Genomic DNA, 57,010 nt, shown 5'->3' on the forward strand with positions numbered 1-57,010 from the left:
GCGGAGTCGCCGCCGCCGCCGCATGCGGCGAGACTGATCACGAGAGCGGTGGCGCAAAGGCCGCGAAGAATGAACGAAGGTTTCATCGGAGGATTCCTTGGGTTGAGAGGTCCGCGCGCGGCGGAGGAATGGGGGAGGGAACGAAGCGGCGTCAGGCGAAGCGGCGGCGCATGCGCGCGGCCACCTGGTCGAGCAGGAAGACCGTCAGGAAGATCGCGAGCAGGATCGTTCCGACGTGCGAATAGTTGTACATGTCGTAGCGGCCCTTGAGCTCCTGGCCGATGCCGCCCGCGCCCACCAGCCCGACCACCGTCGCCATGCGCACATTGCGGTCGAGCACATAGAGCGTGTAGGCGATGAACTGCGGCATCACCTGCGGCAGCACCGCGAAGCGCATCACCTTCAGCCTGCCCGCGCCGATGGCGCGCAGCGCCTCCTGAGGCTTGTCGTCGGCCGTCTCGATGTCCTCGGCGTAGAACTTGCCGAGGAAGCCCGCCGCATGCAGCGCCAGCGCGAGCACGCCGGCGATCGGGCCGAAGCCGTAGGCCAGCACCAGGAACAGCGCCGTCACCAGCTCGGGCACCGCGCGCAGCAGGCTCACCAGCGCGCGCGCCACGCCGTAGCTCAGGCGGTTGGGCGTGTAGTTGCGCGCGCTGAACCAGGCCAGCGGAATGCTCATCAGCACCGCCAGCAGCGTGGCCCAGAACGCGATCTCCAGCGTCTCCAGCATCTTGTTAGCCACGTGCCACAGATAGCCCAGCGGCTCGACCAGCACCTCGTGGCGCTCGACACTCGATTCCATGCGCAGCGTCTCGGGGTCGAGCCGCTGCGTGCGCGCGCTCTCGACTTCCACGCGCGCCAGCCAGGGCAGGTGCGCGCGATCGAAGTTCTCGATGCGTGCCACCTCCGTGCGCTCCGACACCTGCACCGGAAACAGCGAGCGCGCGATCGTCGCCATGCCCGCCGACACCTGCGAGCTCTCGCGCAGGCCCACCGCCGCGAGCAGGCCCTCGCCGCTCAGCGCCAGCATGCGGCCCATCTCGACGCGCTGACCCGTGTAGAAGCACAGCAGCAGCGCCAGCACCACCATCGCCACCGTGCGGGTGCCGAAGGGGCCTTCGATCTCCCAGGCCGACGCGGGTCGCCGCGCCGCGCCGGAGAGCGGCGAATTCAGGGTCTGTTCCATCATGCGGCTCTCAGCGCCAGCTCGGGCAGGGTGTGAGGTCCGGGTGTCGCGGCCACGGGGCGCATCGCCCCGCCGCCGTAGAGATCGCGCGCCGTCCGCGCGTCGAAGGCCTGCGGCGGCCCGTCGAACACGACGGTGCCGTCGCGCAGCGCCACGATGCGGTCGGCGAAGCCGCGCGCCAGCTCCACCTGGTGCAGGCTGCACAGCACCGTCGTGCCGCGCTCGCGCGCCTGCCGCTTGAGCAATGCCAGCACTTCCGTGCTCGCCTGCGGGTCCAGGCTGGCGACCGGCTCGTCGGCCAGCACCAGCGGCGGATCGAGCATGAAGGCGCGCGCAATGCCCACGCGCTGCTGCTGGCCTCCGGAAAGCTCGCTGGCGCGCCGGCGCAAGTGCTCCTCGCGCAGCCCGACCGCGTCCACCAGCTCGCAGGCCTTGCGCCGCAGCGCTTGCGGAAACAGGCCGGCCAGCGCGCGCCACATCGGCAGCGCCGGCAGCGCCCCGCTCAGCACATTGGTCGCGACCGTGGCGCGCAGCACCAGGTTGAACTGCTGGTGGATCATCCCGATGCGCGGGCGGATCGCCGCGAGCGACGCCGCCGCGACGCGCACATCGTCGACATGCACCGCCCCGCTGGTCGGCGCCACCAGCCCGTTGGCCATGCGCAGCAGCGTCGACTTGCCCGCGCCCGAGGCGCCCAGCACCACGCAGAACTCGCCGCGCGGAATGTGCAGCGACACCGTCTTCAGCGCCGTCGTGCCATCGGCATAGCGCATGCCCACGGAATCGAATCTCAGCATGTGCGGGCGCTTCGCGGGCTGCGGGACCGCGGAGCTCAACGCGCCGCCGCCTTCTTCAGGATCTCGCCCTTGAGATCGTCCGTCAGCAGCGCCAGCTTCTCGGCCGCGACGTTGAATTCTTCCTCCGAGAAGCGCGTGTCGTAGCCGTCGATCCTGCCGCCGCCATAGCCGCGGATCATGTCGGGCGTCACGCCCGGCGCCTTGTTCACCGTCTGGAAGGCGTTCTTGAGCTGGGTCTTGAGCCCTTCCGGCAGCTTCGTGTTCAGCGCCAGCGGCGGGTAGGGGATGGCGATGCTCCTGGCAATCACCTTGATCGTCTTCGGGTCCGCCGCGCCTTCGCGCACGGCCTTCTCGTACGAGTCGAAGGACAGCGAGGCCACGTCGACCTGGTCCTGCACCAGCGCCGCCAGGCTGCTCGCGTGGCTGCCCGTCATGCGGATCGCGCCCAGGTCCTTGACCGGGTCCATGCCCGCATCCAGCAGCATCGCGACCTGGAAGGTGAAGCTCGAGGCCGAGTTCACGTCGCCGAAGGCCACCCGCTTGCCCTTGAGGTCCTTGATCGAGCCGATCGGCGAGCCGGCCTTGGCGAACATGCCGGCGTAGTAGATCGACGCGCCTTTCTCGACACCCACCGCCAGCAGCTGCGCGCAGCCGCGCTTGTGCGCCTGCACATAGGCCACCGGGCCGAAGAAGGCGATATCGGCGAGCTGGTGGCACATGCCCTCGACCACCGCGCCATACGACTGCCCGACCTTCAGGTCGAACTGCAGCCCGGTGCTGCGCGTGATCGCGTTGAACACCGGCGCGTAGTCGGCCTTGGTGCCCGATTCGGTGCCGCCGTCGGCCGGGATCAGCAGCACGCGCAGCGGGTGTTCCCTGGAGCCGTCCGCCACCGCCTGCGCGGCGGCGGGGGTCCATGCGGAGGCGGCCAGCGCGAGCGTGGCGGCGAGTGTCAGAAGCTTCTTCATGTCGTGTTCCTTGGGGTGTCGTTGAGAGGGCTTGGCCGGCAAGCGGGCCGGCTCGACCCCGCGAGGTTAGGGACGCGACATGACAAGAAAATGAATTTTGCTCAGTTAGTTTTATATTGATAACTGAGTGCCATTCAATACAATTCCCAGCCATCGCACCGGATGGCCGATGCGTTTGGCAAGCACAAGAACCATGAGCATTCAAAGCAACATCAATGGCAACGACCCCATCTCCACGGAGGGCGCGCCGCTGGCGCAGGCCCGCCACCTCCTCATCGACCTGGACGGCACGCTGATCCGCGAGGACGAGCCGCTGCCCGGCGCGCGCGAGCTGCTCGCGCAGTTCCGCGACCGCTACGTCATCGTCTCCAACAACTCCACCCACACCGCCGAGGGCGTGGCGCGCCGGCTGTCGCGCATGGGGCTCAAGGTCGCGCCCGAGCACATCGTGCTGGCCGGCGAGCTGGCCGTCGCCCACATGCGGCGCGAGCATCCGCACGCGCGCATCCTGCTGGCCGGCAGCCCCGCGCTGCTGCGCCACGCCTTCTCGCGCGGATGCGAGCTCGTGAAGGCCGAGGCCGAGTTCGTGCTGCTCGCGCTCGACCCCTTCTTCAACCGCGCGCGGCTGGCCCTGATGGCCAACGAACTGCGGCGCGGCGCGCGCCTGGTGGTCAGCAACAGCGACGACAACCATCCCGGCCCCGCGGGCACGGTCGTGCCCGAGACCGGCGCGCTCATGGCGGCCCTGGTGTCGGCCAGCGGCGTGCAGCCCTGGCGCGTCATCGGCAAGCCCGGCCCGCTGCTCTTCGAGGAGGGCCTGCGCCGGCTCGGTGCCGCGCCGGCCGGCACCCTCGTCATCGGCGACAACCCCGCCACCGACGCGCTCGGCGCCGCGCAGCTCGGCATGGCCTGCCTGCTGGTGGGCAGCCACCCGCGCGCCGAGGCACCCACGCTCGCCGCGCTGCTGCGCGAGGCGCGCCCGCCTCAGTACCGCTTGAGCGACAGCACGTCGAAGGTCTTGCGCAGCGTCTTGACCGACCTGTCGTAGTCGCTGAGCGCCAGGCAGGCGATCAGCACGTCGATGATCGCCAGCTGCGCCAGCCGGCTCGTCATGGCCTCGGTGCGGAAGCTGGTCTCGCGCGCCATCGTGAACAGCACCACGTCCGAGAAGGCCTGGATCGGCGACTTGCCGAAGTTCGTGATGCAGATGGTGGACGCGCCCGCCTCCTTGGCCAGCCGCGTCGCCATCACCGTCTCATGCGTGCTGCCGGAGTGCGAGATGGTCAGCGTCGTCACGTCCGGGCCGGTCAGCGCGGCGCTGATGGCCTGCACGTGCGAATCGACCACCACCTTCACGTCCAGCCCGATGCGCAGCATGCGGTAGTGCGCGTCCTCCGCGATGGTGGCCGCGCTGCCGATGCCGTAGATCTCGATGCGGCGCGCCTTCTTCAGCAGCTTGACCGCCTTCTCCATCGCCTTCACGTCCAGCGCGTCGCGCGTGTCGTGCAGGGTCTGGATGTCGCTCTGGAAGATCTTGCGGATCGCCATGTCGACCTTGTCGCTCGGCTCCAGGTCCTCGTGGATGAACTGCACCGGCCGCACGATCTCCTGCGCCAGCGCGATCTTGATCTGCTGGAAGCCCGTGGCGCCGAGGTTCTTGCACAGCCCCACGATGCTGCCTTCGCTCGACCCGGTGCGCTCGGCCACCTCGCTCACCGACATGTGCACCACTTCCTGCGGGTTCTTGACGATAAAGTCGGCGATGCGCTGGCCCACCGGGCCGAGCGAGGACCAGAGGCTCTCGATGCGCGCCAGCACCGCCGAGATCTGGCCCTGGCCGGCCGCGGCATCGGCCGCCGTGGGGTGGCGGCTCGTCTTGCCGGCCGTGGCTGTCTTCCTGGGGGGCTGCTTCTTCATGGGCGCCGAGCTTACTTGGCCGGCGTGTCACATGAGCGGCGCCGCCTCAGCCCTGCGGAAAGCCCGTCTTCTGCGGCCACAGGTTCACGAAGGGCAGCACCGAGCCGCCGGCATAGAGCCCGGCGCGCGTGAAGGGCTCCCGCGCCTGCCATTGTTCGGCCGCCTCGCGGCTCGGGAAGTCGATCGCCAGCAGGCTGCCGATCATCGTCTGGCCGTCGTCGCTGGTCAGCGGGCCGGCGAAGGCCATGCGGTCCGCCACTTCGGCGAGATAGGCCTTGTGCTCGGGGCGCACGCGCGCGCGAAGCTCCTGCGAGCCGGGTTTGTCCAGCAAATGAAAAACGAAGATCACGGTGTTCCTTTCACGATGCCCCGCATCGTACGTGCCGGCGCGGCCGCGGCCTTGCCCACCACCCCCGCGCCACGCACCTCGAGCCTGAGCTGGTCGGCCACCTGCCCGCGCGCGTCCACCAGCTCCACCACGTGCCGCCCCGGCCAGGGCAGCCACTGCGCGCTGGCGCCGCGCGCGAAGGGCTTGCCGTCCATGCGCCATCGCAGCTGCGTGCCGCCGCCCTCCGCCTCGAAGCGCACGCGCTGGTGCGTCGGCGGAATATCGGGGTCGAGGGCGATGATGGTGCCGTCCGAGGGCGCCGTGATGCGCGCGGCCGACTCCGCCGCGGGCGCGGCCGAGGGCAGGGCGAACAGCGCCTGCTGCGTGCCCGCGATGAACCACTCCTCGCGTGCCGCTTCCAGCTCGTCCCCGAAGCGCACCCGCGCCCGCACCAGCCCGTCCGGCGGCACCGGCGCGCGGCTGGGCTCGGTGCGATGCAGGAAGCCCATCACCTCCGCCCACACCGGCGCCGCGCCGCTGGTGCCGCTCACGTCCCACATCGGCGCGCCGCTCGCGTTGCCCACCCACACGCCCACTGTGTAGCGCCGCGACCAGCCCACCGCCCAGTTGTCGCGCATGTCCTTGCTGGTGCCCGTCTTCACCGCCGTCCAGAAGCGCGTGCCCAGCACGCTGTCGAGGCCGAAGGTGCGCGCCCGCGCATTGGCGTCGCTCAGGATGTCGCCCACGATGAAGGCCGCGCGCGCATCCAGCGCGACCTGGGCCGGGGAGGAGGGCGGCGACGCCGCCAGGAAGCGCGTCGCCCCGGCCCGCCCGCCGTTCGCCAGCGTGCGATAGGCATTGGTCAGGCTCAGCAGCGAGACCTCCGCGCTGCCCAGCGCCAGGCTGTAGCCGTAGTAGTCGCCGCTCTGCGCAAGCGCGATCCCCGCCGCGCGCAGCTGCCGCGCGAAGGCCTCCGGCGACACCAGCACCAGCGTGCGCACGGCAGGCACGTTGAGCGATGCCGCGAGCGCCGTGCGCACCGACACATAGCCCTTGAACTGCCGGTCGTAGTTCTGCGGAATGTAGAGCCCGCCGGCGGTCTGGATCTGCTCGGAGGAGTCGTCCAGCAGCGATGCGGCCGTGAGCCGCCACTCGGCGATGGCCTGCGCGTACAGCAGCGGCTTGAGCGTGGAGCCCGGCTGGCGCTGCGCCAGCACGCCATCGACCTCGCCCGCGCGGCTGAGCTCGCCCGAGGAGCCGACCCAGGCCAGCACCTCGCCGCTGGCGTTGTCCAGCACCACGAGCGCGCCGTCCTCGACGTTGCGCCCATGCAGCTCGCGCAGATGCCGCTGCAGCGTGGCCAAGGCAAAGCGCTGCAGCGGCGCGCGCAGGGTGGTGGTCACGCTGTCCGGCGCCCGCGCCCCCTTGGCGAGCCCCGAGGCCACGGCACGCCGCCCCAGGTGCGGCGCGATCCCCTCGCTCGCCTCGAAGGCCTTCCTCTGCAGGGCCGCCGAGGCGAACATCTCCAGCGCCTCGCAATCCACCTTGCGCCCCGCCTCCATCGCCCGCATCACCTCGCAGGCCCGCTGCGCCACCTGCGCCGGCTTCGCGTTCGGCGCGCGCACCAGCGCCGCCGCCACCGCCGCCTCGCGCTCGTCCAGCCCGTGCGGCGCCTTGCCGAACAGCGTGCGCGAGAGCGCGTCGATGCCCACGATCTCGCCGCGAAAGGGCACCGTGTTGAGATAGGCCTCCAGGATCTGGTCCTTGCGCCATGTGCGCTCCAGCCCTTGCGCCGCCAGCGTCTGCCCCAGCTTCTGCGCCAGGTTGCGCCCGCCATTGCCGCGCCGCAGGTCGTCGTCGAGCAAACCCGCCAGCTGCATCGTGATCGTCGAGGCCCCGCGCGTGCGCGTGTTCCACAGATTGCCCCACGCCGCCGACGACACCGCCCGCCAGTCGACACCGCTGTGTTCGTAGAAGCGCCTGTCCTCGCTCAGCACCATGGCTGTGCGCAGCGCCGGCGAGACATCGGCCAGCGCGATCCACTGCCCCCGCCGAACCATCGCGTCCGTGCGCACGCGCTGCAGCAGCTCGCCGTGGCGATCGAGCACCGCCGTCTCGGAAGAGCGGAAGCCCTGCCGCAGTTCCTCGAAGCTCGCCAGCGCCCAGGCCGAGTGGGCGCAGGCCGCGATCAGGACGAAGGCAAGCGGCGGGCGAAGGAGCGAGGACGAAAGCGGCATGGTCGGGTCGGGCGGCCCTCAGTATGCCGCCGCCGCGAGGCCCGCCCTCCGTGCCTGCGGGGCGCTGTGCCCCTCGCCGCGGCGCATCACTTTTTTTTGAAGCGCCGTGAATCCGCCCGGAACTTCCGGCCGTAGACAGGGGGCTGCGTTCGCCGAACGCCGCAAGGCCCCCCGTCGGATTCCCAACTTCGTTCCTGAGGTGATGCCCATGAAACTCTCCAGACAACCTGTCCAGGCCTGTGTCGTCGCCCTGTGCGCTCTTGCGGCCGGTGGCGCATTCGCATCCAGCCACCGCGAGGCGCCCTCCATCGCGGGCATGCCCAAGGTCGACGGCACCGACTTCTACATGTTCCGCAGCTACGAGCCCAACCGGCAGGACTTCGTCACCCTGATCGCCAACTACCAGCCCGGCCAGGACCCCGCCGGCGGCCCGAACTTCTACAACCTCGACCCCAACGCCGTCTACGAGATCCACCTCGACACCAACGGCGACGCGGTGGAAGACATCACCTTCCAGTTCCGCTTCGCCAACACCCTGCGCGACATCCAGCTGCCCATCGCCGACAAGAAGGTGTCCATTCCCCTCGTGCAGGCCGGCGTCATCAGCGCGCCCGACCAGCCCACCAGCAACGTGCGCGAGACCTACACCCTCAACGTCGTGCGCGGCGACCGCCGCGGCGGCCAGGCCATGCCGGTGATCAATGCCGGCGGCGGCAAGGTCTTCGACAAGCCGACCGACAACATCGGCGACAAGACCTTCGGCGGCCCCACCGGCTACGCCACCTACGCCAGCCAGCACCTCTACAACGTGACGATCCCCGGCTGCGCGACCCCCGCGCGCGTGTTCGTCGGCCAGCGCAAGGACCCCTTCACCGTGGCCCTCGGCCCCATCTTCGACCTGCTCAACCTCAACCCCCTGGGCACCACCAACGCCAACGCCGACGCCCTCGCCGGCAAGAACGTGACCACGCTGGCGATGGAAGTGCCCATCGCCTGCCTCACCACCGCCGGCAACCCCATCATCGGCGGCTGGACCACCGCCAGCGTGCGCCAGGGCCGCCTCATCGAGAGCCCGCCCAAGAGCGGCCACGGCACCGCCGCCCTGCACGGCGGCGCCTGGGCCCAGGTCTCGCGCCTGGGCATGCCGCTGGTCAACGAAGTCGTCATCGGCCTCAAGGACAAGGACAGGTTCAACGCCTCCAAGCCCAGGGACGACGCCCAGTTCGCCGACTACGTGACCCACCCCACGCTGCCCGCGCTGGTGCAGACCCTGTTCCCCTCGGCTCCCGCGCCCACCAACTTCCCGCGCACCGACCTGGTGGCCGCCTTCCTCACCGGTGTCGAGGGCCTCAACAAGCCCGCCAACGTCAAGCCCTCGGAAATGCTGCGCCTGAACACCAGCATCGCGCCCACCCCCAAGGCCAGCCAGTCCAACCTCGGCGTGGCCGGGGGCGACAACGCCGGCTTCCCCAACGGCCGCCGCCCGGGCGACGACATCGTCGACATCGAGTTGCGCGTCGCCATGGGCGCCCTGTGCGTGCTCACCGGCCCCACCGACACCCTGAAGGTGGGCTGCAAGCCCTCCGACGCACCGGCCGGCGGCGCCGCCATCACCGACGGCGCGCTCCAGAGCCCGGCGCAGTTCCCCGACGCCTTCCCGTACCTCAACACGCCGCTGCCCGGCGCCCAATGAAGAAGGAGCCCGCCATGCAACGCAAGCTCTACCTGCTGGCCGCGCCGCTCGCCGCCGCGCTGGCCCTGACCGCCTGCGGCGGCGGTGGCGACGGCGGCAACGCCGCCGCCAGCCAGCCCCCACCGGCCGCGGCCGACGCGAGCGACGGCTTCATCGCCTACGTGAAGGACCTCATCGCCAAGATGAGCGACAGCGCCGAGCCGGCCGACGTCTCGGCCTTCGACCCGCCGCCCGTGACCAACACGCGCGAACCGGTCGCCACGCAGTAGCCGCCATGCGCCGCGCCGCAACCCTGGCCGCGCTGGCCGGCCTGGCCATCGCGGGCTTCGCCACCCTCGCGGGCGCGGTGCCCCGCGTGCCGGCCAGCGACGACGAGATCGTCGAGACCCTGCCCGCCGTCGCGGGCTGGTCCGGAGAGGAGCGCCGGCTGCGGCGCGAACTGGTGCAACGCCCGCGCGACGAGGGCGTGGCCGTCGCGGCCGCCCGGTCTTACCTGGCGCTCGCGCGCTCGCAGGGCGATGCGCGCTACGCCGGCTACGCCATGGGCGTGCTGCAGGCCTGGCAGCCGATGTCCGCCGCCACCCCGGCGGCCGTGCTCTTCATGCACGCGACGGTGGCGCAGTTCCTCCATGACTTCGACGGCGCCGAGGCCACCCTCCAGATGGCCCTGGCCGCCCATCCCGGCGACGCGCAGGGCTGGCTGACCCTGGCCACCGTGCTGCGCGTGCGCGGGCGCTACGCCGATTCCGACGCCGCCTGCCGCGCCCTGCTGCGCCTGCGCCAGAACCTCTACGCCACCGCCTGCCTGGCCGAGAACGCCGGCCTGCGCGGCGAGCACCAGGCCGCGCGCGACGCGCTGCAGGGCCTGCTGGGCAACCCGCTGCTGCAGGACCCGGCGCAGGCCCCCACCCGCCAGTGGCTGCTGACCACCGTGGCCGAGATCGAGGAACTCGCCGGCCGCCGCGACGCCGCCGCCCGCGCCTACCGGCAGGCCCTCGGCGCCCAGCGCTCGGGCTATGACGTCATTGCCTACAGCGACTTCCTGCTCGACGACCAGCGCCCGGCCGAGGTGCTACCCCTGCTCGCCAACGAGCCGCGCAGCGATGCCGTGCTGCTGCGCCTGGCCATTGCCACGCATCGCCTGTCGGAACGCGGCACCCTCCCGCCCGCGCGCCGCGAGGCCGCCCGGCGCGACACCGAGGAACTGGCGGCGCGCTTCGAGGCCGCGGCCCTGCGCCCCGGCGCCACGGCCGTGCATGGCCGCGAACACGCGCTCTTCGCGCTCGACGTGCAACAGGACCCGCGCCGGGCCCTGGCGCTGGCGCGGCAGAACGCGCGGCTGCAGCGCGAGCCCGTCGACCTGCTGGTCTTCGCCCGCGCCGCCGCCGCGGCCCATGACGAGGAAGCGCGCCGCGAGGTGCGAACCCTGATGCAACAGATCGGCCTTCGGGACGCGCGCGTCGACGCGCTGCCGTGACATGACAGCGCTGCCTTCACCCCGACACCTGCAACGCGCGCTGGCGAGCCTGCTGCTCGCCTTCGCCGCCGCCCTGGCCCTGCCGGCCCACGCCCACAAGGCCAGCGACGCCTACCTGCAGCTCGCACGCCACGGCGACACCCTGGACCTGCGCTGGGACATCTCGCTGCGCGACCTCGACGCCATGCTGGACCTCGACGCCAACGCCGACCAGAAGCTCAGCTGGGGCGAAGTCAAGGCGCGCCTGCCCGACATCCAGGCCTACGCGCTCGCCCACCTGCGCCTGCAGCAGGGCCAATGCGCATGGACCGAGGCCAAGCCGCCCGCGCTGGAAGGCCGCGTCGACGGCAGCTACCTCGTGCTGCGGCTGCGCAGCCGCTGCGAAGCCGGCAACGCCATCGCGCTGGACTACGGCCTCTTCCGCGAAGTCGACCCCACCCACCGCGGCCTGCTGCGCGTGGACATGGGGGAGGGCGAGGCCCCTTCGCTGCGCCCGCTGGACCCGCTCGCCGGCCCCGTGACCGTGCCCTTGCCCGGCGGCCCGGCCGGGCCCGCCGCCAAGGCCGAGGGCACCGGCTTCTTCCGCGATGGCGTGCACCACATCCTGATCGGCTACGACCACATCCTCTTCCTCGTCAGCCTGCTGCTGCCCGCCGTGCTGCGGCGGCGCGGCGGAACAAGGGCCTGGATGCCGGTGGAGCACTGGCAGCAGGCCGTGTGGCCCATGGTGGCCACCGTCACCATGTTCACCCTGGGCCATTCCATCACCCTGGCGCTGGCCGGGCTCAAGCTGGTGTCGCTCTCGCCGCGCGTCATCGAGCCGGCCATCGCGCTCACCATCATCGTCGCGGCGGTGGACAACCTCTTTCCGCTGCTGCGCGGGCGGCGGCGCGTCTTCACCTTCCTCTTCGGGCTGATCCACGGCTTCGGCTTCGCCGGCGTGCTGGCCGAGCTGGACCTGCCCATCGGCAGCTTCCTCGTCGCGCTGCTGCAGTTCAACCTGGGCGTGGAAGCCGGCCAGCTCATCGTCGTCACGATGGCCCTGGCCGTGCTGCTGCTCGCGCGCGGCTGGCGGCGCTACCCGCCGGTGGTGCTGCACGGCGGCTCGATGTTCGCCATGGTCGTCGCGGCCCTGTGGTTCGTCGAGCGGCTGTTCGACCTGAAGCTGCTGCCGGTGTGAGGCCCACGGCGCGGGGCCGTGGGTGCATCCACCGCTTGTCGTGGCCAGCCACGCGGGTTACAAACGTCTGCCCGGGCGGTACCCCGCGCGCGGCATGGACCCCAACAATAATCAAATCGAGCACGTACCCCTATGCCCCTGTCTGAAGTCGTCTGCATCGCCAGCTGGAACGCCGATCTCGTCTCCCGCGTGCCGCGGCCCCTTTCGCGCGGCGAGACCCTGCTGGCGCACAGCTTCGAGATCAGCCCCGGCGGCAAGGGCTCCAACGCGGCGGTGGCCTGCGCGCGCCAGGGCGTGCGCACGGCGCTGGTCGCGCGCATCGGGCGCGACGAGTTCGGGCGCATGGGCCTGGCCCTGTGGGCGCGCGAGGGCATCGGCATGGACCACGTCGAGCTGGTCGACGGCGAGCGCAGCGGCGTGGCGCAGATCCACGTCTACGACGACGGCGACAACAGCATCGCCGTCGCCCCCGGCGCGGGCGCCGGCCTGGGCGCGCGCCATGCCGAGGCCGCGCGCCGCGCCATCGGCCAGAGCCGCGTCGTCATGGCCTCGTGCGAAGTGCCCCTGGCCGCCACCCTCGCCGCCTTCCGCATCGGCCGTGAGGCCGGCGCCACCACCTTGCTCAACCCCGCCCCGGCGCAACAGCTGCCCGACGAACTGCTCGCGCTGACCGACATCCTCACGCCCAACGAGAACGAGCTGCGCACCGTGGCCGAGGTGCCCGCCGACACCCCCATGGACGATGCCGCCCGCGCGCTGATCGCGCGCGGCGTGCGCGCCGTGGTCGTGACCCTGGGCGCCGCCGGCTGCCGCCTGGCCCGGCGCGACGCGCCGGCCGTGGACATCGCCGGCTGGCACATCGAGGAGGTGGCCGACACCGTGGGCGCCGGCGACACCTTCACCGGCGTGCTGGCCGCGACGATCGCCGGCGGCGCGGACATCGCGCAGGCGGCGCGCCGCGCCAACGCGGCGGCGGCGCTCTCCGTGACCGGTCGCGGCGCCATCGGCGGCATGCCTTCGGCGGCGCAGGTCGACGCCTTCCTGGCGCGGCTGTGACGTGACCCGGCGCCCCCTGTTCCCGCCCACGCGAGGCGGCGGCCTGCGGATCGGGCTCGGCGGCGCGCCGCTCGGCAACCTCTTCGCCCCGCTCGACGAGGCGCAGGCCTCGGCCCTCGTGGAGGCGGCGTGGAATGACGGCTGCCGCTGCTTCGACACCGCGCCGCACTACGGCCATGGCTTGTCGGAGCACCGCCTGGGGCAGGCCTTGCGCGCCCGCCCGCGCGAGGACTTCGTGCTCTCGACCAAGGTCGGGCGCCTGCTGACGCCGGCGGCCCGCGTGCCGCGCGCCCAGTTCGGCTACGTCGACGGGCTGCCCTTCATGCAGCATTGGGACTACGGCGCGGCCGGCACGCGCCGCGGCATCGAAGACAGCCTGCAGCGCCTGGGCCTGGCGCGCATCGACGTCGCCTACGTGCACGACCTCGACCCGGCCACGCACGGCGCCGACGCCCCGCGCGTGCTGCGCCAGGTGCTCGACGAGACGCTGCCGACCCTGCGGCGCCTGAAGGAGGAGGGCCTGGTCGGCGCCATCGGCCTGGGCGTGAACGACTGGCGGGTGGTGGTCGATGTGCTTCGCCACGCCGAGCTGGATGCGCTGATGCTGGCCGGCCGCTACAGCCTGCTCGACCAGGGCGCGCTGCCCGAGCTGCTGCCGCTGTGCGCGCGGCGCGGCGTGCGGGTGGCGCTGGGCGGGGTCTTCAATTCCGGCATCCTCGCCACCGGCACGCGGACGGGCGGCGGCCAGGCGATGTTCAACTACGCGCCCGCCGCGCGCGAGTGGGTGGAGCGCGCGGCCGCGATCGAGGCCGTGTGCGATGAATTCGGCGTGCCGCTGCGGGCGGCGGCGCTGCAGTTTCCGCTGGCGCACGAGGCGGTCGCGATCGTGATGGTGGGCGCGCGCAGCGCGGCGGAATGGGCCGACTGCGTGGCGATGATGGGGCGGGCGATACCGGCCGCGTTCTGGGCGGCGTTGCGCGAGAGGCGGCTGATACCGCCAGAGGCGCCGACACCCACGCCGACGCCCGCGCCGCAGTGATCGTCGATTCGCACTTCCACGCCTGGCGCCTCGCGCGCGGCGACTACGGCTGGCTGACGCCGGCGCTGGGCGGGCTCTACCGGGATTTCGGGATCGAGGACTGGCAGCGCCAGGCCGCGCCGCTGGGCGTGCGCCGCGGCGTGCTGGTGCAGGCCGCGCCGACCGAGGCCGAGACGCGCTATTTGCTGGAACTGGCCGCGCCGCACGAGGGCGTGGCGGGCGTGGTCGGCTGGGCCGACCTGCTCGCGCCGGATGCGAGCGAGCGCGTGGCCGAACTGGCGCGGCAGCCGAAGCTGAAAGGCCTGCGCCCGATGCTGCAGGACATCGCGGACCCGGACTGGGTGCTGCAAGCCGCGCTGGCGCCGGCCTTGCGGGCGATGGCGGGGGCGGGGCTGGTTTTCGATGCGCTGATCCACCCGCATCAGCTGCCGCGCATCCGGGAACTGGCGCGGCGGCACCCCTCGCTGCGCATCGTGATCGACCATGCGGGCAAGCCCGGCATCGCGCAGGGGCAATGGGAGCCTTGGGGGCAGGAACTGCGGCGCATCGCGGAGGAGACCGAGGCGGTATGCAAGCTCTCGGGGTTGATGACGCAGGCGGGGAGCGGGGCGGGGGAGGTGCTGGGGCCTTGGATGCGGCACGTGCTGGAATGCTTCGGGGCCGGGCGCGTGATCTGGGGGAGCGATTGGCCGGTGCTGGGGGCGAGTGGGAGCTATGAGGGGTGGTGGCTGGTGTCGCGGGGCGTCTGTGCCGGGCTCACGGATGGGGAGCGGGACGCGATATTTGGCGGGAATGCTTGCCGGGTTTATCGGCTGGACCCTGAGGGATGACGTGTCTGCTCAAGGGCGCGGCGCGCAGCCGCTGCTCATGTGAGCGCGATCGCAAATGCTACTTAAACGGTGTGGACAGAATACCGGCGGAGTCTGATCCTCGCCGCCTATGGAACTGCATCGAAAGACACATCTACCCCCACGGCAACTGCTTGCCAAACACCTTCGGGCGGAGCGTGCCTCTCGCGGGATTTCTCAAGAAGAACTTGCGCACCGGGCGGGCATCGATCGGGCGTTTGTGGGGTCGGTCGAGCGGGCGGAACGCAATGTGTCGATCGATAGCATTGAGAAGTTGGCGAAGGCGCTGGAACTGGATATCTCGGATTTGTTTGCGCCTATATGATCTATGCGGGCGCGCGGGATTGGGGATTGGGTCCTCAGGCGTGTTGGCTCTTTGGCGATCTTCGCGAACTGGCCGAGGAAGTCTGATTCGGTTTTCAAGGCGGAAAGGTGCTCTCCGCTGTCGGAGCCCTCGATTGGGCCTTCGCCGATTTCCTGGTAACCGGGAGCGTGAAAGTCGGCTGAAGCATCACAGATTGCAAGATCCCCGTCGTTCTCAATGTCACGGACTCTTGGTTCCTAGGCGGCAATAGGGGATTCCGTATACATTGCACCCTTTCAAGAAGACCAAGGGGCAAGCATGGCAAAAGCACCGCCGAGGAGCACCGGAAACGCGAAGGTGAAGTTTCGCGTGTTCGAGTTTGAGATGGATGGCTCGGATGATTCGATCCAAGACACCATGAAGACCCTTGCTGCGGCGCTCACGCGCGGAGGTCACGGTGCCGCGCCTGTCGCTCGTCGGATGAAATCTGAGGCGCCGGCTTCGTTGCCGGGTACCGCCGAAGTCGAGGCGGAGGAAGAATACGACGGCGAGGAAGAAGCCGAAGTTGAAGACGTGGTGGCGAAGGCTCCTGCTGCTCAGAAGAAGCCTAAGAAGGTCCAGACCTACGAAATCCTGGACGACATCAGGTTCGACGAGACCAAAGTTACCTTGGTTGACTTTGTTGCGCAGTACAACTTGAAAAGCGATCTCAAGCGCTATCTTGCAATCGCATTGTGGTTCAAGGATTATCTCAAACTGTCTGAGATAAATGTTCGCCATTGGTACACGGCATTCAAATATCTCAAGTGGTCGATGCCTGATGTCCCTGCCCAGCCAATACGCGATTTACGAGCTAACAAGACGCTGAGCAAGGGCACGGCGGTCGGCCACTCGTTCATCAATCACATTGGCGAAAAGGATCTTGAACCGCTGCTCAAGAAGACCGCTTAATGGAAGTCGAGGACTGGGTCAAGCGGGTAAACGGGTTCTCGAAGCTTTTAGTTGTAGACAAGATTCTGGTGTTGGGGTACTTCCTGCACACGGAACGGCAACTAGAGCGGTTCCAGCCGACTACGATCAACACTCTGTTCGATCAACTCCACATGGAGCGGCCTTCGAATGCAAGTTCGCAGATGCGGGGACTGACGGCCACCAAGCCCAAGCGCCTGTTGCTAGATGGCCGCGGATTCAGATTGGCCGCTGGAGTGAGAGAAAAGGTGGCATCTTGGTTGCCGCCCGTTCACACACCGAAAGCGATTCTGGCCGACCTCAAGGGGCTGGAAGCTAGCATTACTGACCCTCAGCAGAAGGTGTTCTTGCATGAAGCACTGACGTGCTTCGCGAACGAGGCATACCGAGCTTCAATCGTCATGGCATGGAACCTCGCTTACCACCATGTCACAAGCTTCATCTTCGATAACCATCTGGATGCGTTCAACGTTCAGCTGAAAACGTCGTTCCCCAAAGATTCGACGGCTATCAAGAGCTTCACCGACTTTGAAGAAATGCGGGAAGGCAAGTTCGTTGCGATCGTCAAGACAGCCAACCTGGTTAGTTCTGCCACCGCAAAGACGATGAAAGCGAAGCTAGATATCCGCAACACGGCTGCGCATCCTTCCTCGACGGTCATTGCGCCCGTGACGGCGGAAGAGGTCATCACTGACCTCGTGCGCAACATCCTGCTTCGGCCGACGCTTTAGCCTTTCTCGAATTAGGAAATCCGTCTTGAACAGCAGTTCGAACGCAGGGCGTGAATAACTCCAATCAGCCTGCCTCACAACTTGGTGTCGGGGCTTAGGATCGCGGCGCTAACGTGCGTCTCGCCAGACTTCCCTCTCTTATATTGAGCACTCACCGAATGTCGATACACCAGCTACAACTTCGTCCCATCGATGACCTTCGCACCGAGAAGTTCTTCGTTCCCGCCTATCAGCGCGGCTATCGCTGGACCCGCAGGCAGGTCACGGAACTGTTAGAGGACGTGTGGGACTTTGTTCGAATGGGTGGGAAAGGAAAGGGACAGTTCTATTGTCTGCAGCCAGTTGTCGTGGCACCCGGTGAAGATGGCTCATGGGAGGTGGTCGATGGTCAGCAACGGCTCACAACTTTGTATTTGATCCTGTACCACTTCAACGGCCGCTTCCAGGAGTCGTACCAAAAGGAGCTTTACTCGATCCAGTACGCGACCCGTCCTGCGAGTGCTGAATTCTTGCGCAATCTTCAGCCGCAACGGGCCAACGAGAACATCGACTTCTTTCACATGTCGCAGGCCCGCGACGCGATTGAAGATTGGTTCAAAGACAAGTCAAGCAAGATAAACGACATTGAGTCTGCCTTTTTGAACGACGTCAAAGTGATTTGGTACGAGATCGATAGGGCCAAGCCCATGGAGGTCTTCCAAAGGCTCAACATCGGCAAGATTCCGCTGACTGACGCCGAGCTAGTCAAGGCGTTGTTTCTGCGATCAAGCAATTTCGAAGGAGAGGGGCTTCGGGCCCTTCAGCTTCGGCAATTGCAGATCGCGCACGAGTGGGACGCAATTGAGCGCCGTCTTCAAGAGGATGACTTCTGGTACTTCCTGACCAACGCTGAACGGGAGGCCAACCGCATCGAGTTCTTGCTCAAGCTCTCCTCGGATCGCCTGAAGCCAGCTTCGCCCGGATCGAATGAACCATCTGTTTTTCACGCTTTTGCGCAACGATTGTCTGAGCCAGATGCTCGTGCCTGGTCAGAGTGGGAGACTGTGAAGCGCCTATTCCTGACCATGGAGGAATGGTTCCGAGACGGTACGCTGTACCACTTGATCGGTTTCTTGGCGAGTCAGGAGGCGACCGAGCCACATCGAGGTATTGCAACCGTGAGTCGTGTGGCGGACGAGGCGCAGAGCAAGCGCGCCTTCCGGCGCGAATTGAAGTCCGAGATCTTCAGGCGCGTCTTTCGCCGATCCCGCGATGCAGTAGCGCCGACCGGTGCCGAGTTGCATGAATTCTTGAGGGCCGAGCTTGATGGCCTGGACTACGGCTCGGACAAAGTTCAAATCCGCAATGTTCTGCTGTTGTTCAATCTAGCGTCCCTGATGGAGAGCGAGTCGCATGCGCGCTTTCCGTTCGGCGCTTACAAGAGGGAGCGATGGGACATCGAGCATATCCGCTCTGTTCAGTCTCGAATGCCGCAGCGCCCGGATGAACAGAAGCGGTGGCTCGACAACGTTCTCAAGCACCTTGGTGTTGAAGCGTCGCTAATCGACGAGGCCGATGGGGCCGGGTACAGGTCGCAGGAGCGCGATTCCCTGACGAAGACAGCGCGAGCGTTGCTGGCCGCCGAGAAGCTCGACACCGAAGCATTTGCGCGGTTCTTCAAGAGCGTGCAAGACCTCTACGACCCGTTCCATGATATCGACGTGGACAACAGCATTGGTAACCTGACACTGCTCGACTTCGGCACCAATCGAGGCTACGGCAACGCTATCTTTCCGATCAAGCGCAGGACGATCATTGCCTTAGACAAGGTAGGCAAGTTCGTACCGCTCTGCACGAAGAATGTGTTTCTCAAGTACTACAGCACGAGGATCGACCGTATGTTTGTCTGGTCCAAGGAAGATGTCGACACATATGCGGCGTCCATTGCCGATTGTCTGATGCGCTTCTTCGCTGAAGGAGAAGCGGCATGAGCCAGGGTAAACAGCACACCTTTGTCAGTCTCCTTGACGACGTGGACGTGATCGAGATCCCCGTGATCCAGCGGGATTACGCGCAAGGGCGAGCGCTGGCACGAGATATACGCGACAGCTTTCTCCTAGCCATCAGCAGGGCAATCGACGGACAAGGAGCGGCCCTCGATCTCGACTTCGTCTATGGCAGCGTAGTGAACGAAGGGCTACGCACGCTGTCGGTGCTCGACGGTCAGCAGCGCCTCACAACGCTTTTCCTGCTGCATTGGTATCTGGCAGCGCGGGACGGCGAATTGGAAGATTTCAGACATCGGTGGACTGTGACCGGGGAGGGACGTTCTCGGTTCACCTATTCGACCCGCCCTAGCGCGGCGGAGTTCTTTCAGGCGCTGATCATCAATGAGTTCGACGTTCCCACTCTAGATGACAGGGTCAGCATCGCCGATCTGATGGGTGACTCGAAATGGTTCTTCGATGCCTGGGGTCGCGATCCAACCGTTCGCTCCTGTTTGGTGATGCTCGACGCAATCCATGAGAAGTTCGCAAGCCAGACAGGCCTGTACCAAGAAATGATTCGAGGAAGGAGGGTGACCTTCCATTACCTGGACCTCAAGGACTTTGGGCTTTCCGATGAGCTTTATATCAAGATGAATGCGCGGGGCAAGGGTCTGACGCCTTTTGAGAACTTCAAGGCATGGACCGTCGAGCGGATCGCGGGTGAAGCCTGGTCTGGCGACTTCGCATTGAAGCTTGACCAGCAATGGATCGATTTTTTTTGGACGCTGGCGGGCAGAGACGGTCGAGACAGCTTTGATCAGTTGTTCCTACGCTTCTTCTACGTTGCCGCGTACTTCGAAGCATGTCGACGCGTTGATGGGTACTGGACGTCAAAGAATGCAGACCGCGATTGGATCCAGCGGCTTCGCGACTCGCGGGGCGCTGTTCCCCTCAGGGAATTCGAGACGAATGCCTCTCTCAAGGCGGCAGAGTTCGCGGAACTTGGCGGTGTTCTGGACTATCTGAGCGGAGAGCGCAGAGAAGCACTCGCTCATACCGTCCAATCGGCTTTGTCGCCCAGGGCGGACTATTACGATTTACTTCGACTCTATGCCATCGTGGCTTTCGTGCGATCTCTGGACGTCAGGAAATTGCACAAGGTTGATCATGAGGTTTGCTTTCGGCGGTGGTCACGGGTGACCGAAAACTTGATCAGGAACGCCCGTATCGATGATCCCAGCGCCGCCGTCGCAGCCGTCAAGGGGCTCACGACATTGGCGACGCACGCGGCGTCTCTTTATCAGATGCTCGCGACGGAAGCGCCGGCCGGCCTTGGGTTTGCCCGGGATCAAGTCGAAGAGGAGTGCCAGAAGGCGGCGCTGATCCTGCGGGACGGAGAATGGGAGAGCCTGTTCACGGTCGCAGAGTCACACTGGTACTTGCAAGGTCGTGTGCGCTTTCTAATAAGGTTGAGTGCAACGAATTCGGTAGAGGCAGACAAGGACCAGTTTCGGAGATATTCAGCCGCCGCAAGGAGAGTTCTGACGCCAAGTATCCTGGAATCGAACGAGTTCCTATTGCAGCGCGCTCTGCTTTCCTTGTATGACTTCCTTCCGACAGCGGGTGGTGGGAATCACACGTTTTGTATTCCCAATGCCACTGCATACCGCGATCGTCAGGAGAACTGGCTGCCGGTCATAGAGTCCCCCCAATTCCGGCAACTTCTTGACGCTATTGGAGACGATGTGCCGAAGTCGCTCAGGCAACTTATCGACGCAAGCGGCGCTTCTGGCTGGCGCGCACTGCTGGTGAACGATCCGGGCTTATTTAAGTACTGTGGAGCGCGGCTGATCAGGAAGGCTGGTGCCAATATCTTCCTGTTATCGAAATTGCGTCTGTCCGGGTACTTTGTAGAAGCCCGAAGCTATGCTCTCTATCTGGAACTTGCACGACGGCACGACGTCGGCAAACTACAGGAGGTGAGCGCCATCGAGTACCAGGCCGTGTATGGCGACTCCTACCCGACACTTCGCTTCCGAACAGATGCCGCGTACTCGGTGAGTCATTGCAATGGACAATGGCGCTGCGTGCGTGACGATCAGGGAGCCGCTGAGATGCCCCAGTGGATTGCTCAGATAGCGATGGACTACTCGTGAAGGGCACCCGCGGTGGCAGTATCGGAATCAGGAATGGCGAGCGGTTCGAAGCGCTTCTACGTCGGTATGGTCAACTATGGGATGCACATCTCCGTCATTCTTCTTGCGCGATTCACCAGCGGGATCGCGAGTTTTCACTGCTCATCCGATATTTCCGTCGACCTCAAACCCCGACTTTCCAATCCCAAAGCTTAGGGCAGCACCAGCGATTGGACGGGCCCCTTCAACGCGCCTTCCAGCCTGACCATGCGGTCGACCATCCAGGTCTGAATCTCTTCCCACTCCGATTCAGGCGATTTCCAGCCGCCGCCATTGCGGTCGACGGAGATGCGGCTGCCCGAGCGCTGGGGCAGAGCATTCCAGTCCAGCGATTCGCCAAACGAGGCTTCGATTGCTGCGCGCTGCTGCTCGAGGGACTGGAAGGCTGCGTCGTTCTTGGCCTCGTCGTTCCCGCCTGGCCTGACAAAGCACTCTACGCGGGCACGGTCGCCGGTGAGCGAGACTTGCGGAATAAACCCTGCGCGCCCGATGCCGGCCGCCAAGAGGTGACTCTTTAGCGGGCTGCGATTCTTGAACATCTCGGTACGGGTGTTGGCTTTCTTCAAAAAACCGCTCCAAAACCGAAGGAAGATTTCTTCCTTGTTGCCTGCGCTTCTCTCCTCTGCGCGCTCTTTTTCCTGGTTCTTTTCGCGAATCCTGATTTCGTAGTCTGCGGTCTCGGGCAGGGGAATGATTTGGGTGGCGTCGATCAGTAGTTTGCCATCGAAACTGTAGGGCCGCAGTCGCACGCAGCGCACATCCAGCCCTCGCTTGTTCAGCCATAGAGCAGTCGTCGTGATTTCAGTCGAAAAATCTGCTGCCGCCAAGATGATCCGCACGTTGGCGTCGGGCTGAAAGCCATCGAGCGAATCCAGATCCAAAAACTCCATGAGCGCATTGCGCGCCGCCGTCTCTGGTTCGGGGACCGTAAGCAGGCGAACCAGCGCCGACAAGGCCTGTTCCGTGGTCATGCTGGACACCATTGCCGCGTAGCGCACGGCCTGCAGGTCCATGTGGCCTCCGTCGTCGGTGCGCTTGATCTCCACCACCACGAGACGGCCCTGCCGGTCTAGGCACAGCAAGTCGATACGGCGGTTACTATCCACCCAGTCGCCATATTCCTCGGCCAGCACGAGCAGGTCATCGCCCAGGGGCGAGATATCCACGCGAAGCATTTGCTGTAGATGCCTGCGCTCTAATATGGACTCGCTTGCAAACGTTGTGGGAGCGATAGGGGTCATTTTTGCTGAGGCAACTGCATACAGAGTCATGGTTGGTGATCTTTCAATGGTTCTTGTGTATCAGATATCTAGCTTTGCATCCCCACACCTCGGGCATCAATCTTTCCGGTTGCGGCTGCGAAGATCAGGTCAGTACAGCGCTTTTGAAACTCAATGATGTTCAGCCCAGCAACGAATTGCTGGTTGATCACCCGGAATTTGGTGCCTGGTGCCCCATGCCATTCCGCTAAATGAAACTCCCGGCTTGCCGAGAGTACACCTTGTCCCCTGTAATGCTCTCAAGGAATTGCTGAGGCAGCAGGCGCTCCGCCACATTCAACGCGGTTCGAATTAGTACCAAGTGCTGATCCCAGTCGCCACCTTCGACACGTCGCCACGCGCTCGGCATGTAGCGAACCAAGATCGACAAGGCGTACAAGATGGACACTGAGATTGCCCGATGTTCGGACACGCCGGCAAGCACCGGAAGGATGAGCGCGTTGCCCTCAAGAAACGGGCTGCGATGGAGCGGCAGCACCTCATGCCAATGTCGAGCATAAGGATGATCCACTCGTGCTCTGAAGCAATTTCCTTCTACGCCTTCTGTTTGGATCTCAGTTAGCTCAGCAATAGGCCAACGATTCGTATGTAGCCTGTTACCGGAGAGCCTGCCCGAACGGTCGATGAATAGCACATAGCTACTCCCCACCCCGTGCTGACCAAGCGTGAAATTTGAATCCATGTCAGGAGTCGACATGACCCACGATGGCTCACGTTCATAAACCTCGAGAAACATGTCTCCTAGCTCCGGCAGCGTTGAAAGTAGATCGGCAAGCGTCGTCGCGGTGCCGGCCTTCAGCTTGTGAAGGTCACTTGGCGTCTTGGGCTTCGTCCTCGGATAGCTGCTCGTGTCGTAACCTAAGAAACTCGTCCACCGAGGAAAAAATCCAGTGGCCAGAACGCCAATTGTGAGTCCTCCAAAGTCATCGGTCGTTGATGGCACTGTAAACAGACCGTGTCCTTGCTTCGTCATCCCTTCAACTTCATCGAGGTCCATTGGACCGGTCGGTGAAGCCAACATTTCTGCGAAGGCAAGAGCAAGCGATCCATAGTACAGGCTCAGAATTCGCTTGTTCATGCTCTCGTGCGGAACGCCGCGAAAATAGTCCGTCGCGCTTCTGACGTTGAAGGCTACGCCCATTGCTTTCGTCTCGACCTGGGCCTCCGTGAGTTCGATCGAAGCCCGCAGGGCTCTGCGCCGAACCAGCTTTTCGGCCAACTTGACACTAGCCAGTAGGCTTAGATGTGACCAGACACCATCCGCCGGATGCTCTGCAGTTATGTTGCGGATAGCTCCGGGTGGCGGCACCGTGGAACGGGTGGGTACCGCCGGCGCAAGTTGCTTGTTCCAATCTATGACCAGAGGGAAAAAGTCATCAATGGGCGCAACGGGAGTGGATATGCCGTAGGCGAAGCTTGCGAGCCGGTACAAGGCGCCGTTTGTGAAAATGTGGCTAACCTCTCTTTCCAAGTCCCGGTAGTGCTTGTTGTCTGTTGCTGATGTGTACATCAGTGCGACCTTGTGATCGATTCCCTGTTTGCTCGCCAAGATAATCAGATATTCGCCGTTCTCCATTTCGGCTGTGATGCCGGCGGTCCAGCCATGTGTGCGAAGCGGCTTCAACATCTGTTGTTCGGCTGCCCTTCGGAGAATATCCATCCGCAATTCGACACCGGTACCACTCATTGCTGCAGCTCCTCAAAGGTGGTTAGAGCGTACATCCGGGCGAAAAAAAGGTGTCGTGCGCATTCACCTTGAGGGAGGCTCTGTTGCCCAAGGTTCGCATTCATCATGATCAGTACATCACCGGCCTCTAGGCGAGCTGTCATGTGTGAGTCTCCTGCGGCCTCGTTCGAGCTTACCGACAACGCAGCGCAAACTGCCGATCCCTCGCCCGCTTCCTTTCGTCCCTGAGCCGGTCCTGCTCACTACCCGAGAGCGGCTGTCGAGTAAGAGCATCGAGCGCTGCAATCCGCGATTCCAGCAAACGGCACTCCAACACGGAAGTGTCGATGTTCATCGCCACGCGACGCTCGTGCGTCGCCACTTCCTGCGCAACCGCGCTGTTCTCCCGCATCGATGCCTCGCGAGCGTGGGGGCTCATGCCATCGGCCAGGTTGATATCCGGCTGCACGGCCACCGCCATGGCGCGCGTTCCGGTGGGGCAGGGGCCGTCGGAGTAAGACGCCGCGCCTGTTCTCGTCACGCACTTGCTGAAGCGCTGAACACGAAGCCCCGGCACGGGCTGAAACGCGGAGGCATCTGGCGCGGCGGCGGGCGTCGCAGGCGCGATGCGCGCCGGTGGCATGGGCGCGGATGCGCCCTGCGGCGCCGGAGCCCCTCCACGATCAGGCCAAGCCAGCCACCCCCGCGCCAGCGCGAACCCCGCGAGCAAGACCGCGAGCACGAGCGCCAGCAGCAGCACCCGGTTGGATGAGGCCGCCGGCCGCAAGCCGCGCTCCCAGGCCGTCAGGGGCTCGCGGCGTTCGTTCATCGAGGGGTCGTGGGGGTCATCCAGGCGCATGGTCACGCGAATGTCGGCCATGACCGCGCCGTCCACGGCCGGCTGGCCGCATCCGCGCATGCGCTTTCGTGATGAATTGCATGTTCACCCGCCGCATCGGCACGCCTTGCGCTGTTGCAGGGGGCGGATGCCCACGCTTCCCGCCATCACCGCACCTGAAGCTCAATCAAGCGTAGCGCCAGAATCCCGAATCACCTCGGCCCACTTGTCGGTATCCGAACGGATCCGCGCAGCAGACTCCGCCGGCGTCGACGCGTCCGCCGCCAGCATGCTTGGTAGAGCGCACGGAAGGCAGCTTCGATGACGGCAGTCTCAGTGTCGGCGCAGGTCACCGCGCACTTGCACCTTCAGGTGGCGCCTGGGGCACGCGCCACGCTGCCGACCGACTGCAATCGCTGTCTCTATTGCTTCTGGGCTTCAGGTCCGTAGAAGAAATTGGCTGTCGCACCGCCGTCGATCAGGAAATCGCTGCCGGTGATGAAGCCACCCTCCGGCCCCATGATCAGCGCGGCGAGCGCGGCAATCTCGTCTGGTGTGCCGGCGCGGCCAGCGGGCATCTTCTTCAGCATCCCCTGGTAGAAGGCCGCACGCTCGCCGTAGAGTTCGTCGCGCGCCAAAGGTGTGACGATGATGCCGGGGCTGATCGCGTTGATGCGCGCTCCGCGCTTCGCCCACCGGATCGCCTCGCCTCGCACCCGAAGGGAATTGCAGCGCTTGGACATCTGGTAGGCATGCAGCGTGTCCCTGACCCCCTTGACGAAGTCGAGCGACAGCAGATCTTCAGCGGCCGCGGTTGCAAGCAGCGCATCCTGCTCGGCACTCAGGGCCGGCATGCGATAGCCCGACTGCGAGGAGATCACGACGCCCGATCCACCCTCTGCCATGACCTGGCCAAACTCCTCGAGAAGCATCGCCGTCCCATACAGGTCGACTTTCAGAATGGCTTCGATAGGCGCCTGGCTCGGCGATACACCAGCCGCCTGGATCAGCGCCTTGATCGGCCCGAGTTCCCTGGCCTTGCGGACCACAGCTTGCACCATGCCACGGTCCGACACATCGGCCTGCATGGCCGTGACCTCGAAGCCGGCGTTCTCCAGCACCTTCGCGGCTTCGTCAGCCGAGCTCTGCGTGTGGTTGGCGACCAGGATGTGACGTCCCTGACTGACGCGGCGGGCGATGGCCTGGCCGATGCCGCCTGCGCCGATGACGACGGAGAGTTCCTTCATTTCATTGTTCCTTCATCAAATCTGGTTGCCGCGCCGCGTCACACGCGCAACAGCGTCTTGATCGCCCGGCGTTCGTCCATGGCCTTGTAGCCCTCGGCGACGTCGGCCAAGGGTATCTGCAGATCGAACACCTTGCCGGGGTTGATCTTGCGGCTCATGATCAGCTCGATCAGGTGCGGCAGGAAGCGCCGCACCGGGGCCGGGACGCCGAGCATGCCGGTCTGTGAGAAGAAGAGCTTCTGCCCGTCGAGCTGCACGCCGTGCGGCACCCCGACGTAGCCGATCATCGATCCCGGCCGGGCGATGGCCAAGGCCTGCTGCATGGACTCGTTGGTGCCAACGCACTCCAGCACGGCGTCGGCGCCGATCTGGTCGGTGAGCGCCTTGACCTTGGCCACGCCATCGTCCCCGCGCTCGGCCACGATGTCGGTCGCACCGTATTCAAGTGCCAGTTCCTGCGCGTTCCCTTGGGGTGTCGCATGGGTGAACGGCCACTGTAGCCGCCGGGATGTCAGGGAACAAGGCGCGGAATGCTTGCGTCAGCCGCAAGGGCTGCTTGCGAATGGGGAGGGTGGGCCGGCGGAATCAGGTTCTTGACCCGGCCCCAAGTGTCTTGCCAAAGAAGTTCGCGACCGCTGCGTTGAAGCTGGCGTGAAATGCGGCTCGGTCGAACCCCGTGGCACTGGTGCAGATGGCTGGCGCAATCGCCACCAGCCCGCTGCTGCAAGGGGCCAGAAAGTCGAAATGTCCGGCATTGGAAACCACGTGATAGTCGGGTGCCTGCGGCAGCGCGAGCCGAACAGCTTCGGCGTAGCGCGGATGCGGAACAATGACATCGTTTTCGGCGCGCCAAAGCTGAACGGGCACCTTGACGTTCTTGAGCCCATCCGGACTGAACGTGAATCCGAGCGCGGGTGCCGCCACGACTGCGGCCTTGATGCGAGGGTCGACCGCGCCCATGACCGCCGATCTCGGGAGTGCCGCCGCATTGCTTCCGCTCTTCGCAACAAGTTGGCACGCATAGTCGCCGGGATACTGAGCGCACATCGGCCCGACCTTCGAAAAATCAGGCACCCCACCGATGCTCGCCAGCGCCGTGAAGCCACCGGATGAGAAGCCGAATATGCCGATGCGCGCCGGGTCGATCGTGGCCTTGCCATCCCAAGTCGAGAGCATGTGGTCAATGGCCCGGCTGATGTGGCGTGGCCGGTCCATGACATCGAGGCTGCGGCTCTGGTCTGCATAGTTGTCGCCCGTGTGGGTGACGGCCACAACCACGAAACCGCCGTCGGCCAGCGCAATGGCCGTGTCGAAATGACTGAGGGACGAGCCGCCGTTTCCATGCGATATGACCACCAGCGGCAGACCCTTGCCTTGTATGGGGGCGTTGACCGCAACGCTCATCGTCGTCGGCCCCATCGATATTGGCGTGGCGGTGGCCAGGCTCGGGTACCAGATGCCGATCTCCAGTGGCTTGCCATCGGGATCAGCGGCAATCCCGCGTTGAAAGCCGGCGGCATGGACGCAGGTGCCGGCGAGCGTGATGGCGAGGAGGGTGACCGCGGAGAGTAGTTTGGATGTGAGTGTTTTCATGGTGGTGGGCTTCATCAGTGCGGATGTCGTCGGCGATTGTCTGCACGGCCTTGCAGACGGTCTTGTGCCTTGCGACGAAATGCGGATTCGATTCGCCAAGCGCCTGTGGCCGACGCGGGATGAAGCGAATGGCGATGTTGACCTCGGTCGCGATGCGCTGCACGGACGCGACGCGGAGGCTCGCGCGCACATGGCCACGTTCATCGCCACGCTGCGCGACCCCTGCTTCGCCCCTTGTGCTGGAACGCGGTCGGCGATTGCCCGGTGGTGGCCTTGAACATCGCGCAGAAGGCGCTGTCCGTCGCATAGCCGCTGGCCGAGGCGACCTGGCCCACAGGCATGCCGCGCGCGAGCAGGGGCAGGGCGTGCGCCAGCACTGCTTGCTGGCGCCATTGCTGCCAACTCATGCCGAGTTGCTCGCGAAAGAGACGCGCCACGGTCCGCCCGCTTGCGCCGATGGCGCGGGCGCGCTCGGCCAGGGTGGCGCGGTCGGCCGGGTTGTGCAGCAACGCTTCGCAGAGCTGGCGCAGGCGTTTGTCGGCAGGCAGTGGCACTTCGATGCGGCTCTGCGTCGCGCGTTTGAGTTCGTCTTGCAACCCCCACCTGCCAGAGGTCAGGCAAGCCGCCGCCGGAGTTCGGCCGGTCATCGATCACCACCATGTGCGAGAACAGGTCCTGCGGCAGTTCGCTTCCGCATGCGAAGCTCGGCCGGTCCGAAAGTCCGACCTGCAGGCCGATCAAGGGCACCGACCCGCGCTCGCGCTCGGGCGTCAGGATCTCGGCCTGCTCGATGCCGGTGCTGTCCGCCAGGCGGTCGCCCCATGCCACCTTGCCGTCCTAGTACTGCCCCACAACGCCTTTGCCAGTTCCCTGAGCCGCGTCAGGATGTTTTGCCCTTCCGCCGTCTCCGGGTAGTTGTCGCCCAGCGCCCGGGCGCTTCAATGCTCCGGCGGCTTGACGTCGAACGCAATCCGTCCCGCGGGCAGGAACGTGAGCGAGATGACGGCGCCGCCCTTGGCTTCCGGAAAGTGGTGGCTTCCCGGCCCCGGTGCCGTCCAGCCGCCATGGCACCAGCCGTTCGGACCCGCGAGCGCGGCGCCTTCATCGAGGGGTACCACGAGGTTGATCTCGCCGTACGGGTGCGAGTGGTAGCCGCCACGAAAGCTGCCCTCGTGGTTGTTCTGGGTGTTGTCCGTGCTGTCCATCAGCACCGCCGTGACGCTGAAGAAGAAGGTCTCCGCGTAGGGCACGACGACCTGGGAGCGACGGTAGCGCGGGCCGCCGATTTCGACGTCGGCCGCCCAGCCCTCGTTCACGCCGAGTTGCGACCCTGGGAATTCTTGCCATACGCGCGCACGAACGTCGTGACGGCGGCCTCGGCCCATTGATCGCGTTGCGCGGCGGATGGCACCGAGCCGGGATGAGTCAGGCATTGCATCTGCAGTTCACCCCTCACCAGGTTGGCGAACAGGCTCGCGGCGATGTCGCGCCCCACGACGCTGAAGTCGATCTCGCCGTTCTGCGCGGCTTCGTCCAGGTGGTCGGCCACGATGCCGATGAAGGCTTGCGGGCCCGCAAGGTAGAACTTGCGCGCCAGTTCCGGAAAGCGCGGCGCTTCGGCCACGACCACGCGAAACAGATCCAGCGCCGATGGCGCCAGCACGATGTCGAGATAGGACTTGGCCAGCGATATCAGCACGTCGCGCAGCCGCGTCGAGGGGAACTTGAGCTCTCGAACGCTGCCGAGGAATTTCTCGCACTCGGCCTCGATGACCGCGATGAACAGGGACTCCTTCGTCGCGTAGCGGGCGTAGACGGTCGCCTTCGACACGGCGGCGGCCTGCTGAATCATGTCGGTCGTCGCCGCGCTGAACCCGTGATTCAGAAAGATCGTTCTCGCGCCGGCCAGAACCGCCGCCACCTTCGCCGCCGAGACGGGCTGGCGCTGCGGGGGGGCCGACTTCTCGTCGGCCAGCAACTCGCCCCGCAAAACGGCCTTGACGGGAAACACCTTGCCTTGTGATTTGGACATGACACCATCATAAGTGAAGAAACCGTTCGGTTCAAAATACCTGCGATGCGTGGAGGTGAAACCCGATATTCAGCCGATGGGATATTGCGCTGACCTACAATACCGTTCGGTTCAATAAATCGGAGATTTGCATGTGGCTTCGACTGAAGACGCCGCGTACCGCGATGAAGCGGACATGGCAGCGCCGCGGCCTGTGCGCGGCTGCGGCTTGCTTGCTGGGTGCGTGCGCGCAGATTCCCGATCTCGGCACGCCTGTGCAGCCCCGCGCGCCGGAGACTTTCGCATCGGGCCAGAGCTTCGCGGCGCCCCGCGGTGACTGGCCCACGGTGGAGTGGTGGCGCGCCTATCACGACGCGCAGCTCGACAAGCTGGTGAATGAGGCGCTGGAACGGGCGCCGACGCTGGCGCAAGCGGCGGCACGCCTGCGAGAAGCCGAGTCCCGCGCCGGGCTGGCGGAAGCCGCGCGTTCGCCCAGCGTGGGTCTGAACGCCGCCATCCAGGAAGAGAAGCTCACCTACAGGGGCATCATCCCCGCGAATGCCGTGCCCAGGGGCTGGAACGATTTCGGGCGCGTGACGCTGGACTTCTCGTGGGAGCTCGACTTCTGGGGCAAGAATCGCGGCGCGATCGATGCCGCGGTCTCCGAAGTCCGGGCCGCGACGGCGGAGGGCGCGGCCGCGCGTGTTCTGCTGGCGACGAGCGTCGCGCAGGCCTACGTTCAGCTGCAGGGACTGTTCGTTCAATGCGAGCTTGCGCAAGAGGCGGCGAGCAACCGGCAGGCCTCGGAGCATCTGGTTCGCCGCCGGCTTGACGAAGGTCTGGAGACGCAGGCCACTCTCGCGCAGGCGAGCGCCCGCACGAGCCAGGCAGCCGCCGAACTTGCCGCGGCCGAGGAACGCGTTGAGCTGGCGCGCAATGCGCTCGCCGCGCTCATGGGGGAGGGGCCCGATCGCGGTCTCGACATCCAGCGTACGGCGTTGTCGGGCCGGCAGCCTTTCGGACTGCCGGCCGCGCTCTCTGCCGATCTGCTCGGCCGCAAGCCGGAGGTCGTCGCCGCGCGGTGGCGCGTCGAAGCCGCGGCGAAGCGCATCGGGGTGGCGAAGACCGCCTTCTACCCGAACGTCAATCTCGTCGCGTTCATCGGCTTCGAATCGCTGGGCCTGAGGAATCTGGGGGCTTCGGGTTCCGACACGGGCGGCATCGGCCCCGCCATCCATCTGCCGATCTTCGACGGCGGCCGGCTGCGCGCCAACTACGGCGCCGCTTACGCGCAGTACGACGCCGCCGTCGCCGTCTACGACGCAACGCTCACGCAGGCACTGCGCGAAACGGCCGATGCCGCGCGCAGCCTGCGGGCGCTGGATGCCCGCCTGACGAACACGCAGGCGGCCCTTGCCAGCGGCGAGAAGGCCTACCGGCTTGCGAAGCGCCGCTACGCGGAGGGCCTGACGGACTTCCAGAGCGTCCTCACGACCGAGGACGCCGTCTTGCAGACACGCCAGGCCGAATCCGACTTGCGCACGCGGGGCGCGTCGCTCGACATCGCCCTGGTCAAGGCGCTGGGCGGTGGCTTCGCCGCCGACCCGCAGACACAAGCAAAGCTGACACCATGAACGCATCCTCCCAAGCCCATTCCCCGTCCATCCCGCAGGCGGCGCCTGCTCCCGGGTCCAGGTCCCGCCGCAAGCGATGGCTGCTCATGTTGGCCCTGGCGGTGCTGCTGGTCGCCATCGGCTTCGGCCTCTGGCAGCTCTTCTTCGCGGGCCGCTCGGTGGAAACCGACAACGCCTACACGGCCGTCGAAGTGACCCAGATCACGCCGCTCGTCAGCGGTCCGGTCAAGCAGGTCAGGGTGGTCGATTCGCAGGCGGTGCATGCGGGCGACGTGCTGGTCGTGCTGGACGACACCGACGCGCAGATCGCCCTGACGCAGGCGGAAGCGGCCCTGGCGCATACCAGGCGGCAGGTCCGGCAGCTCATGGCCAACGACGTGAATCTGGCCGGCCAGCAGGAGCTGCGCGGCGCGGAAAGGCAGGCGGCCGAAGCCGACCTGGCGAGAGCCCGCGCCGCGCTGGACAAGGCCGTCCTCGACGCGCAGCGCCGCCGCAATCTCGTGGCGGAGGGCGCCGTCTCGCAGCAGGACCTGACCGACGCCGAAACCCGTCTGCGCGAAGTCGAAGCGGCGTTCAGACAGGCCGAGGCCCGGATCAATGTCTCCAAGGCTGCCAATGTCGCCGCCGGCGGCGCGCGGCAGGCCAATGCCGCATTGATCGCGGACAGCACGGTCGAGAACCACCCGGACGTCCGGGCCGCCGCCGCGCGTCTGGAGCAGGCGCGAATCGACTGTTCGCGCACCGTGATCCGCGCGCCGGTCGACGGCATCGTCACGCAGAGGGCGGTCGACGTCGGGCAACAGGTGCCGGCGGGCATGCGGCTGATGAGCGTCGTTCCGGTGAGCCAGATCCACGTCGACGCGAATTTCAAGGAAGGCCAGCTGCGCGACGTCAGCCCGGGCCAGCCCGTGCGGCTCACCTCCGACCTCTATGGCGATGACGTGGTCTACGACGGCCGGATCGAGGGCATTGCCGGCGGCTCCGGCGCCGCGTTCTCGGCCATCCCGGCGCAGAACGCGACGGGCAACTGGATCAAGGTCGTGCAACGCCTGCCGGTGCGCATTCGTCTGCGGCCCGAGCAATTGGCGAGCCATCCCTTGCGCGTGGGGCTGTCGATGAAAGTCTCGGTCGATCTCGACGCGGCGAAGCGGAAGTAGCACCATGGAGACGGTCCCGGCCACTCCGCTGACAGGCGGCAAGCTCGTCCTCGCGGCGATCGTGCTGTCGCTCGCGAATTTCATCGTGGTGCTCGACACCACGATCACCAACGTCGCCATGCCGACGATCGCCGGCGATCTCGGTGTGTCGACGACCGAAGGCACATGGATCATCACGGCGTATGCGGTGGCGGAGGCCATCACCGTGCCCTTGACGGGATGGCTGAGCCGGCGCTTTGGCCAGGTGCGGCTGTTCTCGATGTCCGTCGTCGCCTTCGTCCTCTTCTCGATCTGCTGCGGGCTGTCGCGTTCGGTGGGCGCGCTGGTGCTCTTCCGGATCCTGCAGGGGCTCGCCGGCGGGCCGCTCATTCCGCTGTCGTCGACGCTGATGCTGTCGGTGTTCCCGAAGAACAAGGCCAACGTGGCGCTGTCGCTGTGGGGGATGATGACGGTCGTGGCGCCGATCTTCGGCCCGATCCTCGGCGGCCTCATTTCGGACAACGTGAGTTGGCCGTGGGTGTTCTACATCAACATCGGCTTCGGCCTGTTCATCGTCCTGGCGGCGAGGAACGCGCTGCGAAAGTACGAGTCGGTCGTCCAGCGAACGCGCATCGACGGCGTGGGGCTCGCGCTGCTCGTGGTGTTCGTCACCGCCTTCCAGATCGTGATCGACAAGGGTCGGGAACTCGACTGGTTCGAGTCGAACTTCATCATCGGCAGTTCCGTGGTGGCGCTGATCGCGCTGGCGCTGCTGGTGATCTGGGAGCTGACGGACGACGCCCCGGCGCTGGATCTGTCGGTGTTCAAGTCGCGCAACTGGCTTGCGTCCACGGTGTCGCTCAGCCTGATGTTCGGCATCTTCTTCGGCAATATCGTGCTGACGCCGCTCTGGCTGCAACAGCAGATGGGCTACACCGCGACGTGGGCGGGCTACGCCATGGCGCCGATGGGCATCCTCGCCGTCCTCACGGCGCCGATCGTCGGACGGCTGATGCCCAAGGTCGACGCACGCTGGATCGTCAGCGTCGGCATGGCGGTTCTGGCGACGTCCTTCTTCATGCGCGCGCACCTCACGACGCAGGGAGACTACATGTCGGTGGCCTTCCCGATGTTCGTGCTCGGAGCGGGCATTCCGGCCTGCATCATCTGCCTGACCTCTCTCGGCGTGTCCGACCTGCCCGATGACAAGGTGACCAACGGCGCGGGCCTGCAGAACTTCCTGCGCATCATGTCGATGGCGGTCGGGGCGTCTCTCACGCAGACGTATTGGGAGCACATGGCGAAGTTCAACCGCGCCGAGCTCGTCGCGGCCATCGATGCGTCCCAGGTCGGCTCGGTGACCGAGGGCGCGGTCCGTGCCCTGGGCTCCGCGGCAAGCGCCGCGGCACTGTTCTCGCGGCAGATCGACACCCAGGCCGTGATGCTCGCGACGAACGACTTCTATGCGATGGCGACGATCCTGATGCTGGCGACGATCCTCTGCGTGTGGCTCATCAAGCGCCCCAAGGGCCCGTTGAAGACGGTGACGCATTGAAGCGGCGGGCGCGCGCGCCGCGTCGCGGTGGGCGGGGGCTGTCTCTCTACAATCGAAACCCCGAGACCGAACTGAAGCGCACCCCCCCCCCGCTCCGCATGACGCCCACTCTTGAATCGACGGTGCTCTACATCTGCGAGCCCGCGCACCCCCTGATCGACACTGCCATCCTGGCGCAAACCGGTTTCGACCTGCAGGTGGCGCAATTCAGCGCGCTCGACGAGCTGCCGGACCGCGCCTTCGACGTCGCCCTGGTGGTCGTCGACTTCACGCCGCAGTCGCTCGGCTTCATCCAGGACTTCGTCAATGCGCGCCAGCCGAACGCCCTGTGGACGCCCTTGATCGCCTGCTGCCGCACGAGCGCCGACATCGAGGCGGCGCTGGCCATGGGCGTCGACGACTTCCTGCTCGCCATCGATGCCGCCACCCTGCGTTCCCGGCTGAGGGTGATGATTCAGCAGAAGCTGCACAACGACAAGCTCAACGGTATCCTGAACTGCACCTTCGACGGCATCGTCAGCATCGACGACGCCGGCGCCATCCTCAGCTTCAACAAGGCCGCGCAGGACATGTTCGGCTACCAGGCGAGCGACGTGGTCGGGCGCAACGTGACGGTGCTCATGGATGCCACCGACGCCGGCCAGCACGACGGCCACCTGCGGCGCTACCTCACGACGGGCACGGAACACATCATCGGCCGCGGCCGCGAAGTGGTGGGCCGCACCAAGAGCGGCCAGCTCTTCCCGCTGTTCCTCCAGGTGGCCAGCCTGCGCAGCGGGTCGGACCGCCTCTTCGTCGGCATCCTGAAGGACCTCTCGGTGAACGCGCTGGCCAACGCCCTGCGCCACGAGGTCCTGCACGACCCGATGACCGGCATCGCCAGCCGCCGCCGAGTGCTGAGCGTGATGCCCGACTGGATCGCCCGCCATTCGGTGACGCTGGCGCGGCCCTTCGCCATCGTGTTCATCGATCTCGACGGCTTCAAGGCCATCAACGATACCTACGGCCACGCCGCCGGCGATGCCATCCTGAAGGCGGTCGGCCAGCGGCTGCAGGAAGGCGTCGGCCGCGCGGACATCGCCGCGCGCCTGGCCGGCGACGAATTCGTGGTGCTGCTCGACGGCATCGCCAGCCAGGCCGCCGCCGACGAGGCCGCGGCGCGGCTGGTCGAGAAGATCGCCGAGCAGGTCAGCTACGGCGATGTGAGCATCGCCGTCCAGGCGTCGGCGGGCGCCGCGGTCTTCCCGGCCGATGGCTCGACCGCCGAGGAATTGCTGCGCCGCGCGGACACGCTGATGTACACCCGCAAGCAGGGCCGCAAGGCGGCTGTCCCGCCCGCGCGGCTCAACGGCAGCCACGCCTGAGCCCAAGCCCGAAGGGCGCTCGCCGCACCGACGGGCCGCGCCGCGACCGTGTCAGCGATCCGGATCGATCTCGTCGCCACCGCCCTGGCGCTTGTCGACCGCTTGCATGTTCTCCAGGATCTTGAGCAGGTAGTGCAAGGTGTGGGTGATGTCGTTGACGGAGAAGCCCTCGAGCACCTGGGCGTAGTAGCCGTGGATCTTCGGCAACGCCTCGTCCTGCCATACACGCTGCCCCGCTGTCGTCATTGACACCAGGCGCGAGCGGCGGTCGCGCTCGTCAGCCGCGGTCTTGATCCGCCCATCTCGTTCCATGCGGCTGAGCAGACCGGAGAGGTTCTGCCTGCTGACCTTGAGGTAGCGCGCCAGATCGCCCACGCTCATGCCTGCGCCCGCCGCGGGCCGCGAGAGCGCCCCCAGCACCGCCCATTGCTGCGTCGTCAGGCCTTCGGCCTCGACCGCCTTCGTCCCTGTTTTATGCAACATATTGGCGCATTGATACAGGCGGAAGAACACCCGGTTGGCCAGTTCGATCCTTGCAACGTCTTCATGACTCATAGGGTTATCCATGGATTTTTCTTTCTTCGGACGATCTTGCATTCGTGGTTTCAGCCTCGCATAATAAGACAACACATTGACATAAAGACGGCGGCACTCAGGCCGCGACGCGTCAACGATAGCAAGCAAGCTTCAAACCCGACGGAGAACCCGATGCAGAGATTCGAAGGAAGGACAGTGGTGGTCACCGGCGGCGGCGGCGGCATCGGCGGGGCCACCTGCCGTCGTTTCGCTCGGGAAGGTGCCAGGGTCGCGGTGCTCGACCTGAACCTGGAAGCGGCCGAGAAGGTTGCCTGCGCCATCCGCGAAGCGGGCGGGCAGGCGCAGGCATTGCGCTGCGACATCACCGACCGCGCCAGCGTCGACATGGCGGTCGATGCCACGCTGCAGGGGCTGGGCCCGATCGACGTGCTCGTCAACAATGCCGGCTGGGACGTGTTCAAGCCGTTCACCAGGACCGAGCCGGCGCAGTGGGACAAGCTGATCGCCATCAACCTGACCGGCGCGCTGCACATGCACCACGCGGTGCTGCCCGGCATGGCGGCGCGCAAGGCGGGGCGCATCGTCAACATCGCCTCCGATGCGGCGCGGGTCGGCTCCTCGGGCGAAGCGGTTTACGCGGCATGCAAGGGCGGCCTGGTGGCGTTCTCCAAGACCATCGCCCGCGAACATGCGCGCCACGGCATCACGGTCAACGTCGTGTGCCCCGGGCCGACCGACACCGCCCTCTTTGCCGACTACAAGGAAGGCGCGGGCAATCCCGAGAAGCTAATGGAAGCGTTCACGCGTTCCATTCCGCTGGGGCGCATCGGCCAGCCGGACGACCTGCCCGGCGCCATCCTCTTCTTCGCCAGCGACGACGCCGGCTTCGTCACCGGCCAGGTGCTGAGCGTCTCCGGCGGCCTGACCATGAACGGCTGATCGCCTGACGGCCTTCCCGCACACCCCCCAAGGAGAACACCATGGAATTCGAAGACATCCTCTACGAAGTACGCAACGGCGTGGCCTGGATCACGATCAACCGGCCCGACAAGATGAACTCCTTCCGTGGGCAGACCTGCGACGAGCTCATCAAGGCGCTGAACCGTGCCGGCTATGACCGCGGCGTCGGTGCCATCGTGCTGGCCGGCGCCGGGGACCGCGCCTTCTGCACGGGCGGCGACCAGTCCGCCCACGACGGCAACTACGACGGCCGCGGCACCATCGGCCTGCCGATGGAGGAGCTGCACGACACGATCCGCAATGTGCCCAAGCCCGTGATCGCGCGCGTGCAGGGCTTCGCCATCGGCGGGGGCAATGTGCTGTGCACCATCTGCGACCTGACCATTGCCTCCGAGAAGGCCGTCTTCGGCCAGGTGGGCCCGAAGATGGGATCGGTCGATCCGGGCTATGGCACCGCTTTCCTGGCACGCGTCGTCGGCGAGAAGAAGGCGCGCGAGATCTGGTACCTGAACCGCCGCTACAGCGGCGCCGAGGCCGTGGCCATGGGCCTGGCCAATGCCGTGGTGCCGCACGACCAGCTCGACGCCGAGGTGCAGAAGTGGGCCGAGGAAATCTGCGAGCGCAGCCCGACGGCACTGGCCATCGCCAAGCGCAGCTTCAACGCCGACACCGCGCACCAGGCCGGCATCGCGGGGCTCGGCATGTACGCGCTCAAGCTCTACTACGACACCGAGGAGTCGCGCGAGGGCGTCCATGCCCTGAGGGAAAAACGCAAGCCCGAATTCCGCAAGTACGCGAAGTAGAGACCCTTCACTCGAACGCCTGCGCGCGGCGAACCCTGGAGACAAGTCATGAACCCGTATCTCGACGAAGACCTGACAGCGCTGGGCGACCACGCCCGCCGCTTCGCCACCGAGCGCATCGCCCCCGGCTTCCTGGAGCGCGACAAGACCCGCGTGCTCGATCGCCCGCTGATGCGCGAAATGGGCGAGATGGGTTTCATCGCGCCCGAGTTGCCCGAGGATCATGGCGGCCAGGGCATGGGCTGCCTGGCCGCCGGCGTGATCCATGAGGAGATCGCGCGCGCCGACCTGAGCATGTCGTACGTCAACCTGCTCGCTTCGCTCAACGGCCAGATCCTCTCGCAGCACGGCAGGCCCGAAGTCGTCCGGCCGTGGCTGCGCAGGCTGACGCGGGGCGAGGCCTTGATCGCCATTGCGCTGACCGAGCCGCGCGGCGGCTCCGACGCGGCCAACCTGCGCCTGCGCATGGAGCGTGTCGGCGACGCGTATGTGATCAATGGCGAGAAGACATCCATCTCCGCGGCCGACCAGGCCGATGCGGCGGTGGTGTTCGGCCGCACCGGCCCGGTCGAATCGGCCGCCCATGGCGTGACCGCGCTGCTGGTGCCGATGGATCTGCCGGGCCTGACCCGCAACCGATTCGATTGCCACGGCCAGCGCGCGATCGGTCGCGGCTCGCTGTTCTTCGAGAACGTGCGCGTGCCCGTGAGCCATCAGCTCGGGGCCGAGAACAAGGGATTCGTGCAGGTGATGCAGGGCTTCGACTTCTCCCGCGCGCTGATCGGGCTGCAGGTCCTGGCGGTGGCGCGCGCCGCCCTCGAGGAAACCTGGGACTACGTGGCGCAGCGCGAAGCCTTCGGCAAGCCCTTGTCGGCGTTTCAGGGCGTGTCGCATCCGCTGGCCGATTTCGATACGCAGGTGACCGCCGCGCGGCTGCTGTGCCTGCAGACGCTGTGGCTGAAGGACAGGGGCGCGCCCCACACCGCCGAAGCCGCGATGTGCAAGTGGTGGGCGCCCAAGCTGGCCTATGACACCATCCACCAGTGCCTGCTGATGTTCGGCCATGGCGGCTACGACCGCGGCGTGATGGAGCAGCGCCTGCGCGATGTGCTCGGCTTCCAGATCGGCGACGGCACCGCGCAGATCATGAAGACCATCGTGGCGCGCACCCGCGCCGGGCGCGACGCCGTGCCGGCCTGAACCTTTCACCCGCAGCGACAGGAAACCAGGAGACAAGACCATGGAATTCGATGCCGTATTGCTGCCGCCGCGCCGCGCCCGGATGGTGGCGCAGGGCTTCTGGCATGACCGCACCATCAACGATGAGCTCGACGCCTGCGTGGCGGCCTTTCCCGACAAGGTCGCGCTGACCGCCTTGAGGGTGGAGGAGGGCGTCACCACCCGCTTCACCTACCGCGAGCTGGCGCGCATGGCCGATCGCATCGCGGTGGGACTGTCGCGCCTGGGCGTGGGCCGCAACGACGTGGTGGCCTGCCAGTTGCCCAACTGGTGGCAATTCACGCTGGTGTACCTGGCCTGCTCCCGCATCGGCGCCGTGATGAACCCGCTGATGCACATCTTCCGCGAGCGCGAGCTGTCCTTCATGCTCAAGCACGGCGAAGCCAGGGTCATGATCGTGCCGCGGAGCTTTCGCGGCTTCGACTTCGAGCGGATGGTGAGCGATCTTCGGCCGGCCCTGCCCGACCTGCGGCAGGTCGTGGTGGTCGGCGGCGCGGGCGCCAACAGTTTCGAAGCGCTGCTCAGCGGCCCGGCCTGGGAGGACGAGCCCGACGCGCGGGACATCCTCACGCGCAGCCGCCCCGGCCCGGATGACGTGACGCAGATGATCTACACCTCGGGCACCACCGGCGAGCCCAAGGGCGTGATGCACTCGGCCAACACCACGATGGCCAACATCATTCCCTATGCGCGGCGCCTGCGCCTGGGCGCCGGCGACGTGGTGCTGATGGCCTCGCCCATGGCGCACCAGACCGGCTTCATGTACGGGCTGATGATGCCGATCATCCTCCAGGCGAGCGCGGTGATGCAGGACATCTGGGAGCCCAGGCAGGCGATCGAACTGATCCGGGCCGAGGGCGTCAGCTTCACGATGGCCTCCACGCCCTTCCTCACGGACCTCGCCCGCACCGTCGCCGAGACGGGCCGCGAGGTGCCGAGCCTGCGCATCTTCCTGTGCGCGGGCGCGCCGATTCCGGGCCCGCTGGTGGAGCAGGCGCGCCAGGTCCTGGGCACCAAGATCGTTTCGGCCTGGGGCATGACCGAGAACGGCGCCGTCACGACGATCCTGCCGGATGACGACGACGCCCGCGCGTTCACGACCGACGGTGTGGCGCTGCCCGGCGTCGAGCTCAAGGTGGTCGGCGATGACGGCCAGGTGTTGCCGGTCGACCGGCCCGGCAGGCTGCTCGTGCGCTCGTGCTCGAACTTCGGCGGCTATCTGCGGCGCCCGCATCTCAACGGCACCGACGCCGACGACTGGTTCGATACGGGTGACCTGGCGCGCATCGATGTCCAGGGCTACATCCGCATCACCGGCCGCAGCAAGGACGTGATCATCCGCGGCGGCGAGAACATCCCGGTGGTCGAGATCGAGTCGCTGCTGTACCGGCACCCGGACATTGCCATGGCCGCGATCGTGGCCTACCCCGACGAGCGCCTGGGCGAGCGGGCCTGCGCTGTGGTGGTGCCCAGGCCGGGGCGCAGCATCGACCTGCCCTCGATCGTGGAGTTCCTGAAGGGGCAGAAGGTGGCGGTCCAGTACATCCCGGAGCGCCTGGTCGTGCGTGACGCGATGCCTTCCACGCCGACCGGAAAGATCCAGAAGTTCAAGCTGCGCGAGATGCTGCGCGAGGGCGCGGCATGAAAGCGGTCTTCATCACGGGCCACGGCGGCAACGAGGTCGTGACCATCGGCGAGCGGCCCATGCCGGTGCGAGGCCCGGGCGAGGTCCTCGTGCGGATCAAATCGGCCACGCTGAACCGGGTCGATCTCTACATGCGCGACAGCGGCGCGGGGATCACGCACCGCTTGCCGCAGATCATGGGGCTCGACGGCGCCGGCCTGGTCGAGGAGGTGGACGCGCATGAGCGCCGGCTCGCGCCGGGCCAGAAGGTGGTCCTGCACCCCGGGATCGCCTGCGGACGCTGCGAGTTCTGCCGGCGCGGCGAAGGCGTGCTCTGCACCGCGATCGAATACCTCGGGGAGCATCGGGACGGCACATTCGCCGAATACGTCAGCGTGCCGGCGTGCAACGTGTTCCCGATGCCGGGCGCCCTGCGCTATGCCGAGGCCGCCGCGCTCGGGGTGAACCACCTCACGGCCTGGCGCATGCTGTTCACCAAGGCGCAGCTCAAGCCCTGGGAGACGGTGCTGATCTTCGGCATCGGCGGCGGGGTGTCGCTCGCCGCGCTCCAGCTGGCCAGGCTCAGCGGCGCCAGGGTCATCGTCACCTCGCGTGTGGAGGCCAAGCTGCAGCGGGCCCTCGGCATGGGCGCGGATCACGCGATCGACGGCACGACGCAGGATGTGGCCAGGCAGGTCATGGCGCTCACAGGCGGGCGCGGCGTCGACGTGGTCATCGAGAACGTCGGCGCCGCGGTGTGGTCCGCCGCGATGAAGTCGCTGGTGCGCGGCGGCCGCCTCGTGACCTGCGGCGCCACCAGCGGCGACCAGCCGCCGGCGGACCTGCGGCGCATCTTCATCCGGCAATTGCAGATCCTGGGCTCGACGCTGGGCGATCTCCACGAGTTCGGCGCCTTGCTCTCGCTGGTCGAGCGCAGCGGCATGCGTCCTGTCATCGACGCCGACTACCCGCTGCAGGAGGCGCATGCGGCCCTCGACCGCCTGGCGTCGGGGGAGCGATTCGGCAAGGTGGCCCTCACCATCGATCCGCCCTGAGCTGAGAGAATTCATCGACCCGCCCAAGCCGGTGATCCGCCGCCCCCGCCCTTCGCGGTTTGCCGACGGATCTTTTTCGGGAGAAGCTTCGTATGGATTCCCAACTCGGCCTGATGAACATCTGGCAGCAAGGCGACTTCGTCACCAAGGGCGTGGCGCTGCTGCTGATCGGCATGTCGCTCGCGTCTTGGATCGTGATCCTGATCAAGGCGCTCGACATCATCAAGTACAAGCGCTTCGCGAAGCATTCGCAGGACTTCTGGCACAGCGAGGACTTCGCCACCGCGCTCGACCAGCTCGGCAAGGACGAGAGCAACCCGTTTCGCGCGCTGGCGCTGGAAGGCCGCGAGGCGGCCGCCCACCATCGCAACACCAAGGCGCGCCTGCACGACGTGCTCGACGTGAGCGACTGGATCTCCCGTGCGCTGCGCAACGGCATCGACGAGTTCACGGCGCGCCTGCAGATCGGCCTGGCCGTGCTGGCCTCGGTCGGCTCGACCGCGCCGTTCATCGGCCTGTTCGGCACGGTCTGGGGCATCTATCACGCCCTGATGAGCATCAGCACCGCCGGCCAGGCGACCATCGACAAGGTCGCCGGCCCCATCGGCGAGTCCTTGATCATGACGGCGCTGGGCCTGGCGGTCGCGATTCCCGCCGTGCTGGGCTACAACGCGCTCGTACGCGGCAACAAGTTCGTCCTGACCAAGCTCAACAGCTTCGCGCACGACCTGCATGCCTACTTCGTGACCGGCGCGCGTGTCCAGGTCGGCGGGGACGCCAATGTGGTCCCGTTCAGGAAAGGCTGAGCAGCGGTGGTCTGCTGCGGCCGGGCAGCCTGTTCATGGTGCCGGGGCCTCTGAGAAGGATCCGGAGCCCGGAGACGCGAATCGCGAAACGATCCCGGGCCTCCTCGACGCGAGTTGACCGAGCGCAAGGCGGGCGTGGGCGAGATCCCGGAGGATGTGCAATTCATCGAATCCCACGCGCCGCACGGAGGCGGTCCTATGCGCAAATGGAGTCCTTCCCGACTGGGGATCGCGGTCGTCGTGCTGGTCGCTCTGGGCGCGCTGCTCGTGGGGTGGCGCAATCGGCCCGAACTGATGTCGCGGCTGGCGCTGCTCGGCAACGGCCACCGCGTCGAAGTGATCACGCTCTCGGGGAACATCGAGGCCCACGAGAGCCAGCTCAGCTTCAAGGGTGTCCAGTCGCGGGTGGTCGAGTTGCCCTTCGATGAGGGCCAGTGGGTCAGGCAAGGCACCACCGTTGCCGTCGTCGACAACCAGGATCTGAAGCAGCAGGTGTCGATCTCCGATGCGGCACTGGCCGTGCAGCAGCGTCAACTGGACGCCGCCGGCAAGAGCCTGGAGGCCGCGCGCCGGGTGGCGGAGGCCGATCGCGCCGATGTGGCCCAGCGCACCCGGGACCTGAAACGCGCGCAAGACCTGCAGGCGCAGGGATTCGTGTCCGTGGCCGCGCTCGACACCGCCAGGACCGCGCTGACGCAGTCCAACGCCATCCTGGCGCGGGACTTGGCCCTCGAAGCGGTCGCCGAGGGCAACATCAAGGTGGTGCAGGCCAGCTCGCTCGGCGCCGAGCAGTCGGCCCGGCTCAGCCGCATCGTCGAGGGCTATTCCACGCTGCGCGCGCCCTTCGACGGCGTGATACTGGCTCGCCAGGCCGAACTGGGCGAAGTGGTGGCGCCGGGAACGCCCATCGTCACGATCGCCGACCTGGACCATGTCTGGCTGCGCGCCTACCTGAACGAAGCGGACATGGGCCGGGTGAGCCTGGGGCAAGCCGTGACGGTGACGACGGACACGTACCCGGACAAGCCGGTCGCGGGCCGCATCTCCTTCATTGCGCCGCAGGCCGAATACACGCCCAAGAGCCTGGAGACGCACGCCGAGCGCGTCACCCTGGTCTATCGCGTCAAGATCGACATCGACAACCGGGATCACTTCTTCGTTCCGGGCATGCCCGCCGACGCGAAGGTGATTCCGCATGCGGCGAGCCAGCCATGAACGGCGTCGCGGCGGGCGCGGTCGAGGTCAGCGGCCTGAGCAAGCGGTTCGGACAGGTCCTGGCGGTCGACGGACTGAGCTTCTCGGTCCGGCCCGGCGAGATATTCGGCCTGGTCGGGCCGGATGGCGCCGGCAAGAGCACGGCGATGCGCCTGCTGGCCAGCGTGATGCGGCCGGACGCCGGCCAGATCCGCATCGACGGCGTCGACGTGGTGGCCCATCCGAACCGGGCCAAGCACCACGTGAGCTACATGCCGCAGCGCTTCGGGCTCTACGAGGACCTGACGGTCGACGAGAACATCCGCTTCTACGCCGACCTGTTCGAGATCCCCTCGGCGGTCTGGCGTGAACGGGCGAAGCGGCTGTTGGCGATCTCGGCCATGTCGCCCTTCGGCAAGCGCCTGGCCGGCAAGCTGTCCGGCGGCATGAAGCAGAAGCTGGGCTTGACCTGCGCCCTGGTCCACGCGCCGCGCGTGCTGCTGCTCGATGAACCGACCACTGGCGTCGACCCCGTCTCGCGGCGCGAGTTCTGGCAGATCCTCTATTCGCTGCGCGCCGAAGGCGTGGCGATGGTGATCTCGACAGCCTACCTGGACGAGGCCGAACGCTGCGATCGCCTGGCCTTGCTGCACGAGGGGCGCATGAAGTACTGCGACACGCCGCGGCGGCTCAAGCAGGGCATGCCGGGCGCGATCGTGCGCATCACCTCGGCGCGGCCCCGCCCCTTGCTCGAATGCGTGCGCGCGCTCGACGGCGTCCAGGATTCGATGCTGGTGGGCGACGGCGTGCATGTCCATGTCGACGATGCCGCGCGCCGCATGCCGGAACTGGCGCGGGCCGTCGCGGCGGCCGGCATTCCGACCAGCGAGATGAAGCAGGTCGACCCCAGCATCGAGGATCTCTTCGTTGCGCTTCTCGAACACGGGGAGGCCGCGTAGTGGAGGCGCCCGTCGCGCCGTCCATCGTGGTGGACCAGCTGTGCAAGCGCTTCGGCTCGTTCAGCGCGCTGGACAACGTGAGCTTCGATGTGGCGCCCGGCGAGATCATGGGCTTCCTGGGGCCGAACGGCGCGGGCAAGTCGACGCTGATCCGTGTGCTGTGCGGGCTGCTGCGCCCGAGCAGCGGGCGCGCGACCGTGGCGGGGATCGACATCACGCAGGACCCGGAGGCCGTGCGCAGGCGCATCGGCTACATGTCGCAGAAGTTCTCGCTCTACGGCGATCTGAGCGTGGTGGAGAACCTGCGCTTCTTCGGCGGCATCTACGGCGTCGCGGCGCCGCTGCTGGATGAGCGCATCCGCTTCGCCGTCGAGATGGCCGGCCTGCGCGGACGCGAACCGGCGCTGGTGGCGACGCTGGCCGGCGGCTGGAAGCAGCGGCTGGCGCTGGGCTGCGCGATCCTGCATCGGCCCGCGGTGCTGTTCCTCGACGAGCCGACTTCGGGCGTCGACCCGGCGTCGCGCCGCCGGTTCTGGAAGCTGATCCACGAGCTGAGCGACGAAGGCGTGAGCGTGCTGGTGTCGACGCATTACATGGACGAGGCGGAATACTGCATGCGCATCGCGCTGATCGCGGCGGGCCGGCTGATCGCGCTGGGCACGCCGCATGAGCTGAAGCAACAGTCCATCGGCGGCGAACTGCTCGAACTCGAGTGCGACGACGTCGGCGCGGCGCTCCCCATGGCCAATGGTGTTCCCGGGGTCAGGGACGCGGCGGTCTTCGGCAACACCCTGCATCTGCTGGTGGACCGGGTCGATCCGACGGCCGCCGCGGTCCGCGCGCGCCTCGCGGAGCAAGGAATGCCGGGCGCTCGCATCCGCGCGATCGCGCCGTCGATGGAAGACATGTTCGTTCACCTGGTGCGTGCGAGCAGCGCCCGGGCCGCCGAGGCCACGCCATGAGAATCCGGCGCATCGTCGCGATCGCGCGCAAGGAGGCGCTGCAGGTCGTGCGCGATCCGCGCAGCCTGATGATCGCGCTGTTGCTGCCGCTGATGCAGATGTTCATGCTCGGCTACGGCGTCAACCTCGATGTCAAGCACATTCCCCTGTGCGTCGTCGACCAGGAAGGCAACCAGCAATCGCGCGACCTGCTCGACCGCTTTGCCGCGTCGCGCTATTTCTCGCTGCGCACGGTCGCCACCACGCTCGAACAGGTGAAGCGCCGGATCGATGCCGGCGAATGCCAGCTCGCGGTGGTCGTGCCGGCGGGCTTCTCGCGGCATCTGGTGGACCAGGGCGCGGCGACGGTGCAGGTGCTGGTCGACGGCACGGACTCGAACACCGCGACGATCGCGGCGGGATACGCCGGCGCGGTGGTCGCCGGTTTCTCGAGCCAGGTCCAGCTCGATGCCATTCAACGACGTGGCGGGCAGATCCAGACGCAGACCCCCGTGAGCGTGCAGGCACGGGTCTGGTTCAACGAGGACCTGGAGAGCAGCTACTTCATCATCCCCGGCGTGGTTGCGATGGTGATGGCGATCGTCGGCGCCCAGCTGACCTCGCTGACGATCGCGCGCGAATGGGAGCGCGGCACCATGGAGTTGCTGGTGTCGACGCCGGTCACGCCGATGGAACTGATGCTGGGCAAGCTGGGCCCGTACTTCGTGATCGGCATGATCGATGCCGCCATCTGCCTGGGCCTTGCCGTGGGATGGTTCGAGGTGCCGTTTCGCGGCACGCTGCTGCTCCTGATGGCCACGACGAGCCTGTTCCTGATGGTGGTGCTCTGCATCGGGTACTACGTCTCGGTGTCGATCCGCAGCCAGGTCGGCGCCAGCCAGCTCGCATTGATCCTGACCATGCTGCCGACCACCTTGCTGTCCGGGTTCTCGTTCCCGATCGACCAGATGCCTCGCTTCGTCCAGGGCGTGACCTACCTGGTCAGCGCGCGCTACTACGTGACCATCCTCAAGAGCGTGTTCCTGAAGGGCTCGACGGCCGCGGAGCTGGCGATTCCGATCGCCAGCCTGGCGCTCTACGCCGCGGTGCTGATCACGCTGGCCGCGCGATCGTTTCGCAAGACGCTGGACTGAGCCATGTTCGCGCGCATCGCCCGGCTGCTGGTCAAGGAATTCCTGCAGCTCAGGCGCGACCGCTCGGCGCGCTTTCGGCTGCTGATTCCGCCGATCATCCAGATGCTGCTGTTCGGCTATGCCGCCACCTTCGAGGTGTTCAACGTCTCGACCGCGATGCTGGACCAGGACCACACGCCGGAGAGCCGGGCCCTCGTCGCGGCTTTCGTTCACAGCAGCCGCTTTCGGGTGACCCTCGCCGCGCCCACCCACCAGAAGGTCGAGGATGCGGTGGCCAGCAGCGACGCGCAGGTGGGCATCGTGGTGCCGGCGGGCTTTTCGGAGTTGCTGCGCAAGGGGCGGAGCTCGCCGATCCAGGTGCTCGTGGACGGCACCAACTCGAACACGGCGCTCATCGCGCTGGGTTACGTCGGCGAGATCGCCGGATCGTTCGGACAGGCCAGCGCGCTCGACCTGGCGCAGCGCACCGGTCGCGCGCTCGGGCAGCCGCTCGTTCGCGTGGATGTCGCGCGGCGCTATTGGTACAACCCGAACCTCAACAGCCGGTGGTTCTTCGTGCCCGGTGTCATCGGCACGCTGGTGCTGGTGACGATCGTGAACCTCACGGCCTTCGCCATCGTGCGCGAACGCGAGATCGGCACCCTGGAACAACTGCTGGTGACGCCGATCCGGCCCTTCGAGTTCATCCTCGGCAAGACCGTGCCCTTCTTCGTCATCGGCCTGATCGAGGTGGCGATCGTCGCGGCGGTCGGTCTCCTGTGGTTCAAGGTGCCCTTCGCGGGGAACCCGCTCGTGCTGGTGGCGGGGACCTGCCTCTTCCTCCTCAGCGCGCTGGCGATCGGGTTGCTGATCTCGACGATCTGCACCACCCAGCAGCAGGCATTCGCATCGAACTTCTTCGTGCTGAATCCGATGTTCATCCTGTCCGGATTCAGTTTTCCGATCGCCAGCATGCCCCCATTCCTCCAATGGCTCACGCTCGTGGATCCGCTGCGCTACTACCTGATCATCATCCGCGGCACCTTCCTGAAAGGGGTGGGTGTCGAGGTGCTCTGGCCCCCCATGCTGGCCCTGGCCGCGATCGGGCTCGGCTTGCTGACGGTGGCGACCATCCGCTTTCGCAAGGCGCTGGATTGACCGCGGCGGTGCGGGGGAGCGCCGCGAAAGGCCCTCCGCGGTGCCTTGGCTATCATCTGCGCATGACCCCTCGGCACCTCGTGAGATGAACGGCCCTGGCGCGCGAGGCGCTGCGGAGCGCCTCGCGAATGCGCTGCGCCGGGGCCGCGACCGGGTGAGACGCCTGGTCGAACAGGGCTCGGACGCGATCCTCGCCACCCTGCGCCGTGTGAGCGCCTCTTCGCCCGCGCATCCGGCGGATCGGCGACTCGCGTCCATGTTCGCCGAAGCCGCGACCGGCATCGCCGTGGCCACGATCGACGGCCGCTTCGTCGATGCCAACGCGGCCTACTGCCGGATGGTCGGCTACACGCGCGAGGAGTTGCGCGCAATCGACGTCCGAACCCTCACCCATGCGGAGGATCGCGCCGAGAGCGAGCGGCTCGTGCGCGAGGCCATGACCCGCGATCCGTCGAGCTTCAACTGGGAGCTGCGCTGCGTCCGCAAGGACGGGGCGGTCGTGGACGTGCGCGCGAGCATGTCCATCGTCCGCGGCAAGGACGACGCGCCGCCTCAGGTCGTCGGCATCTTCGAGGATCTCTCCGAGCGCAAGGCAGTGGCGGCGCAATTGCGGCACAGCCAGTCCCTGCTCGAGATCGCCGGGCGCATGGCCCGCGTGGGCGGCTGGTCCATCGACCTGCCCGAGCGGCGGCTCGTGTGGTCCGACGTCGTGGCGGCGATCCACGACGCGCCGCCGGGCTACACGCCCTCGCTGAACGAAGGCATCGATCTCTTCCTGCCCCAGTATCGCGACGCCATTCGCTCGGCCGTCGAGCGCTGCATGGTCGATGGCACGCCCTACGACATGGAAGTCGAGAAGTTCTCGGTGCTCGGGCGCCGCTTCTGGACGCGAACGATGGGAGAGGCCGAGCGCGACGCGCAGGGCCGCATCGTGCGCCTGCAGGGCGCCTTCCAGGAGATCTCGCAACGCAAGATCGCCGAGGAGGCGATGCGGGAAAGCGAGGAGCGCTTCTCCGGGGCCTTCGAGCATGCGCCCATCGGCGTGGCCCTGGTGTCGCCCGAGGGCCGCTTCCTCAAGGTCAACCGGGCGCTCTGCCGCCTGGTGGGCCACTCCGAAGCCGCGCTCCTCGCGCGCGACTTCCAGGCCATCACGCATCCGGAGGATCTCGAAGCCGATCTGGAGAACGTGCGCAAGATGCTCGCCGCGGAGATCGCCACCTATCAGATGGAGAAGCGCTTCATCCACGAGCGAGGTCACTTCGTCAGCGTGAGTTTGAACGTTTCGCTGGTGCGCGACGCCCAGGATCGGCCGCGCTACTTCATCTCCCAGTTCCAGGACATCACCGCGCGCAAGCAGTCGGAGCAGATGATCGCGAAGGCTCTGCATCGCCTGAACGAGGCGCAGCGCATCGGCCAGATCGGGGACTGGGAGTGGGACGCGGCGACGGGGCTGACCACGGGCTCGCCGCAGGTGTTCGCGATCGTGGGGAAGGATCCGCTGGCGGCGCAGCCGCCCGGCGATGCGCAGAACGCCGCGATCTTCGAAGCGGCAGGCGGTGCGCTGATCCAGGACATCGTCGCGCGCACGCTCGAATCGGGGGAAGCGCAGGACTATGAGCTGGTGGTGCGGCGGCCGGACGGCGAACGCGTTCACGTGCATGCGGTGGCGGTTCCCAGGAAGGACGAGAGCGGCAGATGGCTCGGCCTGCACGGGACCCTGCAGGACATCACCGAGCGCCGGCGCGACCAGGACGCGCTGCGGGCGATCAATGCGCAGCTCGAAGGCCGGGTGCTTGCGCGCACCGCCGAACTCAATCTCGCGCGCGACGAGGCCGAACAGGCGAGCCGGGCGAAGTCGGCCTTCCTCGCCGTGATGAGCCACGAGATCCGCACCCCGATGAACGGCGTGCTCGGCATGCTCGACGTGCTGCAGCAGACAACGCTGACGGGTGAACAGGCGGAGATGATGGACCTGATCCGCGATTCGGCGCTCTCGCTGCTCGGGATCATCGCGGACATCCTCGATTTCTCGAAGATCGAGGCCGGCAAGCTCGAGATTGCCCATGAGCTGATGGATCTGGACCGGGTGGTCGAGCAGGTGTGCGGCATGCTGGACCACCTCGCCGTCAAGCAGGGGGTGTGCATGACGGTGTTCGTCGATCCGGAGATCCCGGGCACGGTGTTCGGCGACGAGGGCCGCCTGCGCCAGGTACTCGTCAACCTGTGCGGCAACGCGCTCAAGTTTTCCGCCGGCCGCTCGCAGCCGGGGCGGGTCTCGACGCGGGTGCTGCTGGTGGAGCGCGACGCGCAGGCCGTGACGGTCGATCTGGTCGTTGCCGACAATGGCATCGGCATGGATTCGGCGACGCTCGCGCAGCTGTTCACGCCTTTCTTGCAGGCCGATGCCTCGACCACGCGGCGCTTCGGCGGCACGGGCCTCGGCCTGGCGATCTCCGACACGCTGGTGCGCCTGATGGGCGGCCGGATCTCCGTGCGCAGCGCGCCCGACGAGGGCTCGACCTTCACGGTGCGCCTTCGCCTGGCGACGGACCCGGCAGCCCCCGCAGGCGACGATGAAGGGCCCCCGCTCATCCACGCCCTGCGCTGCCGCATCGTGGGTCGCGAGTGGCCCCTGGCGGACGATTTCGCCACCTGGCTGGCGCACGCGGGGGCGATCGTCGAGCGCTCGCCGGATGTCGCCGCCGCCGCCGCCGCCGCCGCGCACGCGCCGGGCTTGTCGCTGTGGCTGATCCTGCCCGGCCAGGCGGTGCCGGAACCCGCCACATTGCGGGCGATGGCGCCTCAGGGGCCCGATGCCCGGGTCTGCTTCGTCGTGTTCGGGCAGGGACGGCGGCGCCGCCCCCGCCTGGAGGCGCCGGATCTGGTCACCATCGACGTGAACGCACTGTCGCGCCGCACGCTGTCGAAGACGCTGGGGCTGGCCTCGGGCCGCATGCGGCCGGATGCGTCGCACGAGCTGCGGCGTGCTCCGGCGCCCGATGCGCGCCTGCCGCCGCGGCGCCCCGAGGCGCCACGCGGCGGCCCATCGATCCTGGTGGCCGAAGACAACGAGACCAACCGCGCGGTCATCCGGCGGCAGCTCCAGCTGGCGGGCTATGCGGCGGTGCTCTGCGTCAACGGCCGCGAAGCGCTCGAATCCTGGCGCCGCGGTGACTTCGCCCTGGTGCTGACCGACCTCCACATGCCCGAGATGGACGGCTACGCGCTCGCCAGCACGATTCGCGCCGAAGAGGGCCCGAGCGGGCGGCGCACGCCGATCATCGCCTTGACCGCCAACGCGCTGCGCGACGAAGAACTGCGCTGTCTGGCCGTCGGCATGGACGCCTACCTCACCAAGCCCGTGCGGCTGCCGCAGCTCAAGGCCGCGATCGAAACCTGGATGAAGCCGCGCGCCGGCAGTCTCGTCGCCCCGCCCTAGGCGCGGTGCGCGATCACGGCGATCAATGCGGCCTCGACCCGCACCATGCATGTCGAGATGCCTTCCCAGGCCCCGATTCGACAGGCGTTCTCGAGTTCGGCGCACAACTCGCCCAGCAGCGTCGCGCCGACCGTGCGCGACGACGACTTGAGCTGGTGCGCGATGGCATCGATCTGGCGGACATCGCCCGCGGCCCCGGCGATGCGCAATTCCTCCGCGAGTCGGCGGGCCGAGTCCTGGTATTGCGCCAGCAGTTCGCGCAGCACCGGAGGGTCGTCTCCCACGAGTTCCTGGAGCACCGACACGTCGATGGCGGGCGCTGTCTGCGCGGGGGCGGGGGCGCCTGGCGCTCCGGCGGGGTCGATGGAGTTCACGGCTCTGAAGGCCCCCCGGTGTCTGTCGTCTCGTCGGCCTCGAAGGCCATGCGCACCAGGTCGGAGATATTCGCCGCCCCCATCTTGCCCATCACGCGGCCGCGATGGATCTCGATGGTCCGGAAGCTGCCGCCCAGTTCGTTCGCGATGGCCTTGCTGGTCATGCCGACGACCATGCGGTCGTAGACCTCGCGCTCGCGCGTGGTCAGCGTGCCCAGGCGCCGCGCCAGTTCGGGCCGGGCCTGCTCGCGCCGCGCCGCCAGCGCCGCGGCCTGCGCGGCCCGGCATATGCGTGCCACCAGGTCGTCCTTGTCGAAGGGCTTCTCGACGAAATCGAAGGCGCCATTGCGCATCGCGGCCACCGCCGTCGGGATGTCGGAATTGCCCGTCAGGAAAACCACGGGCAGCCCGACGCCGCGTTCGCGCAGCAAGGCCTGCAATTCGAGGCCCGACATGTCGGGCATCCTGACGTCCAGCAGGAGCACGGCCGGCGTGTTCAGGTCGCCGGCGGCGAGCAGCTCCCGCCCCGAGGCGAAGGTCGTGACCGGCATGTGGGCGTCGACGAACACACGCTCTATCAGCGCGCGCATGAAGCTGTCGTCATCGACGACGAGCACCCTTGGGATCGTATTCATCTGGATATTCTGGAAGAAGGCGCCTCGCCGAGGTGTCGGCGACCAGGCCGCACTGACCGAAGGCATTTGGCCGACCAGCGGGCACGGGGGGCCCCGAGCCTGCGGAGGCAAAGCTTCTTGCGCATCAGGAACTTTCTATCTTAGCGAAGCGGGGAGAGCGGCCCCGCCGCCGCCAAGTAGGGCTTTCGTGACGAGGTTCCGCGGAGTACGTGTGCATACGTATTAACCGTGGAGGGTCGACCTCCTACGCTTGCCTGCATGTCGGAGAACTGATGGGGCCATGCGGGATGAATGCAACTGAACTTCTGGAAGTATCGAAAGCGCTCGGCTCGATCGGGCTTGCGCCTGATGCGCTGCTTCATTGGGAAGACTACATGCTGCGCGGGACGGAATCCACGGATGCCAGGAGAGCGGCCTCTGGCGCAAGAACGCTGTGCAACCCGGACCTGGAATCGATTGCACGGGCCCGCGCCGTGATCGAGAACATCGTGGCGTCGCGCTACCTGGGCGTCCAGGCCGACCCCGCGTTCGCATTCACGGACTTCGACCAGCTTCCCGCCCACGTGCAGGAGGCCGAACGCCAGATCGCCCAGGACAACGACCACGGCAACCGGATCCGCGTCGCCATTCACATGTGCCTCAGCGCCGCGAGCGTCGCCCTCGAAGTGGGCGAGGCACTGATGAATGGCCTGGCCGAGCTGCCGCCGGCGCAACGGGCCGAGGCGCTCCTGAGATGCGGCGAAGACGCGTTGGCGGCCAGCGATGCGGCGCGCCATGCATCCTTTGTTCTTACAGGCGAGGAGGTGCCGGAGACCGACGCCTTCTTCGAGGTCACCCGAGTCTGATGTTCCGCTGCACGCCTTTCCCAACCCTCACTCCGGAGAACAGCCTTGTACTCTGACGCATTGAAACCCTCCGATCGGGCCGTCACGGATCTTGCCGGGATCTCGGACCGGGATCTCATCGCGGCGACCAACCGCTGGCGAATCCTGGCGTCCGAGGGCGCACCGGGCGCCGCGCGATTCGTGCGCGAGCACGAGGACGAAATGACGCGCCGCTTCGGCGGCGCCACCACCGTGAGGGCGCCCTTGGCACCCTCCGCCACCGACGACAAGCGCGCAGCCAGGCCATGGTGGTGGTTTTGAGCAGGGATGAAGCATGGAGCTCCGCGCGAGCGGGGCAGGAGGCAACTGATGTCATATCTTCAAGGCAGGATCGCCGACGATGACTTCGCTCGCCGAATGATTGGTTCCGAGGCGGCCACCGCCGATCGGAGCGCGCCCCTCGCCGACGAGTCGATGAGCGACGTGCTGCGCATCCTCCGCGAGGTGCTCGCGATGGATGTCGAATTCGTGCCCCGGCTGGAGATGGGGCAGCGCGTGCCCGACGGACGTTCCGTCGGCTCGCTGCTGAGTACGCCGATCCTGCTGGCCGACGGCAGCCTTCACGGCTTCCTGTGCTGCCTGGGCTCGGCGGCCGACAGGGCATTGACGGCGGAATGTGCGCTGAAACGCCTGCGGATGGCCGCGCGATTCGCGGCGAAGCTGGTCGACCAGGCCAAGGCACGCGAGCGGGGCGCGTGACGCTCCCGGGGAGCACCGCGCGGAGCGGGGCCCTACGGCATATGCACGACGCCGGGCGGGGAGGTGTGGCCGCCCGAGAGCGGGACCGAGTACATCTCGAGAATCCGGAGCGCCTGAGCCGGGTCGGCGTCGAGGCGCTATCCCAGCGCCCGCAGTTCCCGCAACGCCACGGACAACATCGCCGCGTCGGGCGCCGGCACCGCGCGCAGTTCGCCCATCAGCTGTGCCGCGCGTTCGAGCGAGCGGCCGTTCGCGGCGTGCCACGCCTCGACCCGCGCCGCCGGCGATTCGATCTCGCCGCCCGCGGCAAGCACTGCCGCGGTGATCGAGCGTTGCAGGCTCGACAGGTCGTCGAGCATCGCGCCCTTCGCGAGCATCTGCCAATGCTGGTCGCCCGGCAGTGCCGCGATGCGCTCGCGCAGCCAAGGCATGCCCAGGCGGTTCGCGAGGTCGAAGTAGATCGCCGCCACCAGCTCCGCCGGCCACCGGGCGCTGCCGGCGATCTCGGCGATGTCGAGCGTGGCGTAGAGCGAGTCGAAGGTCACGACGTGCTCGGCCAGTTCGCGCGGCACGCCGCCGGCCACGTAGTGCGCGACCGCGGCGTCGACGCGGGCGCGCTCGTCGGCGTCCAGCAGCCCGGTCAGCCGCGCCGACAGCGCCTCGACGTTCGGCGTGAAGTGCGCGATGGTCGATTCCATGTCCTCGCTCAGGCGCCGCGAGCGCAGGAACCACTTGGTGCCGCGCTCCAGTTGCCGGCTGGTGTCGATCAGCAGGCCGGCCTGCACCGCGTTGTCGACGCGGTTGTCCAGCGCATCGATGGACCGCCACAGCGGCACCATGCCGAAGATCTCGCGGCTCATCAGGTAGGCGCGCACGACCTCGAACGCACGCGCGCCCGTGGTCTCGACCAGGCGATGCACGAAGGTGCTGCCCACGCGGTTGAGGCTGCTGTTGGTGACGTGGTTGGCGATGATCTCGCGCCGCAGCGGATGCCTGGGCATCCAGGCCGCGAACTTCTCGCTCAGCAGCTTCGGGAAGTAGCGCTCCAGCGCGGTCGCCACCCAGGGGTCGTCGGGCAGCGGCGAGGCCAGCAGCTCGTCGTAGAGCCAGATCTTGCTGTAGGCCAGCAGGACCGCGCGCTCGGGACTGGTCAGGCCCAGGCCCTGGGCGCGGCGCTCGGCCAGCTCTTCGTCGGAGGGCAGGTACTCGATCGCGCGGTTCAGCCGCCCCGCCTTCTCGAGAAACTGCATGAAGCGGGTCTGCGCATCCAGCAGTTGCGGCGCGATGCGCCCGGTGACCGAGAGCACCTGCGTCTGGTAGATGTTGTCGCGCAGCACCAGCGCGGCCACGTCGTCGGTCATCTCCGGCAGCAGCGCGTTGCGCTGCTTCTCGGTGAGCTCGCCTTCGGCGATGGGCAGGCCGATCAGGATCTTGATGTTGACCTCGTGGTCCGAGGTGTCCACGCCGGCCGAGTTGTCGATCGCGTCGGTGTTGATGCGCCCGCCCGCCAGCGCGAACTCGATCCGCCCCAGCTGCGTGCAGCCGAGGTTGCCGCCTTCGGCGAAGACCTTGCAGCGCAGCTCCCTGCCGTTGACGCGCAGGACGTCGTTGGCGCGGTCGCCGACCTGCGCGTGGCTCTCGCTCGCGGCCTTCACGTAGGTGCCGATGCCGCCGTTGTAGATCAGGTCGACCGGGGCCTTGAGGATGGCGTTGACCAGCTCGGCCGGCGTGAGCGCATCGGCGGCGATGTCGAGCGCCTGCTTCACCTGCGGCGTGATCGGGATCGACTTGGCGCCGCGCGCGTGGATGCCGCCGCCCTCGGAGATCAGCGCCGCGTCATAGTCGGCCCACGATGAGCGCGGCAGCCTGAACAGGCGCTCGCGCTCGGCGAAGCTCTTGCGCAGGTCGGGGTTCGGGTCGAGGAAGACGTGCCGGTGGTCGAACGCCGCCACCAGCCGGATGTGCGGGGACAGCAGCATGCCGTTGCCGAACACGTCGCCCGACATGTCGCCGATGCCGGCGACCGTGAAGTCGGTCGTCTGCGTATCGATGCCCATCTCGCGGAAGTGGCGCTTGACCGACTCCCAGGCGCCGCGCGCCGTGATGCCCATGGCCTTGTGGTCGTAGCCCACCGAGCCGCCGGAGGCGAAGGCGTCGCCGAGCCAGAAGCCGTATTCCTTGCTGATGCCGTTGGCGTAGTCGCTGAAGGTGGCCGTGCCCTTGTCGGCCGCGACCACGAGGTAGGGATCGTCGTCGTCGTGGCGCCTGACCCGCGGCGGCGGCACGATCCTGTCGCCCACGCGGTTGTCCGTGATGTCGAGCAGGCCGCGCAGGTAGTCCTGGTAGCAGGCCACGCCCTCGCGCAGGTAGGCATCGCGCTCGCTCGGCGCGGGCGCGCGCTTGAGCACGAAGCCGCCCTTGGAGCCCACCGGCACGATCACGGTGTTCTTGACCATCTGCGCCTTCATGAGGCCCAGCACCTCGGTGCGGAAGTCTTCCGGCCGGTCCGACCAGCGCAGTCCGCCGCGCGCGACGCGGCCGCCGCGCAGGTGCACGCCCTCGAAGCGCGTCGAGTAAACGAAGATCTCGAACATCGGCTTGGGCGCGGGCAGGTCGGGCACCTTCGACGAATCGAACTTGAACGACAGGAATGGGCGCGGCCGGCCCGCCGCATCGCGGCAGGCGTGGTTGGTGCGCGTGGTGGCCAGGATCAGCGCGAGGTACTGCCGCAGCACGCGGTCTTCCGACAGGTTGGCCACGTTCTCCAGCGCGGCCTCGATCTCGCGCACCTTCTCGCCGGCCAGCGTGTCGGCGCCGGCGGGCTGCGCAGGGTCGAAGCGCACCCCGAACAGCTCAACCAGCAGGCGCGCGATCGGCGCATTCGCCACCAGCGTGCCCTCGATGAAGGGCTGCGACAGCGCGAAGCCGATCTGCCGCAGGTACTTGGCGTAGGCGCGCAGCACGACGACCTCGCTCGCGGGCAGTCGCACCGCGAGCACCAGGCGGTTGAAGTCGTCGTTCTCGACCTCGCCGCCGAGGACGGCGGCGAACGCGCCCTCGAACACCGGGCGCAGCGCGTCGACGTCGATCTCGGTGTCGCCCAGGGCGCTGCGCAATCCGAAGTCATGCACCCAGATCGGCGCCGCGCCCTGCGGCGCGAGCCGGTAGGGATGCTCGTCGAGCACCTTCATGCCCAGGTGTTCGAGCATCGGCAGGCTGGTCGAGAGGATGAGCGGCTCGCCGCGCCGCAGCACCTTGAAGCGCAGCGTGCCCGGCGCTGCCTCGAGCGGGCGGTAGAGGTTCATGCCGATCGGCTGCGCGTCGCTCAGCCGTTCGATCAGCTCGATGTCGTGC

General features: G+C 67.1%; 49 protein-coding genes and 2 pseudogenes (1 of these 51 cut by a window edge). 32 read left to right on the plus strand and 19 right to left on the minus strand.

The genetic code is table 11. From position 1 onward, the window contains the following. Positions 1-151: 151 nt before the first annotated feature. From phnE to AC1DNF_RS17620, 3 genes are read right to left on the minus strand one after another with little or no spacing between them, the layout of a single operon-like run. The gene (gene phnE, locus AC1DNF_RS17610) at positions 152-1,186 is read right to left on the minus strand and encodes a phosphonate ABC transporter, permease protein PhnE (RefSeq protein WP_478149899.1); all 1,035 of its coding nucleotides are present in this window, start codon (positions 1,184-1,186) and stop codon (positions 152-154) included. After that, positions 1,186-1,983 carry a phosphonate ABC transporter ATP-binding protein gene (gene phnC, locus AC1DNF_RS17615; RefSeq protein ID WP_478149900.1) on the minus strand — a complete coding sequence of 266 codons (798 nt, stop codon included), beginning with the start codon at positions 1,981-1,983 and terminating at the stop codon, positions 1,186-1,188. The genes phnE and phnC overlap by 1 nt, the downstream gene beginning before the upstream one ends. Positions 1,984-2,018: 35 nt before the next feature. Beyond that, positions 2,019-2,951: a phosphate/phosphite/phosphonate ABC transporter substrate-binding protein gene (locus AC1DNF_RS17620; RefSeq protein WP_478149901.1), complete on the minus strand. Its 933-nt coding sequence runs from the start codon at positions 2,949-2,951 to the stop codon at positions 2,019-2,021. A 193-nt stretch (positions 2,952-3,144) separates the two neighbouring features. Between AC1DNF_RS17620 and AC1DNF_RS17625 the strand changes: the two genes are divergently transcribed. Further along, positions 3,145-3,999 (plus strand): HAD-IIA family hydrolase, encoded by an 855-nt coding sequence (locus AC1DNF_RS17625; protein ID WP_478149902.1) that lies wholly within the window; start codon positions 3,145-3,147, stop codon positions 3,997-3,999. Here the strand turns inward: AC1DNF_RS17625 and AC1DNF_RS17630 are convergent. Genes AC1DNF_RS17630 through pbpC form a run of 3 tightly spaced genes read right to left on the minus strand, consistent with a single transcriptional unit; the run spans position 3,936 to position 7,433 of the window. After that, positions 3,936-4,868 carry a MurR/RpiR family transcriptional regulator gene (locus AC1DNF_RS17630; RefSeq protein ID WP_478149903.1) on the minus strand — a complete coding sequence of 311 codons (933 nt, stop codon included), beginning with the start codon at positions 4,866-4,868 and terminating at the stop codon, positions 3,936-3,938. The two genes, AC1DNF_RS17625 and AC1DNF_RS17630, sit on opposite strands and share 64 nt — an antisense overlap. Before the next feature lie 46 nt (positions 4,869-4,914). Beyond that, positions 4,915-5,217, minus strand: a complete 303-nt coding sequence (locus tag AC1DNF_RS17635; protein ID WP_478149904.1) for a YciI family protein — start codon at positions 5,215-5,217, stop codon at positions 4,915-4,917. Then, positions 5,214-7,433: a penicillin-binding protein 1C gene (gene pbpC / locus AC1DNF_RS17640; RefSeq protein WP_478149905.1), complete on the minus strand. Its 2,220-nt coding sequence runs from the start codon at positions 7,431-7,433 to the stop codon at positions 5,214-5,216. Before pbpC ends, AC1DNF_RS17635 begins: the two co-directional genes overlap by 4 nt. 208 nt (positions 7,434-7,641) lie before the next feature. Between pbpC and AC1DNF_RS17645 the strand changes: the two genes are divergently transcribed. From AC1DNF_RS17645 to AC1DNF_RS17700, 12 genes are all read left to right on the plus strand, one after another. Further along, positions 7,642-9,126, plus strand: a complete 1,485-nt coding sequence (locus tag AC1DNF_RS17645; protein WP_478149906.1) for a DUF4331 domain-containing protein — start codon at positions 7,642-7,644, stop codon at positions 9,124-9,126. Positions 9,127-9,140: 14 nt separating this feature from the next. Then, on the plus strand, positions 9,141-9,395 hold the full coding sequence (locus tag AC1DNF_RS17650) for a hypothetical protein (RefSeq protein ID WP_478149907.1): 255 nt from the start codon (positions 9,141-9,143) through the stop codon (positions 9,393-9,395). Between the two features lie 5 nt (positions 9,396-9,400). After that, positions 9,401-10,603, plus strand: coding sequence for a tetratricopeptide repeat protein (locus tag AC1DNF_RS17655; RefSeq protein WP_478149908.1), 1,203 nt, complete (start codon positions 9,401-9,403; stop codon positions 10,601-10,603). A 1-nt stretch (position 10,604) separates the two neighbouring features. Then, positions 10,605-11,783 carry a HupE/UreJ family protein gene (locus AC1DNF_RS17660; RefSeq protein ID WP_478149909.1) on the plus strand — a complete coding sequence of 393 codons (1,179 nt, stop codon included), beginning with the start codon at positions 10,605-10,607 and terminating at the stop codon, positions 11,781-11,783. A gap of 132 nt (positions 11,784-11,915) precedes the next feature. After that, positions 11,916-12,839 carry a ribokinase gene (locus AC1DNF_RS17665; protein ID WP_478149910.1) on the plus strand — a complete coding sequence of 308 codons (924 nt, stop codon included), beginning with the start codon at positions 11,916-11,918 and terminating at the stop codon, positions 12,837-12,839. Between the two features lies 1 nt (position 12,840). Continuing rightward, positions 12,841-13,878 carry an aldo/keto reductase gene (locus tag AC1DNF_RS17670; RefSeq protein ID WP_478149911.1) on the plus strand — a complete coding sequence of 346 codons (1,038 nt, stop codon included), beginning with the start codon at positions 12,841-12,843 and terminating at the stop codon, positions 13,876-13,878. After that, a complete protein-coding gene (locus tag AC1DNF_RS17675) occupies positions 13,875-14,708 on the plus strand; it encodes an amidohydrolase family protein (RefSeq protein ID WP_478149912.1) in 834 nt (277 codons plus the stop codon). The genes AC1DNF_RS17670 and AC1DNF_RS17675 overlap by 4 nt, the downstream gene beginning before the upstream one ends. A gap of 109 nt (positions 14,709-14,817) precedes the next feature. Beyond that, positions 14,818-15,051 (plus strand): helix-turn-helix domain-containing protein, encoded by a 234-nt coding sequence (locus AC1DNF_RS17680; RefSeq protein WP_478149913.1) that lies wholly within the window; start codon positions 14,818-14,820, stop codon positions 15,049-15,051. Positions 15,052-15,348: 297 nt separating this feature from the next. Next, entirely contained in the window at positions 15,349-15,981 is a 633-nt protein-coding gene (locus AC1DNF_RS17685) for a hypothetical protein (protein ID WP_478149914.1), read from the plus strand. Next, positions 15,981-16,730: a hypothetical protein gene (locus tag AC1DNF_RS17690; protein WP_478149915.1), complete on the plus strand. Its 750-nt coding sequence runs from the start codon at positions 15,981-15,983 to the stop codon at positions 16,728-16,730. Before AC1DNF_RS17685 ends, AC1DNF_RS17690 begins: the two co-directional genes overlap by 1 nt. A gap of 158 nt (positions 16,731-16,888) precedes the next feature. Continuing rightward, positions 16,889-18,700, plus strand: coding sequence for a DUF262 domain-containing protein (locus AC1DNF_RS17695; protein ID WP_478149916.1), 1,812 nt, complete (start codon positions 16,889-16,891; stop codon positions 18,698-18,700). Continuing rightward, complete coding sequence (locus AC1DNF_RS17700; protein WP_478149917.1) at positions 18,697-20,853, plus strand: DUF262 domain-containing protein; 2,157 nt, start codon at positions 18,697-18,699, stop codon at positions 20,851-20,853. Before AC1DNF_RS17695 ends, AC1DNF_RS17700 begins: the two co-directional genes overlap by 4 nt. 191 nt (positions 20,854-21,044) lie before the next feature. Here AC1DNF_RS17700 and AC1DNF_RS17705 read toward each other — a convergent pair whose 3' ends face one another. From AC1DNF_RS17705 to AC1DNF_RS17745, 9 genes and pseudogenes are all read right to left on the minus strand, one after another. Beyond that, on the minus strand, positions 21,045-22,058 hold the full coding sequence (locus AC1DNF_RS17705; protein ID WP_478149918.1) for a DUF4268 domain-containing protein: 1,014 nt from the start codon (positions 22,056-22,058) through the stop codon (positions 21,045-21,047). A 301-nt stretch (positions 22,059-22,359) separates the two neighbouring features. Continuing rightward, positions 22,360-23,859, minus strand: a complete 1,500-nt coding sequence (locus AC1DNF_RS17710; RefSeq protein WP_478149919.1) for a YaaC family protein — start codon at positions 23,857-23,859, stop codon at positions 22,360-22,362. Positions 23,860-24,031: 172 nt separating this feature from the next. Next, on the minus strand, positions 24,032-24,757 hold the full coding sequence (locus AC1DNF_RS17715; protein ID WP_478149920.1) for a hypothetical protein: 726 nt from the start codon (positions 24,755-24,757) through the stop codon (positions 24,032-24,034). A 341-nt stretch (positions 24,758-25,098) separates the two neighbouring features. Beyond that, positions 25,099-25,923 carry an SDR family oxidoreductase gene (locus AC1DNF_RS17720; RefSeq protein ID WP_478149921.1) on the minus strand — a complete coding sequence of 275 codons (825 nt, stop codon included), beginning with the start codon at positions 25,921-25,923 and terminating at the stop codon, positions 25,099-25,101. Between the two features lie 38 nt (positions 25,924-25,961). After that, positions 25,962-26,438, minus strand: a complete 477-nt coding sequence (locus AC1DNF_RS17725; RefSeq protein WP_478149990.1) for a zinc-binding dehydrogenase — start codon at positions 26,436-26,438, stop codon at positions 25,962-25,964. 70 nt (positions 26,439-26,508) lie between these two features. After that, positions 26,509-27,531: an alpha/beta hydrolase family protein gene (locus tag AC1DNF_RS17730; protein ID WP_478149922.1), complete on the minus strand. Its 1,023-nt coding sequence runs from the start codon at positions 27,529-27,531 to the stop codon at positions 26,509-26,511. Positions 27,532-27,716: 185 nt separating this feature from the next. Then, positions 27,717-28,112 (minus strand): annotated as a pseudogene (locus AC1DNF_RS17735) (helix-turn-helix domain-containing protein); the annotation flags it as partial. 342 nt (positions 28,113-28,454) lie between these two features. Continuing rightward, a pseudogene (locus AC1DNF_RS17740) lies at positions 28,455-28,838 on the minus strand (4-hydroxylaminobenzoate lyase); the annotation flags it as partial. Then, positions 28,829-29,548 carry a TetR/AcrR family transcriptional regulator gene (locus AC1DNF_RS17745; RefSeq protein ID WP_478149923.1) on the minus strand — a complete coding sequence of 240 codons (720 nt, stop codon included), beginning with the start codon at positions 29,546-29,548 and terminating at the stop codon, positions 28,829-28,831. The pseudogene AC1DNF_RS17740 and the gene AC1DNF_RS17745, both read right to left, overlap by 10 nt. Before the next feature lie 131 nt (positions 29,549-29,679). Between AC1DNF_RS17745 and AC1DNF_RS17750 the strand changes: the two genes are divergently transcribed. The 4 genes from AC1DNF_RS17750 to AC1DNF_RS17765 all read left to right on the plus strand — a co-directional run bounded on the left by AC1DNF_RS17750 (position 29,680) and on the right by AC1DNF_RS17765 (position 35,216). Continuing rightward, positions 29,680-31,161, plus strand: a complete 1,482-nt coding sequence (locus AC1DNF_RS17750; RefSeq protein ID WP_478149924.1) for an efflux transporter outer membrane subunit — start codon at positions 29,680-29,682, stop codon at positions 31,159-31,161. Then, positions 31,158-32,318 (plus strand): EmrA/EmrK family multidrug efflux transporter periplasmic adaptor subunit, encoded by a 1,161-nt coding sequence (locus AC1DNF_RS17755; RefSeq protein WP_478149925.1) that lies wholly within the window; start codon positions 31,158-31,160, stop codon positions 32,316-32,318. Before AC1DNF_RS17750 ends, AC1DNF_RS17755 begins: the two co-directional genes overlap by 4 nt. 4 nt (positions 32,319-32,322) lie before the next feature. Beyond that, positions 32,323-33,852, plus strand: coding sequence for a DHA2 family efflux MFS transporter permease subunit (locus tag AC1DNF_RS17760; RefSeq protein WP_478149926.1), 1,530 nt, complete (start codon positions 32,323-32,325; stop codon positions 33,850-33,852). Between the two features lie 98 nt (positions 33,853-33,950). Further along, positions 33,951-35,216, plus strand: coding sequence for a diguanylate cyclase domain-containing protein (locus AC1DNF_RS17765; RefSeq protein WP_478149927.1), 1,266 nt, complete (start codon positions 33,951-33,953; stop codon positions 35,214-35,216). A gap of 51 nt (positions 35,217-35,267) precedes the next feature. On the opposite strand, the gene AC1DNF_RS17770 is transcribed toward AC1DNF_RS17765, so the two are convergent. Then, positions 35,268-35,783 carry a MarR family winged helix-turn-helix transcriptional regulator gene (locus AC1DNF_RS17770; protein ID WP_478149991.1) on the minus strand — a complete coding sequence of 172 codons (516 nt, stop codon included), beginning with the start codon at positions 35,781-35,783 and terminating at the stop codon, positions 35,268-35,270. A gap of 141 nt (positions 35,784-35,924) precedes the next feature. On the opposite strand from AC1DNF_RS17770, the gene badH reads away from it, so the two are divergent. The 12 genes from badH (at position 35,925) to AC1DNF_RS17830 (ending at position 51,064) form a co-directional block, all read left to right on the plus strand. Continuing rightward, positions 35,925-36,692 carry a 2-hydroxycyclohexanecarboxyl-CoA dehydrogenase gene (gene badH / locus AC1DNF_RS17775; protein WP_478149928.1) on the plus strand — a complete coding sequence of 256 codons (768 nt, stop codon included), beginning with the start codon at positions 35,925-35,927 and terminating at the stop codon, positions 36,690-36,692. Positions 36,693-36,733: 41 nt separating this feature from the next. Continuing rightward, positions 36,734-37,516 carry a 2-ketocyclohexanecarboxyl-CoA hydrolase gene (gene badI, locus AC1DNF_RS17780; RefSeq protein WP_478149929.1) on the plus strand — a complete coding sequence of 261 codons (783 nt, stop codon included), beginning with the start codon at positions 36,734-36,736 and terminating at the stop codon, positions 37,514-37,516. Positions 37,517-37,564: 48 nt separating this feature from the next. Further along, positions 37,565-38,716, plus strand: coding sequence for a cyclohexanecarboxyl-CoA dehydrogenase (aliB, locus tag AC1DNF_RS17785; RefSeq protein WP_478149930.1), 1,152 nt, complete (start codon positions 37,565-37,567; stop codon positions 38,714-38,716). Positions 38,717-38,756: 40 nt separating this feature from the next. Beyond that, on the plus strand, positions 38,757-40,400 hold the full coding sequence (aliA, locus tag AC1DNF_RS17790; RefSeq protein WP_478149931.1) for a cyclohexanecarboxylate-CoA ligase: 1,644 nt from the start codon (positions 38,757-38,759) through the stop codon (positions 40,398-40,400). Further along, the gene (locus tag AC1DNF_RS17795) at positions 40,397-41,434 is read left to right on the plus strand and encodes a zinc-binding dehydrogenase (RefSeq protein WP_478149932.1); all 1,038 of its coding nucleotides are present in this window, start codon (positions 40,397-40,399) and stop codon (positions 41,432-41,434) included. The genes aliA and AC1DNF_RS17795 overlap by 4 nt, the downstream gene beginning before the upstream one ends. 92 nt (positions 41,435-41,526) lie before the next feature. Next, the gene (locus AC1DNF_RS17800) at positions 41,527-42,240 is read left to right on the plus strand and encodes a MotA/TolQ/ExbB proton channel family protein (RefSeq protein ID WP_478149933.1); all 714 of its coding nucleotides are present in this window, start codon (positions 41,527-41,529) and stop codon (positions 42,238-42,240) included. Between the two features lie 198 nt (positions 42,241-42,438). Beyond that, positions 42,439-43,455: an HlyD family secretion protein gene (locus AC1DNF_RS17805; RefSeq protein ID WP_478149934.1), complete on the plus strand. Its 1,017-nt coding sequence runs from the start codon at positions 42,439-42,441 to the stop codon at positions 43,453-43,455. Further along, positions 43,452-44,393 carry an ABC transporter ATP-binding protein gene (locus AC1DNF_RS17810; RefSeq protein ID WP_478149935.1) on the plus strand — a complete coding sequence of 314 codons (942 nt, stop codon included), beginning with the start codon at positions 43,452-43,454 and terminating at the stop codon, positions 44,391-44,393. Before AC1DNF_RS17805 ends, AC1DNF_RS17810 begins: the two co-directional genes overlap by 4 nt. Beyond that, a complete protein-coding gene (locus AC1DNF_RS17815) occupies positions 44,393-45,355 on the plus strand; it encodes an ABC transporter ATP-binding protein (protein ID WP_478149936.1) in 963 nt (320 codons plus the stop codon). Before AC1DNF_RS17810 ends, AC1DNF_RS17815 begins: the two co-directional genes overlap by 1 nt. After that, positions 45,352-46,488: an ABC transporter permease gene (locus AC1DNF_RS17820; protein WP_478149937.1), complete on the plus strand. Its 1,137-nt coding sequence runs from the start codon at positions 45,352-45,354 to the stop codon at positions 46,486-46,488. The genes AC1DNF_RS17815 and AC1DNF_RS17820 overlap by 4 nt, the downstream gene beginning before the upstream one ends. Before the next feature lie 3 nt (positions 46,489-46,491). After that, positions 46,492-47,625 carry an ABC transporter permease gene (locus AC1DNF_RS17825; protein WP_478149938.1) on the plus strand — a complete coding sequence of 378 codons (1,134 nt, stop codon included), beginning with the start codon at positions 46,492-46,494 and terminating at the stop codon, positions 47,623-47,625. 85 nt (positions 47,626-47,710) lie between these two features. After that, the gene (locus AC1DNF_RS17830) at positions 47,711-51,064 is read left to right on the plus strand and encodes a PAS domain S-box protein (protein WP_478149939.1); all 3,354 of its coding nucleotides are present in this window, start codon (positions 47,711-47,713) and stop codon (positions 51,062-51,064) included. On the opposite strand, the gene AC1DNF_RS17835 is transcribed toward AC1DNF_RS17830, so the two are convergent. Both AC1DNF_RS17835 and AC1DNF_RS17840 read right to left on the minus strand, forming a co-directional pair. Further along, positions 51,061-51,438: an Hpt domain-containing protein gene (locus AC1DNF_RS17835; protein ID WP_478149940.1), complete on the minus strand. Its 378-nt coding sequence runs from the start codon at positions 51,436-51,438 to the stop codon at positions 51,061-51,063. The two genes, AC1DNF_RS17830 and AC1DNF_RS17835, sit on opposite strands and share 4 nt — an antisense overlap. After that, on the minus strand, positions 51,435-52,073 hold the full coding sequence (locus AC1DNF_RS17840; protein WP_478149941.1) for a response regulator transcription factor: 639 nt from the start codon (positions 52,071-52,073) through the stop codon (positions 51,435-51,437). The genes AC1DNF_RS17835 and AC1DNF_RS17840 overlap by 4 nt, the downstream gene beginning before the upstream one ends. 287 nt (positions 52,074-52,360) lie before the next feature. On the opposite strand from AC1DNF_RS17840, the gene AC1DNF_RS17845 reads away from it, so the two are divergent. The 3 genes from AC1DNF_RS17845 to AC1DNF_RS17855 are packed head-to-tail and all read left to right on the plus strand — an operon-like array spanning position 52,361 to position 53,656. Beyond that, on the plus strand, positions 52,361-52,918 hold the full coding sequence (locus tag AC1DNF_RS17845) for a hypothetical protein (RefSeq protein ID WP_478149942.1): 558 nt from the start codon (positions 52,361-52,363) through the stop codon (positions 52,916-52,918). A 45-nt stretch (positions 52,919-52,963) separates the two neighbouring features. After that, on the plus strand, positions 52,964-53,218 hold the full coding sequence (locus tag AC1DNF_RS17850; protein WP_478149943.1) for a hypothetical protein: 255 nt from the start codon (positions 52,964-52,966) through the stop codon (positions 53,216-53,218). 48 nt (positions 53,219-53,266) lie between these two features. Continuing rightward, complete coding sequence (locus AC1DNF_RS17855) at positions 53,267-53,656, plus strand: hypothetical protein (protein WP_478149944.1); 390 nt, start codon at positions 53,267-53,269, stop codon at positions 53,654-53,656. Positions 53,657-53,793: 137 nt separating this feature from the next. Here AC1DNF_RS17855 and AC1DNF_RS17860 read toward each other — a convergent pair whose 3' ends face one another. Then, positions 53,794-57,010: the 3' portion of an NAD-glutamate dehydrogenase gene (locus AC1DNF_RS17860; RefSeq protein ID WP_478149945.1), read on the minus strand. It continues 1,613 nt past the right edge of the window; 3,217 of the gene's 4,830 nt are visible here — the last part of the coding sequence; its start codon lies off the right edge, out of view; it ends in the stop codon at positions 53,794-53,796.

This window comes from Variovorax sp. 01T432, from assembly GCF_056398605.1.

Bases quoted from the DNA above. Each gene is read 5' to 3' on its own strand.
- AC1DNF_RS17805 (WP_478149934.1), top strand. From the start codon at position 42,439: ATGCGCAAATGGAGTCCTTCCCGACTGGGGATCGCGGTCGTCGTGCTG.
- AC1DNF_RS17630 (WP_478149903.1), bottom strand. From the start codon at position 4,868: ATGAAGAAGCAGCCCCCCAGGAAGACAGCCACGGCCGGCAAGACGAGC.
- AC1DNF_RS17620 (WP_478149901.1), bottom strand. From the start codon at position 2,951: ATGAAGAAGCTTCTGACACTCGCCGCCACGCTCGCGCTGGCCGCCTCC.
- AC1DNF_RS17755 (WP_478149925.1), top strand. From the start codon at position 31,158: ATGAACGCATCCTCCCAAGCCCATTCCCCGTCCATCCCGCAGGCGGCG.
- AC1DNF_RS17685 (WP_478149914.1), top strand. From the start codon at position 15,349: ATGGCAAAAGCACCGCCGAGGAGCACCGGAAACGCGAAGGTGAAGTTT.
- AC1DNF_RS17845 (WP_478149942.1), top strand. From the start codon at position 52,361: ATGAATGCAACTGAACTTCTGGAAGTATCGAAAGCGCTCGGCTCGATC.
- AC1DNF_RS17855 (WP_478149944.1), top strand. From the start codon at position 53,267: ATGTCATATCTTCAAGGCAGGATCGCCGACGATGACTTCGCTCGCCGA.
- AC1DNF_RS17750 (WP_478149924.1), top strand. From the start codon at position 29,680: ATGTGGCTTCGACTGAAGACGCCGCGTACCGCGATGAAGCGGACATGG.
- aliA (WP_478149931.1), top strand. From the start codon at position 38,757: ATGGAATTCGATGCCGTATTGCTGCCGCCGCGCCGCGCCCGGATGGTG.
- AC1DNF_RS17660 (WP_478149909.1), top strand. From the start codon at position 10,605: ATGACAGCGCTGCCTTCACCCCGACACCTGCAACGCGCGCTGGCGAGC.
- AC1DNF_RS17695 (WP_478149916.1), top strand. From the start codon at position 16,889: ATGTCGATACACCAGCTACAACTTCGTCCCATCGATGACCTTCGCACC.
- AC1DNF_RS17825 (WP_478149938.1), top strand. From the start codon at position 46,492: ATGTTCGCGCGCATCGCCCGGCTGCTGGTCAAGGAATTCCTGCAGCTC.
- AC1DNF_RS17655 (WP_478149908.1), top strand. From the start codon at position 9,401: ATGCGCCGCGCCGCAACCCTGGCCGCGCTGGCCGGCCTGGCCATCGCG.
- AC1DNF_RS17770 (WP_478149991.1), bottom strand. From the start codon at position 35,783: ATGGATAACCCTATGAGTCATGAAGACGTTGCAAGGATCGAACTGGCC.
- AC1DNF_RS17715 (WP_478149920.1), bottom strand. From the start codon at position 24,757: ATGCGCGGATGCGGCCAGCCGGCCGTGGACGGCGCGGTCATGGCCGAC.
- phnC (WP_478149900.1), bottom strand. From the start codon at position 1,983: ATGCTGAGATTCGATTCCGTGGGCATGCGCTATGCCGATGGCACGACG.
- pbpC (WP_478149905.1), bottom strand. From the start codon at position 7,433: ATGCCGCTTTCGTCCTCGCTCCTTCGCCCGCCGCTTGCCTTCGTCCTG.
- AC1DNF_RS17820 (WP_478149937.1), top strand. From the start codon at position 45,352: ATGAGAATCCGGCGCATCGTCGCGATCGCGCGCAAGGAGGCGCTGCAG.
- AC1DNF_RS17745 (WP_478149923.1), bottom strand. From the start codon at position 29,548: ATGTCCAAATCACAAGGCAAGGTGTTTCCCGTCAAGGCCGTTTTGCGG.
- AC1DNF_RS17645 (WP_478149906.1), top strand. From the start codon at position 7,642: ATGAAACTCTCCAGACAACCTGTCCAGGCCTGTGTCGTCGCCCTGTGC.
- AC1DNF_RS17810 (WP_478149935.1), top strand. From the start codon at position 43,452: ATGAACGGCGTCGCGGCGGGCGCGGTCGAGGTCAGCGGCCTGAGCAAG.
- AC1DNF_RS17795 (WP_478149932.1), top strand. From the start codon at position 40,397: ATGAAAGCGGTCTTCATCACGGGCCACGGCGGCAACGAGGTCGTGACC.
- AC1DNF_RS17800 (WP_478149933.1), top strand. From the start codon at position 41,527: ATGGATTCCCAACTCGGCCTGATGAACATCTGGCAGCAAGGCGACTTC.
- AC1DNF_RS17625 (WP_478149902.1), top strand. From the start codon at position 3,145: ATGAGCATTCAAAGCAACATCAATGGCAACGACCCCATCTCCACGGAG.
- AC1DNF_RS17680 (WP_478149913.1), top strand. From the start codon at position 14,818: ATGGAACTGCATCGAAAGACACATCTACCCCCACGGCAACTGCTTGCC.
- AC1DNF_RS17665 (WP_478149910.1), top strand. From the start codon at position 11,916: ATGCCCCTGTCTGAAGTCGTCTGCATCGCCAGCTGGAACGCCGATCTC.
- AC1DNF_RS17650 (WP_478149907.1), top strand. From the start codon at position 9,141: ATGCAACGCAAGCTCTACCTGCTGGCCGCGCCGCTCGCCGCCGCGCTG.
- AC1DNF_RS17690 (WP_478149915.1), top strand. From the start codon at position 15,981: ATGGAAGTCGAGGACTGGGTCAAGCGGGTAAACGGGTTCTCGAAGCTT.
- badH (WP_478149928.1), top strand. From the start codon at position 35,925: ATGCAGAGATTCGAAGGAAGGACAGTGGTGGTCACCGGCGGCGGCGGC.
- AC1DNF_RS17840 (WP_478149941.1), bottom strand. From the start codon at position 52,073: ATGAATACGATCCCAAGGGTGCTCGTCGTCGATGACGACAGCTTCATG.
- AC1DNF_RS17720 (WP_478149921.1), bottom strand. From the start codon at position 25,923: ATGAAGGAACTCTCCGTCGTCATCGGCGCAGGCGGCATCGGCCAGGCC.
- phnE (WP_478149899.1), bottom strand. From the start codon at position 1,186: ATGGAACAGACCCTGAATTCGCCGCTCTCCGGCGCGGCGCGGCGACCC.
- AC1DNF_RS17710 (WP_478149919.1), bottom strand. From the start codon at position 23,859: ATGAGTGGTACCGGTGTCGAATTGCGGATGGATATTCTCCGAAGGGCA.
- AC1DNF_RS17830 (WP_478149939.1), top strand. From the start codon at position 47,711: ATGAACGGCCCTGGCGCGCGAGGCGCTGCGGAGCGCCTCGCGAATGCG.
- AC1DNF_RS17700 (WP_478149917.1), top strand. From the start codon at position 18,697: ATGAGCCAGGGTAAACAGCACACCTTTGTCAGTCTCCTTGACGACGTG.
- badI (WP_478149929.1), top strand. From the start codon at position 36,734: ATGGAATTCGAAGACATCCTCTACGAAGTACGCAACGGCGTGGCCTGG.
- aliB (WP_478149930.1), top strand. From the start codon at position 37,565: ATGAACCCGTATCTCGACGAAGACCTGACAGCGCTGGGCGACCACGCC.
- AC1DNF_RS17730 (WP_478149922.1), bottom strand. From the start codon at position 27,531: ATGAAGCCCACCACCATGAAAACACTCACATCCAAACTACTCTCCGCG.
- AC1DNF_RS17760 (WP_478149926.1), top strand. From the start codon at position 32,323: ATGGAGACGGTCCCGGCCACTCCGCTGACAGGCGGCAAGCTCGTCCTC.
- AC1DNF_RS17765 (WP_478149927.1), top strand. From the start codon at position 33,951: ATGACGCCCACTCTTGAATCGACGGTGCTCTACATCTGCGAGCCCGCG.